Below are 57,200 nucleotides of genomic sequence, written 5' to 3' on the forward strand. Positions count from 1 at the left end.
ATATCGCCCCGGAACCCGATGGCGAGGATTCCGAGGCCTACTACGACAGCATCACTTTCACGCCCTCCGGCCCTGCCGATAACGCCGAGGAACAGGACCTGGTCTCCCTGCGCTATCACCAGGTGGTGCGCAAACGCGCCAATGGACGCATCTTCCACGACCAGGTCGGCCACTGGATCTACGAGCCGGCAACCGGGCTGATCGCCCACTCCCTGACCATTCCCCGTGGGGTGGTGCTGCTCGCAGGCGGCGAACTGAAAACCGAGGGTGACGCCAGTATTTTCACCGTCAAGGCGGAAATGGGCAGCGAGACCTTCGGCATTGCCCAGACCCCCTTCATGCTGGAAAAAGCCCGCACTACCGCCTTCCACATGGAAATGCGTGTGGAGGGTGACGAGCTGTCCTACAACGAGACCACCTTCCTCGACATTTACGGGCGCAAGTTCGAGCACAAGGATCGCGCCAAACTGCAGCGCGTGATGTACGACATCTGACAGCCGCAGGGGGCACCGCGCCCCCTGTCCCCAGCCGCCTGGCGGAGGCAGGCCTCCGCCATATCCCCGAAACACAAGCTCTCGCCAAAGCAATGTTATCGGTGTAAACTTGTTTCGCCGTTGGCATCCCGGGTCTACACTGAAACATTCCACCCCGCCTCCGGCATTCCAGGCCGACACGCCACGGTGCGCAAGCACCGGGTGAGGCGACCCACAATTCATGACCACAGGACACTGACATGATGTATCAGAGTGAGCAGTTTACGCTCCGGCGTCTCGACGGCGACATCGCCGAACTGTGTTTCGACCTGCAGGGCGAATCCGTAAACAAGTTCGACCAGGCCAGCGTTGCCAGCCTGACCGCGGCCCTGGACGCCCTCGAAGCCGAGCAGGGTATTCGCGGCCTGCTCCTCACCTCCGGCAAGTCCGTGTTTATCGTCGGCGCCGATATCACCGAGTTCCTGCAACTGTTCGGCGCCAGCAAGGAGGAGATCAAGGCCTTCTCCGGCGTCAACAATGCCAATTTCAATCGTATCGCCGCCCTGCCCTACCCCACCGCAGTGGCAATCAACGGTTTCGCCATGGGCGGCGGCATGGAGATCAGCCTGGCCTGCGACTTCCGCATCATGAGCACCGCAGCCAAGATCGGCCTGCCGGAAACCAAGCTCGGCATCCTGCCCGGCTGGGGCGGCACCACCCGCCTGCCGCGCCTGATCGGCGTGGACGAGGCAGTCACCTGGATCGCCACCGGCGCCGACCAGCGCGCCGACGCGGCCCTCAAGGCCGGCGCCGTGGATGCGGTCGCCGAGCCGGGTGCGCTGCGCGATGTCGCGCTGGCGACCCTGCAAAACGCCATCGACGGCAAACTCGACTACCTCGAGCGCCGCGCGCGCAAGAACGGCCCCCTGCCGCTGAACGACATCGAGGCCATGATGAGCTTCTTCACCATCAAGGCCATGGTCGGCCAGCAGGCGGGCAAGAACTACCCCGCGCCGATCAAGGTCGTGGATGTCATCGAGGCGGCCCGCAGCATGTCCCTGGAAGACGCGCTGGCGGTCGAAGCCGATGCCTTCGCCGAACTCGCCAGCACCCCGGTCGCCACCGCGCTGGTCGGCGTCTTCCTCTCCGACCAGTTGCTTGGCAAGAAAGCCAAGGGCTGGGAAAAACAGGCCGACAAACCGGTGGAGCACGCGGCAGTACTCGGCGCCGGTATCATGGGCGGCGGCATCGCCTACCAGAGCGCCTACAAGGGCACCCCGATCAAGATGAAGGACATCAATCAGGCCGGCCTGGACCTCGGCCTGTCCGAAGCCAACAAGCTGCTGTCCAAGCGGGTCGCCCGCGGCCGCATGAGCCCCGAGGAAATGGGCAATGTGCTCAACAGCATCGACCCCACCCTGACCTACGCCGGCTTCGACGCTGTGGACATCGTGGTCGAGGCTGTAGTGGAGAACGAGAAGGTCAAGGGCATCGTACTGGCGGAGACCGAGGACCACATCACCGAGGACACCATCCTCGCCTCCAACACCTCGACCATCTCCATCACTCGCCTGGCGCAGAACCTCAAACGCCCGGAAAACTTCTGCGGCATGCACTTCTTCAACCCGGTGCACGCCATGCCCCTGGTGGAAGTCATTCGCGGCGAGAAAACCTCTGACCGGGCGGTCGCCCGCACCGTGGCCTACGCCAACAAGATGGGCAAGAAAGCGGTGGTGGTGAAGGACTGTCCCGGCTTCCTGGTCAACCGGGTGCTGTTCCCCTACTTCGGCGGCTTCAACCTGCTGATCCGCGACGGCGCCGACTTCACCGCCATCGACAAAGTCATGGAGCGCTGGGGCTGGCCGATGGGCCCGGCCTACCTGATGGACGTGGTCGGCATCGACACCGGTGTCCACGCCGCCAAAGTCATGGCGGAGGGCTTCCCCGACCGCATGGCGCCGGACTTCAAAAGCGCCACCGAGATGATGTTCGAGCTGGAGCGTTTCGGCCAGAAAAACGGCAAGGGCTTCTACGAATACGTGCCGGACAAGAAAGGCAAGCCGAAGAAAACTCTCAACGCGGACGTCTACGCCATGTTTGGCGACAGCGCCGGCCCGCGCCAGGAGTTCGCGCGCGAGGAGATCGAGATGCGCATGATGCTGCCCATGGCCATCGAACTGGCGCGCTGCCTGGAAGAAGGCATTGTCGACTCCCCGGCGGAAGCGGACCTGGCGATGCTCTACGGCGTCGGCTTCCCGCCCTTCCGCGGCGGCATCTTCCGCTGGATGGACACCATCGGCCTGGCCGCCATCGCCGAGGCTTCAGAGAAGTATGCGCCCCTCGGCAAGGCCTACGAGCTGACCGAGCGCATGCAAGCCATGCTCGCCAATGGCGAGACCTACTACGCCTACAAATGAGCCCGGGCCGGGATAGAGGAGAGAGATTGTGAGTATGAATCCCCGAGACGCAGTAATTGTCGACTACGCCCGTTCCGCCATGGGGCGATCCAAGAATGGCTGTTTCCGCAACGTGCGCGCGGACGACCTGTCCGCCGCCGTGATCAAGGGCATGCTGGCCCGCAACCAAGCGCTGGACCCGAAAGAGATCGACGATCTCATCTGGGGCTGCGTGATCCAGCGCGGCGAACAGGGCATGAACCTGGCGCGGATGATCGTGCTGAACGCCGAACTGCCCCACGAAGTTCCCGCGCAGACCGTCAACCGCCTGTGCGGCTCATCGATGAGCGCCCTGCACACCGCCACCGCCAATATCATGGCCGGCATCGGTGACGTCTACCTGGTGGGCGGCGTCGAACACCTGGGTCACCTGCCGATGATGGACACCGCCAACATCGACCCCAATCCGCGCATGGGCCGCTCGGTGGCCAAGGCCGCCGGCCTGATGGGCATGACTGCCGAGTACCTGGCGATCCTCCACGGCATCAGCCGCGAACAGCAGGACCAGTTCGGCCTGCGCTCCCACCAGCTGGCCCACAAGGCTACCCTGGAGGGCAAGTTCGCCCGGGAGATCATCCCGGTGGACGGTCACGACGAAAGCGGCAGCCTGGTCTCTATCACCGCGGACGAGACCATCCGCCCGGAGACCACCTTCGAAGGCCTCGCCGCGCTGCCGCCCGCCTTCAACCCCCAGGGTGGTACGGTGACGGCGGGACAGTCCTCCCAGGTCTCCGACGGCGCTTCCGCCATGCTGATGATGTCCGCGGAAAAAGCCCAGGCGCTGGGCCTGAAGCCTATCGCGCGGGTCCGCGCCGCCACCCTGGCGGGGGTCGATCCCTCGATCATGGGTTACGGCCCGGTGCCCTCCACCAAAAAGGCGCTGAAGCAACTCGGCCTGAGCATGGGTGACATCGAGATGATGGAACTCAACGAGGCTTTTGCCGCCCAGGCGCTGGTGGTGCTGAAGGACCTGGACCTGCTGGACAAGATGGACGAGAAGGTCAACGTGCACGGCGGCGCCATCGCCCTCGGCCACCCCTTCGGCTGCTCCGGCACCCGCATCACCGGCTCCCTGCTGAACATCATGGAGGACCGCGACATGACCCTGGGCGTGTCCACCATGTGCATCGGCCTGGGACAGGGCATTACCACGGTGCTTGAGCGGGTATAAGCGCCGGCGCCGACTGGCAATCACGACCCGACAATGGCCCTCGAGAGAGGGCCATTTTTTTATCTGGCCCGGGAGATTTTCCGGCTCAGGCTGTGGACTGCGTCAGCAGGCGGTCGATATCGTCGAGCACTATGATGAGCTTTTGCACCGGCAAACCGCTGCCGCGGAAGTGTTCCTCCGCCATCGGCGCAATGCCGCACTGCCCCGGCAGGGGCTGGTCTTCGTCGAGCAGGCGCCGCATGGTGGGCAGGAACACGAATTGCAGCCACTGCGGCAGAGACATGGTATCGATAAAAAAGGGCTGGGTAGACGCGAACGCCTCGGCTGGCGGCGCTTCTGCCTCCCACATATCCAGTTGCCGAAGCTGGGCTTCGATATCGATCAACAGCGCTGCTACCTGGGTCCGCACGGCATTCCTCCCGGGGTACCGAGTCGCCCGTCACTCAGGGCCACTCGTTTTACGGATACAAAAACCGGATTCTACAGGATTTGTCGCCGGGACCTTTGACCACCTGCACGATTGCCAGTAATCTCTGCCGACCACTGCGGGTGTAGTTCAATGGTAGAACTGGAGCTTCCCAAGCTTCAAACGTGGGTTCGATTCCCATCACCCGCTCCAGTCAATTGCATCACCGTTTTGCTTTGCACAGGTCTACAGGGCACAGCCCGGCCCCTTGGCCAGGCGTTGCTGCCCGGCGGGTAGCATCTATACAGCATATAACGCGGACCTCCCTGTCCGTATCGATCAGTCTCTCTGGCGCAGCCGGTACTACACCCGCGTCGTCATGGCGGCAGCTTCCGTCACGGAGAATCTGAATTCCAGGTGTCCCTGATGTAGAGCCACTTACCGTCCTTTTTCACCGAGACAGACAGGTATTTCCCGGTATCGACGACCGCGCCGGAGCTGTCCGTCGCCCGGTAATAGCCCGACTGCCAGCCGAGGTCACCGGAAACGCCGCCGGTGGGCTCGGCGTCCAGGTGCATACTCATCCCGGCGCTCATTGAGGCCGCCGTGTCCTTCGCATAGTAAGCGCGGATCGCCGCCCGACCCTGTACTGGGGCCACACCCGGGGGCATGAGTACCGCGTCCTCGGCGTACAGGTTCGCCAGGGCATCGGCATCGCCGCTGTTATAGGCGGACATCCAGGACTCGTCGACAGCCCGTAACGCCGCCGAATCGGCGGCAGAGTCCGCCATCGCCTGCCCGGCGCCGGTGAGGATGAATACCAGGGTCAAGCAGATGATTCTGGTTATTTTCTGGATACACACGTTCTTAACCTCCCAGTCAGATTGGTAGTCCTGAACACGCGTCAGTGCGACACGCCCAGACTCGCGGCGGTCGTATTGGCAAGCTGAGTGTAGACCACAATGCAAACAGCGGTGCTTTCAATCGCACGGCGATTCCGGCTATCGTGCCTGTACTTTTCCCATCGACACCACGCGGTGACGCCTTGCGCATAGAGTCAGTCAACACCTCCACCGGCCGCGAGGTTGAATACCGGGGCGAGCCGGTGAGGACCGGTATCTTCAAGCGACCCATCGTCGACCCGCTCCCGGTACACACCAGTGGCTGCGATGGCGACGAGCAATCCGACCTCGTCAACCATGGCGGCGAACACAAGGCGGTCTATGCCTTCGGCCTGCAGCACTACCCGCACTGGCAACAGGTGCTGGGTCGCAGCTATTCCGCCGGCGCCTTCGGCGAAAATCTCTCGGTGAGTGAACTCGACGAAAAGCAGGTCCACCTGGGCGACCGATTCCGCGCCGGTGATGCGCTGCTGGAAGTGAGCCAGCCGCGCAATCCCTGCTTCAAGCTGGGTATCGCGCTCGGCGACGAGCGCGCGCCCGCCCTGTTCACCCTGCACTTTCACACCGGGGTCTATTTCCGCGTGCTGGAGGCAGGAACGATTCGCGCCGGTGACGAGCTGGTACTGGAGCGCCCCCACCCCTCGGCGCTTTCCGTCCACGCGCTGTTCCGGGCAAAGCACGACCGCAACAGCTCCGGGCGGGAACAGGTATTACGCAGCGCACTGGAAATCGAGGAACTGGCGCCGGAGTGGCAGGCCCAGGTGGAGCACGCACTGCAGGCCTACTGAAGTTTCAGCCCAGTTCGCGCCGGAACGGCGGCAGTGAATCCAGGATCGCCCGCCCGTAACGCTTGGTCAGAACGCGTCGGTCGAGCAGGGTCACGCGCCCGGTATCGCTCTCGGTACGCAGCAGGCGGCCCGCGGCCTGCACCAGGCGGATCGCCGCGTCCGGCACGCTGATTTCCATGAAGGAATTGCCCCCGCGGGCCTCGATCCACTCGCTCAGCGAAGCCTCCAGCGGGCTATCCGGGACGGCGAAGGGTATCTTGGCGATCACCACGTGCCGGCAGTACTCACCGGGCAGGTCGACCCCCTCGGCGAAGCTCGCCAGGCCGAAGATCACGCTGCCCTCACCCGCGTCGATGCGCTCGCGGTGCCGGCGCAGGGTTTCCTGCTTGCTGTAGTCGCCCTGCACCAGGATCCGCTCGCCCATGCTGGCGCTGACGCCCTCGTAGACATCGAGCATCTGGCGGCGCGAGGAAAACAGCACCAGGCAGCCCTCGCGCGGATCCAGCAGGGTTGGCAGCATCGCAATGATCGCCGCGGTATGGGCACGGGCATCACCCGGCTCGCAATCCATGGGCGGTACGGCAAACACGGCGCCACTGTAGTCGAAGGGGCTGGCAACCTGCTTGTAGTTGCCCGCAGCCGGCGCTCCGGAGTGCAGGCGAAAACGATCGAAGGAGTTCAGCGCGGTGATGGTTGCCGAGGTGACGATCACCCCCGCCGCGCGCCGCCACAGGTGATCCTGCAGGATCTCCGCCGCCAGTACCGGGCTGCTGCGCAGTTCGAAACCGAACTGCCCGTTGTTGTTGAGCATGGTTATCCAGCGGGCGATCGGGGGTTCCGAACGGTCGTCCCCGGCCGGGGCGGCAAAACTTTCCCACAGGGCCAGCGCCGATTCAGCCCGCCCCAGCATGCCGCCGAGGTTGAGGTGCCAGGTTTCCACTTCGTCCTTGTCGACCGCGGCCAGGTCGTCTTCCAAGGCGCCCTCGAGCCGCGCCTCCATGCGCGCCAGGGCGCCGCCGAGTTTGCCGAAGCGGGTTTCGAGGGTAGAGGCGAGCTGCCGAAGGTGATCGGGCACGATGCCGTGGGCAAAGCGCAGGCGCGGTTCGTCCGCCTCGGTATCCTCGCCCTCGAAGAGCTGGGCGACGGTCTGCTCGGCGAACTGCAATTCGGCGACCGCGGCGTCCATGTCCTCCTGCAGTTGGGTCAGGGCGTGGGCGGAAATATCCAGCGAGGTCAGCAGCGCACTGCCCTGCCCCAGCGCCTTGCGCGCATCCTCCAGCCAGGCGATGGTGGAATGCAGTCGGCAGAAACTGGAAAAGTGGGACAGCGCCTTGTCCGGCAGGTGGTGGCCTTCGTCGAAGACGTAGATGCTGTCCTCCGGCGGCGGCAGGATCGCGCCGCCACCCAGCGCGAGATCCGCCAGCACCAGGTCGTGGTTGGTCACCACCACGTCCGCGCCCTGCAGGCTCTCCCGCGCGCGGTAGAAACTGCACTGGCCGATGTTCGGGCAGCGTCGCCCGGAGCACTGGGAGTGGTCGGTGGTCAGGGGGTACCAGACCGCCTCGGCCAGGCTGTCCTGCCAGTTGTCGCGGTCGCCGTCCCACTCACCCCGCCCCAGGGCATCCAGCATCGCCATGTAGACTGGCGCGGCTTCGTCGGGCGTCGCAGCGGCCACTTCATCCGGATAGAGTGGCAGCATGCCGCTCTCGCCCTCACGCTGCATGACCAGCCGGTCGAGCCGGGAGAGGCAGACATAGCGACGGCGCCCCTTGGCCAGTGCGGAATCAAATTGCAGGCCGCTATGCTTGCGGATGTCCGGCAGATCGCGGTTGATGAACTGTTCCTGCAGGGCGACGGTGGCGGTGGCGACCACCAGCCGCTTGCCCAGCGCCTGGGCCAGGGGAATGGCGGCCACGGCGTAGGCGATGGTCTTGCCGGTACCGGTGCCCGCCTCTATCACACAGACCGCCGGCTGCTCGGGGTCAGGCTCGCCGGCCTCGGGAATCCGCGCCAGGGTATTGGCGATCTCGGCGATCATCTGCCGCTGCCCCCAGCGCGGGGTCAGCTGCTTGCTGTCCATCAACGCGGTGTAGGCAGTGCGGATGGCGTCCTTGAGTTCGTCGCTAAGCAATGTCTCAGTCTGCGAGCCGGTCCATCTTGCTCATCACGGCGTTGGCGTAAATAGCCAGCGCGTAGGGGCGATGGGCTTCCGGCAGCGCGTCGATGCGGGCATCGAACTGTTCGCGCGAACACTCGCCCGGCTCCAGGTAGAGATTGTCCGGGCGCGGCGCGTGTTCGCCATAGAGGTGGTCATAGGCATACAGGTTGGTGGGGTGCAGGCAGTAGTTGGCAATCACCTGGCGGTCGATTTCCTCGGCGACCTCATCGGCATTGCTGAATTCCGCCCCCAGCGGCGTACCGAAGGTGATGTGTACCTGCCCCTTCTCGCCAGAAATGCCCAGGCCGATGGAGGCAACATCTTCCTGCTCGCCTTTCTCGTAACGGCCGCTGGTGGCGAGCGCATGCAGTTCGTTGGCCTTGCGCCCATCGTTGGGGTCCAGTTCGTAGGAAATGGACACCGGCACGATGCCGAGCCCGGCGATATGTTCGCCGAATTCCTCGCTGTTCTTGTCGCGGCTCATCGACAGCATCTTGATCACCGCCGGCTCGGTGCGATCCAGCCCGTCCTTGGCCCGCCCCTCGCGCTGGGCGATCCAGACCGACTCCTGTTCCGACTGCAGCGAATGGCGGATGTAGTTCGCGAGGTGGCGGGAGGCCGCCAGCAGTTCCCGCGGGCCACTGACCGAGCGCCTGACAATGAAACTCTTGTTGAGGCGCATCAGGTCCGAAACCCAGGGCTTGGTCAGCAGGTTGTCGCCGATAGCGATGCGCACCGTGCGGTGACCGCTGCCGTTCAGGGCGTAGTTGGTAAATGCCGGGTCCATGGCGATGTCGCGGTGATTGGAGATGAACAGGTAGGGACGCGCAGGGTCCAGCTGGTCCAGGCCCGACACTGAAAAGCCGGCACAGCTGCCCTCGATCATGCGGTCCATGTAGACCTTGATGACCTGCTGCAGGGAGCGGATGTCGTCCACGCCGCGCAGTTCGCGCCTGAGCCCGAACTTCACCAACAGGCGGGCCAGCGGCGCGGAAAAGCCGGCCAGCCCGGACAGGCGCATTCGCGCCAGCACCGAGAGAAACTCCCGGTCGGCGAGCAGGCGGGAGAGCACCTCGGCAACCTCATCATCACGATAGGGCCGAATGTCAGCAAAAGGGTCAGACAAGCGAAATTCCTCGAATCCGGACGCCGCAACCTTAACCAAATTCACTGCCCGCGTCATCAACCAGTGCCGTTCAGGCGCTGACTTGCCCGATCCTTTCTGCTAATCTTCCCGCCGACCAATAAATCCACAAGACTTCTGGGAGAAGTTATGGACGCTGCTTCCGCCGCCCTGACCACGTTTGGTGTCGCCGCTCTCGCGGTGAGCTGGATTCTGCTGATGATCGCGTCCTGGAAGGAAGACTACTCCTGGGGGCTGTGCACCCTGTTTCTCCCCCCGCTGTCCTACCTCTACAGCCTGGCCCGCCTGGACAAGGCCGGCGAGGCAATCCTGGTGGCCATCGTCGGCTGGCTGCTGATCTGGTTCGGGATCGGCTGAGCACTGCGCAACCGGCGCATTACACATCTTTAACCCGCGCCCGGAAATTCGTATTTTCTATATATATCAGAGACCTGCGGGTATCTGACGAGCAGCCGCCCACACTCGCCACGTGAATTACTGCGCATTTTCCGTGGCGGGCAGTAACGCTTCCCCCGCCAGCGTCCTACAATGTCAACCGCCGAATCATCTACCCGCCCGGCAAAAGTCCGGTCGCGAGTGGCGCCTTCAGCCGCCGCACCATACATGTCAGTATACTGACACAAAAAACGACTTTCAGTTACCGATTCTTGTGAATTGGGTCACTTTGTTACGCTTATTCCCACAAAATTAACAAACGGTAACGCAACAAGGCGTCACCGGGGGTTATAATCCGCGCCATACAGTCACCCTCGACTGACAAATCACCAGGATTGTCTGCAACCCTTAGGAGTAATACACATGAAACTGATCAAGATCGCCGCCTTCACGGCACTCGCGGTAGCTTCCGCCAGCAGCTTCGCGGCCAAGCCCCGCAGCATCGTCTTCGACGCCAACAAGGAAACTGCCGACGGCACCGCCTACGCGGCCTACGTCGTCAAGTGCTCCGATGGCAGCGACAAGGCGCTGACCGCCTGGGACAACCGCAAGAAGTGGTGTGTGGGCGACGCTACCAGCGAAGAGTGCGAGAAAAAGCAGATCAAGGCGGCTAAAAAAGCCTGCAAAATGGACTAAGACTCCACTGCTCTGACAACCGGCCGCCAGCCCCGCTCGCGGCCGGTTTTCGTTTCAGGGCTCCAGGTAACGCCGGCGGAGTTCCGCAAGCCCCTCCGGACCCAGGCCCAATCCCTCTTCCAGGTAGCGTTCTACCGAACCGAAGTTGCTGTCAATGCTGGCCAGCGCCGCGGCCAGGTAGTCCTCGTGCACTTCGAGGATCGGCAGGACCACATCGCTGTTGAGGTGATGCAGGTCGTATTTCTTGCGCACCCGCTGCAGTTCCAGTTCCGGATCAAAGTAGTTGCCAGTCAGCAGGTAGTCCTGCATGACCACTTCGCGGGGCACACCCAGGGCCAGCAGCATCAAGGCCGCGGCGAAGCCGGTGCGGTCCTTGCCCGCCGAGCAGTGCACCAGGAAACGACCTGCCTCGAGTTCCAGGATTTCCCGGAACACCCGGGCGAAGGTATCCCGCTGCCCCTCGGCGAAATCCCGGTTGATCCCGCACATGAAGTCGAACATGTCCTGACGGGTGTAATTATCCAGCGCTGCCCGGTGCTCTTCCGCCTGGGCGAAAAAGCTGCTGCTGTTGCCGGGGATTACCGGCACGTTGAGCACCCGCGGCTGGCCCGCTTCAGGCAGGCGGCTGGGGTGGGTGACCTGCTCCATGGTCTGGCGGAAATCGCAGACCAGTTCCAGGTCCAGGCTGGCGAGCAGTTCGAGGTCGGCATCGCTGAGATGGGCCAACTGCCCGGAGCGGAACAGGTAACCCCACTTGACCCGGCGGCCATCGGCCCCGGTGTAGCCGCCGTAATCGCGGAAGTTGGGCGTACCGTGCATCCCCAGGCGCCGCTCGGCGGCAAGCAGTTCATTGCCGTGCTGGTCGCTCAGGCGGAAGAAGTGCCGGTTGCCCGCGGGAAGGCCGGAAAAGCGGGCCCGTAAACCCGCCTCGTCGCGCTCCTGGACCGACTGCACATCCGCCAGCGGCTCGATCTGCACCTGCGTATCGGGGCTGCTCTGCTCCCACTGTACGTGGTAATCGCCCGACGCCTCACGCCAGATCAATACTGCCTCTTTGTTCAACATCCCGCTATTCCTGTCATTTTCCTGGCTCCAACATAACAGCAGATTATGACCGAGAATCGGGCCCCGGGCGACGAATACCCCACCCGCTGCAATCTTTTGGTCATCAACGCGCACTATACTTCGCCCCGCGAAAGCCTGATCGGAGGCCTGCTTCGGGAGAGCAATTGATGGGACATTCCAGCGCACAGATACGCAAGGTGCGCGTCGATAAACAGACCGGCATGTCCAAGCCGGATCGCCGCGGCGTCGCGCGCCTGGTCGCCGCTACCCGCTATTCCTGGAAGGGCTTCAAGGCCGCCTGGATGAACGAGGAAGCCTTTCGCCTGGAAGCCAGCCTGGCCATCGGCTTCGTGCCGCTGGCCTTCCTGATCGGCGACAGCCTCGCCCACCAGGTCGCGCTGGTCATCACTTGCGGACTGGTGATCCTCGCGGAGGTCATCAACACTGCCATCGAATCCATCGTCGACCGCATCGGCACCGAGTACGACCCGCTGTCAGGCCAGGCCAAGGACCTCGGCTCGGCCGGAGTCTTCGTCTCGCTCAGCCTGTTCCTGGTGGTCTGGATTCCCAGCTTCTGGCACTATTTCCACTCGGCATGAGCGCAGTTGACAAGCGACCCGTGAATATGGAAAATCCCGCCTCCTGAATTTTGACCCCAGAGGACAGAACATTGGCAAATTCACCGCAAGCCCGGAAACGTGCCCGCCAGGCTGAAAAACGCCGCTCACACAACGCCAGCCTGCGTTCGCTGGTGCGCACCCGCATCAAGCAGGTCATCGCTGCCATCGGCACCGGTGACGCAGAAAAAGCGACTGCTGCCTACACCACCGCAGTGCCGGTTATCGACCGGATGGCCAACAAGGGCATCATCCACAAGAACAAGGCCGCTCGTCACAAGAGCCGCCTGAGCGCCCAGATCAAGGCCCTCTCTGCCTGATTCCAGGCTCTCTGCAGAACACGGAAAGCCGGCCCTGCGCCGGCTTTTTTGCGTTTGTGGCCGCTAAAAACCCGGGACCCGGGCTTCAACTGATGTATTCGTCGAGGTAGCGCTGGACTTCCTTTTTCAGCTTGCCCTCGAACATCGAGGCGAGCAGCCCCAGTTTCACCGAAATATCGATCAGACCGTCATCGAAAGAGAGCTCGCCATCGACTCCCGAGCCCTTGATCCGCACCCTGTCGCCGCTCCACTTGGAGCGCACCCCGTACTCCCGCTCCAGATCAGCCGCAAAACCCTCCGCCGCCGCCCGGACTTCTTCCCGGGGCATCGTGTAGTGCTTGGTAATACGAAAACCGGCCATGTCGTTCCTCTGTTTTCTGGCGAGTATAGAGCCGGGTCGCAGGCGGGAAAACCCCGCAATTTCACCGCTATCACCGGATGCATCGCGCGTGCGGCCACGGTAGCATTAGCACATCCCCCCAACCGATTCCTTGCGAGACGCAAACCCTATGCGCCCCGACCAGAGCCAGCGCTTTATCTTTGAGCACGCGGACATCCGCGGTGAAACCGTTCAGCTGGAGGACGCCTACCGGGAAATACTCTCCCTGCACCAGTACGCGCCCGGCGTCAGCCGCCTGCTCGGCGAATTCCTCGCCGCCTCGGCGCTGCTGGCCACCACCCTCAAATTCGAGGGGCGGCTGGTCCTGCAGGCCCGCTCGGAACGGGAAGTGCCGCTGATCATGGCCGAATGCAACGACAACCTGGAAATCCGCGGCATCGCCCGCGGCGCGGAATTCGCCACCGGCACCAGTTTCGAACAACTGCTGGGAGGCGGCCAGCTGGCGATCACCATCGACCCGCTGCGGGGCAAGCGCTACCAGGGGGTGGTTCCCCTGGAGGAAAACTCACTGGCCCACAGCCTGGACAGTTACTTTCGCCAGTCGGAGCAACTCGGCACCCGGGTATGGCTGGCGGCCGGCAGCGACCGGGTCACCGGCCTGCTGTTGCAGCAGCTACCCGCCCAGGTGGAACCCGATCCCCAGCGCCGCGCGGAGCAGTGGGAGCACGTCCACACCCTCGCAGCGACCCTGGACGAGGCGGAAATGCTCAGCGTGGACACGCCGGAGCTGCTGCATCGCCTGTACCACCAGGAAGCCCTGCGGCTGTTCGAGGCCCGGCCGCTGCGCTTCCACTGCGATTGCTCGCCGGAGCGCTCCTATAACGCACTGTCTGCCCTCGCACCGGCGGAACTGAACGAAATCCTGCAGGAGCAGGGTGCGATCACCGTCGACTGCGAATTCTGCAACCAGCGCTACCGCTTTGAACGCGACGATCTCGCCGCCATCCTCGGTGTCAGCGGAGACGACGCCCTGCACTGATCTGGGGCAACCCGCTGATTCTTCGGACTTATTCCCGCTATAGTTCGCTTTCGGGGCCGATTCTGACATAATTGGCGCCCCAAAATTTCCCCACGACTGCACCGCGACGACTGGCACGGTTTTTAGGACAGGATACACAATGACTGCGAGCGCCCCCACTATTCAGGTTTTTACCGACCTCACCCCGTCCCAATTGATTGAAGAAGCCCTGAAACGCGGCGAAGGCATTCTCGCCGACACCGGCGCCCTGCTGGTCACCACCGGCAAGCGCACCGGCCGTTCGCCCGCCGACCGTTTCACTGTCCGCGAGCCCAGCACCGAGGACAGCATCGACTGGGGCAGTGTCAACCGCCCCTTCGACAGCGACAAGTTCGACGCCCTGTGGGAGCGCGTCGAAGGCTACCTCAGCGAGCGCGATCAGTTCATCTCTCACCTGCACGTGGGCGAGCACGCAGAACACTACATCCCGGTCAAAGTCACCACCGAAACCGCCTGGCAGAACCTGTTCGGTCGCAACATGTTCATCCGCCCCGCCAGTTACAACGGCGGCCGCAAGGAAGAGTGGAACATCCTCAACGTCGCCAGCTTTGCCTGCGACCCGGAGCGCGACGGCACCAATTCCGATGGCGTGGTGATCGTCAACTTCGCCCAGCGCAAGGTCCTGATCGCTGGCATGCGCTACGCCGGTGAAATGAAGAAATCCATGTTCGCGGTGCAGAACTTCCTGCTCCCGGAAAAAGACGTGATGCCGATGCACTGCAGCGCCAACGTCGACGAGGAAGGCAACACCACCCTGTTCTTCGGCCTCTCCGGCACCGGCAAGACCACCCTCTCCGCCGACCCCGCCATGTACCTGATCGGCGACGACGAACACGGCTGGGCCAAGGGCTCTGTGTTCAACCTGGAGGGCGGCTGCTACGCCAAGACCATCGACCTGTCGCAGAAGAACGAGCCGATCATCTGGGACGCCATCCGCTTCGGCGCGATCATCGAGAACGTGGTACTGGACGACAAGCGCCACGCTGATTACACCGACACCAGCCTCACCGAGAACGGTCGCTGCTGCTACCCGCTGGAGCACGTCGAGAAGCGCACCGAGAACAACGCCGCCGGCGAACCGCGCTGCGTGATCTTCCTGACCTGCGACGTCTCCGGCGTCCTGCCGCCGGTTTCCATCCTCAGCAAGGAAGCCGCGGCCTACCACTTCCTGAGCGGCTACACCGCCCGCGTTGGCTCCACCGAGCTGGGCGCCGAGGCCGGCATCAACCCGACCTTCTCCACCTGTTTTGGCGCGCCCTTCATGCCCCGCCCGGCTTCCGATTACGCCGAACTGCTGATGAAGCGCATCGAGGACTTCGGCAGCCAGGTCTACCTGGTCAACACCGGCTGGACCGGCGGCTCCGGCGCCCCCGGCGGCAGCGGCGCCCGATTCCCGATCCCGGTGACCCGCGCCGTGGTCAACGCCTGCCAGAGCGGCGCCCTGCTGGACGTGCCGACGCAACACCTGGACATCCTCAACCTGAGCTTCCCCACCGAGATCCCTGGTGTCGACGCCAGCTACGTGAACCCGCGCGAAGGCTGGGGTGACACCGCGGCCTACGACGAACAGGCACGCAAGCTGGCGAGCCTGTTCAACGGCAACATCGCCAAGTTCGAGGTTTCCGACGCCATCCTGGCTGCCGGCCCCAAGGCCGACTAATACGCCGACGGCAATCGCAAAGGGGCCCCATGGCCCCTTTTTTATGTCCGCTTTTTTATTCCTGATTGGGCCTGCATACTCCCCATTTCCCAACAATAGGTTATGCTTGGCGAAAACGGGCGGGAGTACCAATGGCAACACTCGACGATCTGCTGGCAGAGATAGCGGCAGCGCCTACCGGGCCGGAGACACTGGCCATCTTTGATTTCGACGGCACCCTGATCGCCGGGTACTCCGCCACCGCCCTGCTGCGGGAACAGGTGCGCCGCGGCCACCTGTCGCCTGCCCAGGTGGCCGAGGTCGTGGCCGCCATGGCCACGTTTACCCTGGGCAATACCGGCTTCTCGGCGCTGATGACGGTAGCCGCGAAATTCCTCAAGGGCATGCCGGTCAGCGAGTACGAAGAGGTCGGCCGCGATCTGTACCAGAAGCACCTGGCCCGGCGCATCTATCCCGAGTCCCGGACCCTGGTCAAAGCCCACCTCGCCCGCGGCCATACCGTGGCCATCATTTCCTCGGCCACGCCCTACCAGGTGGAGCCGGCCGCCCACGACCTGGGTATCGAACATGTTATCTGCACCCAGCTGGAGGTCGAGGACGGGGTGTTTACCGGCGCGGTGATTCGCCCCACCTGCTTTGGCCAGGGCAAGGTCGATGCCGCCAGGAAGCTCGCCGGCATCGTCGGCGGGGACCTCACCGACGCCTGGTTCTATTCCGACAGCACCGATGACCTGGAACTGCTGGAGGAGGTAGGCCATCCCCACGCCCTCAACCCCAGCGACGAGTTGCAGCGGCTGGCCCAGCAGCGCAGCTGGCCGGCGGCGCGCTTCGGCAGCCGCGGGCTGCCCAGTGTCGGCCAGGTGGTGCGCTCGATGGCCGCCACCAGCAGCATGGTGGGCAGCTTCCTCGCCGGCCTGCCGATCTACGCTCTCACCGGCTCCAGGCGCGACTCCATCAACTTTGCCATCTCCACCTTCGCCGATACCGCCAGTGCGCTGATCGGCATGCGCCTGCAGGTCAGGGGCGCAGAGCACCTGTGGTCCGCGCGCCCCTGCGTGTTCATCTTCAATCACCAGAGCAAGGCCGACGTGATCATCCTCGCCCATCTCCTGCGCCGCGATTTTGCCAGTGTCGGCAAACAGGAGATCAAGACCGAGTCGCCGATCGTCGGCCGGGTCATGGAATACGCCGGGGTGGTATTTATCGACCGCTCCAACACCCGCGCCGCCATCCGCTCGGTAAATGCGCTGGTGGAGGTCATGCACAAGGAGGGCAAGTCCGTGGTGATGGCCCCGGAGGGCACGCGTACCGTGTCCCCCACCCTGGCCCGCTTCAAGAAGGGCGCGTTCCATGTCGCCTTGCAGGCCAAGGTGCCGGTGGTGCCCATCGTGATTCACAACGCCGGGGATGTCGCGCCCAAGGGCGAGTTCGTCTATCGTCCGGCCACCGTCAAGGTCGATGTACTGCCCCCCGTGGACACCTCCGGCTGGAGCCGCCACACCATCGACGAGCATGTGCGCGAGGTGCGCAACATGTACGCCGCCGCACTCGGCCAGCCACTGGAGCCCGCGGCCGCGCAGAGCGCGAAGGAAGCCGAAGCGGAGGCGCCGGCCAGCGCCCCCCGCAAGCGTGCGGCCACCGGCAAGGCCAGGGCGAAACCCGGCGCCGCCAACGCTGCCGCAAAACCCCGCGCGGCAAAGAAAAAAGCGGCCAGGAAACCCGCGGCGCCCACCGGCAAACCGGCCGCGGCGGCAAAGACCCGCGCCAAGGCAAGGCCCAAGGCAAGGCCCAAGGCACAGGCAGGCGATAGCCGTTGAAAGCGGACAGCATCTTTTCGCGCTCCAACCCCTGGCCCTCGGGAGAGAACACCCAGGCGCTGTTTATCCTCGACGCCCGCAACAGCCTGGAAGAGGAGTTGCTGCGCGGCTGGGTCGCCTTCCACAGCGAACGCGAGGATTCCCCGACCGCCCCCCAGGTCTGCATCGACCTGAAGGACGAACGCACCGGCTTTCACAGTGACCACCTGTCGATGGCCACGGCGCTGCCGCCGGAAACCCTGGTGGCCCCGCTGCGGGTCTCCTGGATGGCGCCCGACACCTCCGCGGGCTGGACCAGCCTCGCACGGCAGGTCCTGCAGGGGGACCCGCGCCAACCCTCGGTGAACCGCGGCCGCCGGATACTGCGCTCCAGTCCGGGCCGGGTACAGCTGGTGGCCGGCGAACCCGACAGCCTGGCAAACCTGCGCGACCGCTTCGAGGAGCACCGCGCGGAATCCCGCGCCGTCGGCGAATCCGGCTTCGCCAGTTTTGTTGCGCGCCAGGCCGCGGTGGTACTGGACATCGCCGAGCGCAAACTCAAGGGCGGTCGCTACAAGGTACCGCGCCACGTGGCCGCCACCCTGATGACCAGCGGGGAATTCCACCGCGCGGTGGAGGAGCTGGCCCACCAGCAGGACCGGCCGATCAAGGAGCTGCTCGACGAGGCGGCCGAATACATGGAGGAAATGATCTCCACCCCCACTTCCTTCTGGCTGGATATCTTCGCCCGCTTCAATACCTTCTGCCTGCGCCTGGGTTACGAGCAGAAAATCGTCTTCGATCCCGAGGCCATGGAAGAACTGCGCACTGTGGTCCGCAACTACCCGTCCATCCTGCTGTGGACCCACAAGACCTACCTCGACGGACTGGTCGTACCGAAAGTGCTGTTCGACAACGATTTTCCGATGCCCCACATGTTCGGCGGCGCCAACCTGAACTTCCCCGGCTTCGGTCACCTGCTGCACCGCGCCGGCGCCATCTTCATCAAGCGCAGTTTCCAGGACAACGAACTCTACAAGCTCACCCTGCGGCACTACATCGGCTACCTGATGGAAAAGCGCTTCCCCATGAACTGGGCCTTCGAGGGCACCCGCTCGCGGCTGGGCAAACTGATGCCGCCGCGCTACGGCCTGCTGAAATACGTGCTGGAGGCCTGCCACACCACCCACGCCGAAAATATCCACATCGTGCCGATCTCGATCAGCTATGACCTGATTCGCGACGTCGACGAGTACGCCAAGGAACAGACCGGCGAGGGCAAGGGCGCGGAGTCCCTGCGCTGGTTCATCGGCTATGTGCGCAGCCTCGCCCGGCCCATGGGCAAGGTGTACATGAATATCGGCAAACCCGTGGTCCTGCCCCGGTCACCGGACCCCGAAGACCGCCTGGCGCTGTCGAAAATCGCCTTCGAGGTCGCCGTGCAGGCCAACCAGGTGACCCCCATCACCTTCCCCTCCCTGGTCTCCATGAGCCTGCTGGGCGCCGCCCCGCGGGCGCTCACCGAGTCGGAGGTAGTCGGCGACCTCAACCTGCTGCTGCACTGGGCGGAAGAGCGCCAGCTGCGTATCTCGGCGGATTTCGACCGCAGCTTCGCCGACCAGATGGAAGGCCTGCTGGGCATCATGATCGACGAGAACATCGTCACCCGTTATGACGAGGGCCCCGAGATCGTCTACGGCATCGGCCTGGAACAGCACCCGGTGGCGAGTTACTACCGCAACATGGTCATCCACTTCTTCGTCAACAAGGCGATTGTCGAACTGGCCCTGCTGCGCGCACTGGAAACACCCGGCAGCGAGAGCGTCGAGCTGTTCTGGCAGGAAGTCGACCACTTGCGCGACCTGTTCAAGTTCGAATTCTTCTACGCGCCAACCGAGGAATTTCACCAGCAGATCCGCGCGGAGATGCAACGCCACAACCCGAACTGGGAAGAGGTTGTCGCCAGTGGCAAATCGGGCATCGGCAAACTGCTGCGCGGGATGACACCGCTGGTCGCCCATGTCACCCTGCTCACCTATGCCGAGGCCTACCTCGTCGCAGCGCGCGTGCTGGCCCGGGTCGACCCCTGGGAGAGCCTGGAAGAGGACGATTGCATCAAGGATGCACTCACTTTCGGCCGCCAGCTCTACCTGCAGCGGCGTATATCCAGTGAATCGTCGATCGGCAAACTGCTGTTCAGCAACGGTTTCCGTATCCTGCAGAGCCGCGGCCTGACCGAGGGAGGCCCCGACTCCGTGGCCGGCAAACGCCTCGCCATGGTAAAAGAGCTGCGCGAACTGATTCGTCGCATTGAAGTCATCCGGGCGTTCGGCCTCGCCAATCGCGGCGCCGCCGGCGCAGATTAGAGAGCAGTATGAAAGCACAAACCATTGCAGTCCTGGGCGGCGGCTCCTGGGGCACCACCATCGCATCGGTCATCACCCGCAACGCCGACGTGGTGCTGTGGGCACGCAATCCGGAAACCGTCAGGGAAATCAACAACCAGCACAGTAACCAGCGCTACCTGCCCGGGACGCAACTGCCGGCCCGGCTGCGCGCAACCAGCGACATCACCGCCGCGGTGGAAGCAGCCGACGTGGTGGTCATGGCGATACCCTCGCAGCACTTCCGCCACGTGCTGCGGGAGTTCAAGCAGCACGTCCGCCCCGGCACCCCGGTCATCAGCCTGACCAAGGGCCTGGAGCTCAGCACCCACATGCGCATGACCGAAATCATCGCCGAGGAACTGCCCGGGCACCCGCGCGGCGTGCTCACCGGGCCCAACCTGGCCCGCGAAATCATGGAGGGCAAGGCTGCGGCCAGCGTCATAGCCATCGAGGACGAAGCCATCGGCCGCCAGTTACAGGATGTGTTCAAGAGCGGCCTGTTCCGGGTCTACACCAATACCGACGTGACCGGCTGTGAGCTGGGCGGGGTGCTGAAGAATATCATCGCCATCGCGGTGGGCATGGGCGACGGCCAGGGCGCGGGGGACAACACCCGCGCGGCACTGATAACCCGGGGCCTGGCGGAGATTACCCGGCTCGGTGTCGCCATGGGCGGCAAACCGGAAACTTTCGCCGGACTCGCCGGCATGGGCGATCTCATCGCCACCTGCACCAGCGCCCAGAGCCGCAACCGGCACGTCGGCATCGAGCTGGCCCGGGGCCGCGACATGCACGAGATCGTCTCCGACATGACCATGGTCGCCGAGGGCGCCAAGAGCGCGCCCGCAGTGATGGCCCTCGCCGACCGCTACGGCGTGGCGATGCCGATCGCCTCCGACGTCGCCCGGGTGCTGGCCGGCGATGCCACTGCCAGCCGCGCCTTCCGCGGGCTGCTGCGGGTCGAGGCGGGCGCCGAGTCCGAACCGGGCTGAGCCTTCCCTGGCGTTTGCGCCGGGCATTGGCACAGACGTGTGGCTTGAGGCAGAATTAGTCCAGAACAGCGCTGCACAGACGGCGCATCAACGACTGAACGGGACGTGTAACCATGGGATACGCAAGAAAACTGCTTGCGGTGCTGGCCTGTGTGGCGGCGCCTCTGGCCGGCGCAGATGACGCCATAGCAAAATTCACCCACCTCACCGGCAATCCGGGCCTGCGCTCCGCTTCGGCGCTGGTCATGGACCAGCAGGGCAACGTGATCTACGGCAAGGACACCGACAGCGTGCGCCCCATCGCCTCGATCACCAAACTGATGACCGCAATGGTGGTACTGGATGCCGGACTGCCGCTGGATGAGAAAATTACCATCACCAGGGAAGACCGGGACACGGTTCGCCTCACCGGTTCACGCCTCGACTACGGCGCCACGCTCACCCGCCAGGAGATGTTACTGCTGGCCCTGATGTCCTCGGAAAACCGCGCCGCCGCAGCACTCGGACGCACCTACCCGGGCGGAATGAAAGCCTTTGTCGAGGCGATGAACAGCAAGGCCACCTCCCTGGGCATGACCAAGTCCAACTTCTCCGACCCCGCCGGGCTGCACTCGGAAAATGTTTCCACGGCCAGCGACCTCATGCGCATGGTCAAGGCCGCGGATGACTACCCGCTGATCACCGAGGCCACCACTACCCAGCACATGGAGGTTCGCCCCTACCGCAGCCGCGGCCCCCTGAATTACGTCAACACCAACCGGCTGCTGAAGAACTCGAGCTGGAATATCGAACTGTCCAAGACCGGTTACATCAACGAGGCCGGCCGCTGCCTGGTCATGCAGGCCAATATCGAAGGTGAGGACGTATCCATCGTCCTGCTCAACTCCTTCGGCAAGCTCACCCCCTTCGGCGACTCCAATCGCCTGCGCGACTGGATGCTGGCAAGCAACTGATCAGCCGCAGCGGTAAACCCTGAACGCCTGCGAACCACCCGCGGGCGGTCCTTCCGCCACCAGCGTGTCGCCACCCATGGTGGCCGCGCGGTTGCGGGCGAGGTCGAGCAGTTCCGCGGCCACTTTTTCCTCACTGCGCATGACACCGGCTACGTCCGCCTTGGTGTTCGTGGTGATGTTGCCCAGCGGCTGGCACTGGCTCACGTGCACCGGTTTCACCAGGGTCACCTTGCTGCCCCCGGCGGTCGGCTCCACCCAGGTACAGGCGCTGGCGGACAGCGCCAGCAGGCCGGCGATCATCAGATTCTTCATGATTTCTCCAAGCAGGAATTCAGATACGGGTCCGGCGCACAAATTATCGTCATCGATCGTGCTTTGCATCTGGAATCCTTGCTGAATATTGCCGCCGCGGCGGGATAACGACCACGTCACAGTTTGCATTAAATCTCGCCGCGCGGGATTACAGGCGGCGGGCAAATCTGCTATAAATCGAGTCAACAACAAGCCGGTAAAGGGGCATGAACAGGGGACTGATTTTTTTCGCGCTGCTTCTACTCAGCCTGAGCGCCCGCGCCAGCGATTTTCCGCGGCCAGCATCTCTCGAACCCGCCGTCCAGTTCTGGACCCGGGTGTATACCGAAGTTTCGACCAACCAGGGTTTCGTTCACGACGCCCGCCACCTGGCCGTGGTTTACGAGACCCTCGACCTGCCTGTCTATGGCAGCAACGCCCAGCGCCAGAAGGTCCAGGATGCCGCCAAGGCGCGGATAGTCAGCGCGCTGAATGCGCTCGCCAGGGGCAAGCGCGAGCATCTCGACGCCACCGAGACCCGGGTTCTCGCGGCCTGGCCCGCCGGCACCAGTAACGCCACCCTGCGCGAGGCCGCGCAGAACGTGCGCTTCCAGCTCGGCCAGTCAGACCGCTTCCGCGAAGGCCTGGTGCGCGCCGGCCAGTGGAAGCCCTACATTCGCCAGGTGCTGGCCGACCAGGGACTGCCGGCGGAACTGGACGTACTGCCCCACGTGGAGTCCTCCTTCAACCCCGCGGCCTGGTCACGGGTAGCGGCCGCCGGCATGTGGCAGTTCATGCCCGCCACGGCGCGCCAGTTCATGCGAGTCGATCACGTCGTCGACCAGCGCATGGACCCCTTCACCTCGACCGAGGGCGCCGCCCGCCTGCTCAAGCGCAACTATGCGGTCACCGGTACCTGGCCGCTGGCCCTGACTGGTTACAACCACGGCGCGGCCGGCATGGTGCGGGCCACCAAAGCCGTCGGCAGCAACGACATCGGCAAGATCATCGCCACCTACAACGGCCCGGCGTTCGGCTTCGCCTCGCGCAACTTCTACCCCTCGTTCCTCGCGGCACTGGACGTGGACCGCCAGGCCGAGCGCTTTTTCCCGGGGCTCAAGCCGCAAGCGCCGGTGGATTACGAGGTGGTCACGCTCAGCGAATACATTCCGGCCAGCGCGCTGGCACAGGGCGCCGGCATCAGCGTGGCGGACCTGCAACTGCACAATCCGGCACTGCGCGAGCCAATCTGGAAGGGCGACAAATACCTGCCCCGCGGCTACCCCCTGCGCCTGCCGCGCGGCCAGCTGCCGAAGTCGCTGGATTCCTACCTGGCGGCGATTCCCAGCCAGCAGCGCTTCAGCAACCAGAAACCCGACCGCACTCACCGCATCGCCCCGGGCGACTCGCTGTGGCTGATTGCCCGCCGCTACAACACCTCGGTGGACCGGCTGAAGGCGCTAAACGGCATGCGCGGTGACAATCTCCGGGTCGGCAAGACCCTGATCCTGCCGGGCTCCCTGGTGGCCGAGCCGGCAATCGCCACGCTCACCCGCCAGCCCTCGGCTCCCCGGGTCTACACCATCCGCAAGGGCGACTCCCTGTGGAGCATCGCCAAGCGCTTCCAGGTCAGCCACGAGCAACTGGCGGCGTGGAACGGGCTCTCCGAAAAGCACTACCTGCATCCCGGGCAAACCCTGCGGGTCGCAGCCATGGACAACACCCAGCGCTGAGTGCAGTCCGTGTGGCCAGGGCCGCCCCGCGGCCCTTGACCTGCCCCCGAATCACCACAACACTTGTATTTCCTGCCCAGGAGTACCTGCAATGATCAATCGAAGAACAACACTGAAACTCGGCGCGGCGCTGCTCGCGGCTCCCGCCCTGCTGCGCGCGCAGGAGCCCGAGTTCCCCACACTCATCCAGAAGCCCATTCCCGCCAGTGGCGAACTGCTGCCGGTCATCGGGATGGGCACCTCGCAGACCTTCGATGTGCCCGCCAGCGAGGCGACCATCGACCAGCTGGCGAAGGTCATGGCGGCCTTCTTCAGTGCCGGCGGCAAGGTGATCGACTCCTCCCCGATGTACGGCGAAGCCGAGGCACGGGTGGGCGACGTATTGCGCCGCCTGTCACCCCGACCACCGGTGTTCGCCGCCACCAAGGTGTGGACCGAGGGCAAGGAGGCGGGGGAGGCGCAAATCGAGGCGTCGGCAAAGCGCATGGATGTCGCCCCTCTCGACCTGGTCGCGGTGCACAACCTGATGGACTGGAAAAACCACTTCAGCACCCTGCGCCAGTGGAAGGAAGAGGGCAAGGTCCGCTACTACGGCATCACCACCTCCCACGGCCGGTTTCACCATGAACTGCTCAAGATCATGCGCAGTGAACCGCTGGACTTCGTCCAGTTCAGCTACAACATCGCCGACCGCGAGGCGGAAGCCCAGATGCTGCCGCTGGCACAGGAACGCGGCATCGCCACCATGATCAACCGTCCCTTCCAGCGCGGAGAACTGTTCACCGCGACCCGCGGCAAGCCGCTGCCGGAGATCGCCGGCGAAGTCGGCTGCAGCAGCTGGGGGCAGTTTTTCCTCAAGTTCATTGCCAGCCACCCGGCGGTAACCTGTGTCATCCCCGCCACCTCGAAGCCGCAGCATATGATCGACAACATGGGCGCGATTGCCGGTGTGCTGCCCGACGCCGACCAGCGCGCCGCGATGCTGCAGGCATTCAAGGCCGCCGCCGGCTGATGTCCGGGACTGTCGCAGGCCTGCAGTCGCTACTGGCCCGGGCCTGCGATATCCGGCCCGGAGAGACCCGGGCCACCCTCGCCTCCTTCAGCCTGGTGCTGCTGTTGATGGCCTCCTACTACCTGCTGCGCCCGGTGCGCGATGCCATGGCCAGCGACTGGAGCGACGCCCAGGTCAGCAGCCTGTGGACCGGCACTTTCCTGTTCAGCCTGCTGGCGGTGTCCCTCTACGGCTGGATCGCCTCCCGGGTCAGCCTGCGCCGGCTGGTGCCCGGGGTCTACACGCTGTTCGCGCTGAGTTTTACCCTGTTCTGGCTGGTCTCCCGCAGCCTGCCCCGCGGCGGGCCGGTGGACATGGCTTTCTATGTCTGGGTCAGCGTGTTCAGCCTGTTCCATGTCTCGGTGTTCTGGAGCCTGATGTCCGACAGTTTCAGCCGCGACCAGTCCAAGCGCCTGTTCGCCTTTATCGGCGCCGGCGCCAGCGTGGGCGCCCTGCTCGGCCCCTCGCTGGCCACCGGACTGGCGGGGGCCGCCAGCAGCGATGACCTGCTGCCGCTCGCCAGCGGCCTGCTGCTGCTTGCCCTGCCTCTGGTGGTCATGGTGCAGGGCCGCAGCGCCAGCGGCGACGGACCGGACCCGTCGGCGGCGCCCCTCGGCGGCAACCCGCTGTCTGGCTACCGCGACCTGCTCTCCAGCCCCTACCTGCTGGGCATCTGCCTGTTTATCTTTCTCTACACTGCGCTCAGTTCGTTCATTTATTTCGAGCTGAAAAACCTGCTGGAGGACTATGACCGCGACCAGCGCACCCAGATCTGGGCGGCGATGGACCTGGCGGTCAACGGCCTGACCCTGCTGGTCGCCCTGTTCGCCACCGGCAGGATCGCCAGCCGGCTGGGGCTACCCTTCACCCTCGCCTGTGTGCCGGTACTGATCTGCGCGGGCATGGTTTTGCTGGCAGCGCTGCCCCAGGTGGGTATCGTGGTCGCCGTCCAGGTCGTGCGCAGGGCCGGCAACTACGCGATTTCGCGGCCCGCCCGGGAAATGCTCTTCACCGCCGTGGGCAAGCACACCCGCTACAAGACCAAGCCGGTGATCGATATCGTGGTCTACCGGGGCGGCGACATGCTCAACGCCTGGGCCTTCACCGCCCTCACCCAGGGCCTGGGGCTGGGGCTCGCTGCGGTCGCCGGTGTCGGTGCCGGGGTGGCCTTCCTGTGGGCACTGGTCGGCGTAGCCCTGGGGAGGCACTTCAACCGGCAGCAACCCCCGGAAACTGATCGCGGTTCCTGGCGGTCTGAACCTTCGGGCTGACCGCGAATTGCAGCCCGCGGGAAAACGAGCGTGGCCAGCGCTGCCTCCCGACATGAAATTCAACGGGTTTTCGCTACAATAGCGCTGCACCAGAACCGACCGGCCGGGAACATTGTCATGAAAAAGCTGCTTACCATTCTGCTCACCACCGCCCTGCTGCCCGCCTGCGCCACCAGCCCCACCGGGCGGTCGCAGCTGATGCTGATCTCCCCTGAGTCGGCCATCGTGGAGTCCAGAAAGGCCTATCTCAGCACGGTGCAGGAACTGGGCGCAAAGGACAAATTGGTGAGTGACCCGAAAGTCGTGGACCGGGTGAAGGATGTCACCGGCAGGCTGGTCACCATCGCCAAGCAGGAGTACCCCAACACCGCAAACTGGGAGTGGAGTGTGGCCATCATCGATGATCCCGAAACGGTCAACGCCTGGTGCATGGCCGGCGGGCGTATGGCGGTCTACACCGGATTGCTGAACAAGCTCAAGCTGACCGATGACGAATTCGCCCAGGTCATGGGTCACGAGATCTCCCATGCACTGGCCAACCACACGGCCGAACAGATGTCCCGGGCCATGGCGACCACGCTCGGCATCGTCGCCATCGGTGTGGCCTCGGAACACTCCGGCGCGGCCATGGTGGGCGCCGCAGCGGCCGCCAAGATCGCCCTCGACCTGCCCAACAGCCGAACCGCTGAAACCGAGGCCGACAAGATCGGCATGCGTATCGCCGTGGAGGCGGGTTACGAGCCAGACGCCGCGGTGACCCTGTGGCAGAAGATGGGCAAGGAGGGCGGCAGCGCACCGCCCCAGTTCCTCAGCACCCACCCCTCCCCGGGCAACCGGGAAGCCACCCTGAAGGCGATGATCCCGGAGATGCGCAAGCTCAACCCGACCGGCGCGATGGCGCCGGTATCGCCGGTGCGCATCGAGGAAAAACCCTAGAGCAGGAACTCCGCACGCACCTCCTCGCGCAGCATGTCCGGCGGCAGCAGGCCCTGTTGCAGGATGAAGTCGTGGAAGGTCATCTGGTTGAAGCGCTCTCCCAGGGCCATGCTCAGTTCCGTCCGCAGGCCCATCAGGGTGACGAAGCCGAAGTAGTAGGAGGTCGCCTGGCCGGGCATGCGATAGGCATAGCGATCGGCCTCGGAGCTGGCCATCGGCTCGGACATCAGCAGTTCGCGCATCAGGAAATCCCGGGCGCCGTCCCGGCTGAGCTGCCCGGTGTTGACCATCGGGTCGAGGAACATGCGCGCCGCCCGCCAGCTCAGGCTGTGCAGGGCGAACAGCTGCCCCTCCGGCGGCAGGTAGGGCAACATCACCGATTCCGCGTAGAGGGCCCAGCCCTCGGCGTTGGCGCTGTTGAAGGCGTAGGTGGCGCGGGCGAGCGAGACGCCCTCTTCCACCATACTGGAAAACTGCAGTTCGTGCCCGGGGCGCACTTCGTGGATCGTCAGGGTCCAGGCGTAGGCGGCATGACTGAAGTCGTCCATCTGGCTGGACTCACCGAGGGCCGGATTTTTCTGCACCAGCACGAACTCCCCGTACTGCCCGGTGTTGTTCACCAGTTGCGGCGGGCTCATGTAGGAAGCCGGCATTGCCGCGGATTCCGCCGCGGTGGCCTCGCGGATTGACGCGGCACGCTCGGGCAGGCTGACGATGTTCTCGCGGCGGATGATCGCCTCCAGCTTTTCCAGGGTATCGAGGTAGGTCGGCAGCACCTGCTCCGGGGCCAGCTGTTCGGCCTTGAGCGCGGCGAGAACCGACAGCAGGTCCCGCTGTTCCCAGTTGCGCTGCTGTGCGATTTCCGCCGCCAGCACCTGCATCTGGCTGCGCAGCAACTGGTAACTGTACTGGCCCTGCGCGATCAGCGCCTGCGGCGACATATCCACGCCGTACTCTTTCAGCGCGTTGGCGTACAGTGCCGGCGGCAGGCGGTTTTCCTCGCGAGCGCGTGGCAGCATGCTATCGCGCAGCCACTGGGTATAGGCTTCCAGCTGTTGCGCCAGCAGTGCATAGTCGTCTTCCCAGCCGCTCAGTTCGCTTTCAGCCAACAGGGTATGCAGGCCATCCAGGACCAGTGGTGCCTTTTCCACGGCGTTCTCCACAGCACCGCGGTAGGGCCCGACCAGCCCTGCGACGCCAAAGCGCTCACTGCTGAACTGCCTGGCCATCTCGGTGATCGGCTGGTAGCCCGGCGCACGGCCGTTGTACTTGCGCAGGCGCTCCAGCACCGCGGGGCGGCGCTCGGCGGCCACACGCGGGTCCAGCAGGCTATTGATGCTGCCGAATACCAGGTCGTGCACATCGACAAAGGGCAGCAGGTACTGGTGTTCCAGCTCCGAGGTGGTATTTGCCCGCTGCAGTGCCTGGACCAGGATTTCCACGTCCTGGCGCACCCGGCTGTCCTGCTCGGTTTCCAGCATCGCGGAGAGGCGCTGGATCTGCTCGCGGTTGACCGCCAGTTCGGCGCGCCGTGCGGACTCGCTGATCTCCATTACCTCGGGGTCGAACTGGGCCAGCCCAACGCTACTGCGCTCCTCAGGTGCAAAGGGACCCTGCGCGCGCATCAGTTCCAGGGTAATGGCGTCGGAACGCTCGACCCAGTCCGCGTGGACGGGCAGGGCTACAGCCAGCACAGCCGGGAGAATAATTCGGGGAAACTTCATCTAGGCCAATACTCCGGGTGAACATCAGGGGACATAGACGAGCAAAATCGCATCTACCTCAATGCTCCGCGCGGGAAACCGGTCCGGAACAGCTACCCCTTTGGTGGAATCGCGCCTTCCGGCGCAAGCGGTAACATGCGGCGGTATAACCATCCACGTGGAGGAACTCAGCGTGCTTGTCGGCGTACCGAAGGAAATCAAGAACATGGAATTCCGGGTCGGTCTAACCACCGGGTCGGTGCAGGAACTCGTCCATCACGGTCACCAGGTCCTGGTGGAGCGCCGCGCCGGGGAAGGCGTGGGACTCACCGATGACATGTACCGCGCGGCCGGGGCGGAAATCGTCAGTTCCGCAGCGGAAGTCTTCGAGCGCAGCGAAATGGTGGTCAAGGTCAAGGAGCCGCAGCCGGACGAGTGCCGGATGTTGCGCGAGGGCCAGCTGCTGTTCACCTACCTGCACCTCGCGCCGGACCCGGAGCAGGCGCGACTGCTGCGCGAATCCGGCTGTATCGCCATCGCCTACGAAACCGTTACCGCCGCTGACGGCAGCCTGCCGCTGCTCTCGCCGATGAGCGAGGTAGCCGGGCGTATGTCCATCCAGGCCGGCGCCCACGCGCTGGAAAAACACATGGGTGGCTCCGGCATGCTGCTGGGCGGCGTGCCGGGGGTGGAAGCGGCGCGGGTCGTGGTGATCGGCGGCGGTGTCGTCGGCACCAACGCGATTCGCATGGCCATGGGTATGGAGGCCCACGTCACCGTACTCGACAGCTCGCTGAAGCGCCTGAAAGAACTGGATTTCCAGTTCGGCTGCATGCTCAACACCATCTACTCCACCCGCGAATCCCTGTGGAAACATGTGACCGGCGCGGACCTCGTCATCGGCGCCGTGCTGATCCCCGGCGCCACCGCTCCCAAGCTGGTCAGCCGGGAAATGCTCCGGGCGATGCGCCCCGGGTCGGTGGTGGTGGATGTCGCCATCGACCAGGGCGGCTGCTTTGAAACCAGCCGCCCGACCACCCACGAGAACCCCACTTACATCGAGGAAGGCGTGGTGCATTACTGCGTGGCCAATATGCCCGGCGGTGTCGCCCGCACCTCGACCATGGCGCTCAACAACGCCACCCTGCCTTTCACCCTGGCGCTGGCGGACAAGGGCTATCGCAAGGCACTGCAGGATGACCCGCACCTGATGAAGGGCCTCAATGTGTTCCGCGGCGCGATCACCTGCCCCGCCGTGGCCGAGGCCCTGGGTACCGACTACCGGACCGCGGAGGACGCGCTGGCAGCCTGATTCCGGGGTTAATGCCGGCATGGCTGGGCGTGCCGGCGCCAGTGGCGCAGTTCGCGCACTTTCACGTTATGATTGGGGTTTGGCTCAACCGCAATCAACACCATGACCCAGCTATCCACCTACAGCCGCCATATTGCCGGGCTCGTCGACAGCATCGAAGATGAGAGTTTTCCGCAACGCCTGATCGCCCTGCTGCGCGATCTGGTGCCGGTGGATGACGCGACGATTATCGCCTACCCCGAGACGACCCTGCCGGTGCTCGAATACTTCGAAGTGCCGGACAATTCCGGGGGATCGACGCTGGACAAGTTCGTCATGGGCGCCTTTCTGCTCGACCCCTACTACCTCGCCGGCTCCCGCGACCACAAGTTCGGCCTGTTCCGCCTGCGCGACCTGTCGCCCAAGGGCTTCAAGGAAAGCGAGTACTACAAGACCTGGTACCGCAACTGCGGCTACCAGGATGAGTGCGGCTTTGTCATTCCCATCTCCGATGAGGGCTTCGTGAACATCGCGCTGGGCAAGACCGCGGCCCGCGCCAGCTTCACCGCCCGGGAATGCGAAATGCTGCAGGATGTGTATCCGGTGATCGAATCGCTGGCCCGGCAGTACTGGAGCCAGGCGCTGCAACCGGCCGGCGGCATCAACCTGCGGGCGCAGTTGCACCAGGCGTTGGAGGCTTTCGGCTCCAGCATGCTCACCGAGCGCGAAGCGCAGGTCATCAACCTGGTGTTGCACGGTCACAGCACCAAGACTGTCGCCGACAAGCTCTCCATCTCCATGGAGACGGTCAAGCTGCACCGCAAGCACGCCTACGCCAAGCTGGAAGTGTCCTCACAGGCGGAACTGTTCTACCTGTTTCTCGACTCGGTGATGAGCGCGCAGGATTACGCCGGGGGCGACACCCTGGTCGCCTATATGCAGCCGCCGCCGCGGCCGGCAAAACCCGCCAGGCGCTGAGTTTTTCCAAGCACCAGGCGCTTCGCTACCACGCCGCTTCCGGAATCAGGGTTGCGCCGGATCACTGCGCTGATAGACCCTGCGCCCACCCAGCCAGGTGCTCTCCACCGGAACTGCGTGAATCTCGTGCACTGGCACCTCGAACAGGCCATCTCCCAGCACCACGAAATCCGCCCGCTTGCCTTTCTCGATGGAGCCAATCTCGTCTTCCATGTGTAACTGGTAGGCTGCATCGATGGTATAGCCGCGAATCATTTCCGCCACCCCCAGGCGTTCGCTGGCGCGCGGTTGCACCGGTGCGTTGGGGTCGCCGGGATCCTGCCGGGTAATGCCCACCTCCATCTGCAGCAGCGGCGCCATACCCCCGAGGCCTGGACCGGAGGCGGGAAAGTCGCTGCCCCAGGTCAGCCTGACGCCGCGCTCGGCCAGGCTGTGGTAACGCCAGTAGCGCTGGAACTGGTCGTCACTGACCAGCTCCTTGCCGATTGAGTCGTAGGAGGCCCACAGCGGCGAGGACTGGGCGATCACGTCGAGGTCGGCGAAACGCTGCAGGTCCTCATCGGCGATCACTTCAATGTGGCAGATGGTGTAGCGGGAGGAGCTGTCCGGCGAGGCCTTGCGCGCCGTTTCCACCGCGTCCAGCCCCTGGCGAACGGCGCGGTCGCCGATGGCGTGCATGTGCACGTCGATACCCGCGGCGGCGGCCTCGCGGACCATCGCGGCAACCTGGGCATCAGTAAAGTTCAGGTCGCCCCGGTTGTCCGGCTCCCCCCGGTAGTGGTCCAGCATCGCCGCGGTGCGGCCTTCCACGGTGCCATCGAGAAGCAGTTTGAGCACCCGGTAGTGGTAGTGGGGGCCGCGCAGGTGCTCGCCCCAGTCGAGGGCGGTCGCCACCGCCGCTTCCGCCTGCTCGGGACCCGCGGGCTTGTAACTGCCGACGATGCGCACGGTCAGGTCGCCGCTGCTCTCCAGGCGGCGCAATACCGCGGGGAGAAAGGGTTCGATATCCATTTCATGGGCGTCGAACAGTGCGGTGACACCGTAGCTGTTGAGTGCATCCATGACGATGGCACTGCCCGCCACCAGGCTGTCCTCGTTGATCACTGCAAAGGCATCCATCGCCCGCTGCGCGGCGTCCTCCAGCAGGTAGCCGGTGGGCTCGCCTGCCGCATCGCGGCGGTAATAGCTGAAACCCGGCGAGGGATCCGGGGTATCGCGGGTAATGCCGAGAACCTCCAGTGCGCGGGTATTGGCCCAGGCGCCGTGGAAACTTTCATCCATGATCAATACCGGACGATCCGCCACCACGGCATCAATCTGCTCGCGATGCGGACCCGCCGCCCCGAAGACCGAAGCGAGAAAGCCATAGCCGAAAATCAGGCCATCACCGGGATACTCCCCGGCATAGTGTTCAATCGCGGCTAGCCAGTCCGCCACACTGCCCCCGGTGTCCAGCGACAGGGTCTGGATATAGGCGCCGCCGGACAGGGGATGGATATGGGTATCGATGAAGCCGGGCAGCAGCATGTGGCCCTGCATCCGGTGGATGGTCGAATTCCCGTCGGCCATGGCGAGCGCAGTCGCATTGTCGCCCACGTAGGCAATGCGGCCATCCTCCACCGCCATTGCCCTGGCCCGAGGCTGGTCGTCATCGAGGGTGTAAATATCGGCATCGATGAAAATCGCATCCGGCGCCGCAACGGCGGGTCCGGGCGATGCGGCAAGCAGCAGCGCCGCCAGCATTGCAGACAATACGCGAAGCGAAACTTTCATCGTGCCAACTCCGGACCGGTGGGCCCTCAATCGTCCAGCGGAATGCCCGCGGATTGCAGAATATCGATGACCGGCGCCAGTTGTCGCTCATAGCGGCGCCAGCGCGCCACCGAACCGCGGTGGGCGGGCTGGCGCACCTGCACCGCGCTGGCGGTGTTGACCGCGCTGGCCTGCAGGTGGAAGTCGCGGCAGGCGTCCTCCCAGGGCAATTCGAGGTAGTCGACGATGCGCCGGGCCTCGCCCTCCACATCCGCCACCACCGCCTCGTAGCGCACATCGAGAAAACGCCCGGGGAAGCGCGCCCGCCACTGCGCCATCAGGCGGTAGTAGCGCACGAAGTGCCGGGCCATCTCGCCGAGTTCGTAGGAGTGGGGATAGGCGTCGGCGAACAGCTGCTTGAACACCGAGAAGCAGACATCCCGCGGGTCGCGCACCAGGTGAATGATTTTCGCCTGCGGCAGCGCGGCGAGAATATGTGGCAGGAACAGGTAGTTGTAGGGCAATTTGTCGACGAAGCGCGGCAGCTCCCCGCGCAGCCGCCGCGAACGCTGCAGGTATTCGTTGCCGAGCTTTTCCGGATCGAGGCCCAGGGCCGACTCGAACAGCGCCGGACTGAAGCGTTCCTGGCCGTCGTAGTCGGCGAGGCGGCGCACGCTGTTGCCGAAGTACTGCAACTCGCCCGCCGAGTGCACCGCGCTGTGGGCGGTCACGATGCGCTCCACCAGCGTGGTGCCGGTGCGCGGCTGGCCGATGATGAAGATCGGGCTGGTATCAGCGCAGCCGGCGCCCTGCCCGGAAAGCCATTCAGTGGTGTAGTGACGGGCGAGGCTGGCGAAGGTCGCCTCCTCGTTGGCCTCGTCGTAGGGCAGGCCCTTGCGCCGCGCCGCGGCGCCGGCACTGAATGCCTCGAAGGCCTCGTTCCAGGCCTGCAGGTCTTCCAGTTCCTTGCCGATCGCGTAATTCAGGAACGCCTGTGCCTGCAGCGGCAGGCGACGCGCGGCCAATACCTCGCGCATCTCGGTGATATGTACACTATCCGTGGCCTTCGCCAGCCCGGCTTTCAGCCAGTGGGCCTGGGCGCTGCCGGGAAACTCGCGCAATACGCCGTCGAGCGCCTCGGCAGCCTCGCCGGTGCGGCCGAGGTAGATGAGGTTGTTGGCGTGATTGATGCGAAAGGCAGGGTGGCCGGGACGCCCCTTGCGCGCCCGGTCGAACCAGGCCTCGGCATCCGCGTGCTCACCGAGCAGCGACAGGGCGCTGCCGATCACATCGTGGATCTCGGGGATTTCGCCGTCCTCGTAGCGCAGGGCGTTGGCGAGGGCCAGGTCAGCGCGGTTGACCTGGCCGCCCTCGGCCAGCAGTTTGGCCAGGTGAGCCCAGGCGGCAGCGTGCTGCGGCTGCAGGCGAACGACGGTACTGAAGGCGGCCTGGGCGGAGCGGCGGTCGCCGCTCTCCAGGCCAATCAGGCCGACCAGCAGGTGTGCGGGCACGACCCTGGGGTTCTCCGCCAGTACCAGCTTGCAGCAGGTGGCGGCCTCGTTGAGCTTGCCCTGCGACAAGGCCCGGAAACCCCGGGCCAGCATATCGCGAGAGGTCATGGCATCAATCGGTGCTCATCCTGATCTTGATGCCCACGGTGCGCGGCCGTGCCGGCCCGATGAAATGCGCGGGGAAGACCGAATCGCCGTTGGTGCCCTGGTCGTAGTAGAACTCGTCGGTGAGGTTATCGACGTAACCGGTGATACTCCAGACATCGCCGCGGTAACCGGCGCTGAGCTGGAGTTCCTCGTAGCCGTCGATCTCCAGGCTGTCCGGTTCCCAGCCGCCGTACTGCTCGGTCTGGAAGGTGAAGGCGAGCAGGCCGAACACCTCGCCATCGAAGAACGGCACGTGGGCGCCGAGGGTGGCGAAGCCGGACCATTCCGGCGCCCAGGGAATCGCCTGGCCTTCGCAGACATCGAGGCCGCCGCAGATCAGCTGCACCTCTTTGCCCTCGCTGTCAAACCAGGCGATACCGGCGTTGAAGTCGAAGTAGTCGCCGAGACCCTGGGAAAGGGTGCCCTCGAAGCCCCAGCCATCGACCTGGCCGACGTTCTTGGCGTAGAACAGCGCGCCCTCGTAGTAGCTGGCCTGCAGGTCCTCGTACTCATAGTAGAACGCGTTGGCGGTGATCCGGGTCGAGTCGCCGAGGCTGCCCTTGTAACCGATTTCGTAGGAGACGGATGTTTCCGGGTCGAAACCGGCTGGTTTGTACGCGTCGGGCGTGGCCTCGGTGACTCCGTATTCCGCCGGCGGTGTCAGGCCGAAGGTATTGAAGCCACCTGACTTGTAGCCCCAGGTCACACTGCCGAAGAGCAGCATGTCCTCGTTCGGGTGGTAGTTGAGAATGACCCGCGGGGTGAACTCGTCCCAGCTGTCGGAGGCCTTCAGCGGCCCCTCGGGGGTGGAAAAACCGAGCGCGGCGCGGTTGCCCAGCACCGGGCTGTTGGACGGCAGCACGAGATTGCTGAAGTCTTTCTTGTCGTAGGTATAGCGCACCCCGACACTGGCGTCCCAGCTCTCGTTGAAGTCGTAGCCCACATCGAGGTAGGCCGCATAGCCCTCGTACTTGCCGCGGGCGTGGTTGCGGTCGATCATCTCGCCGTTCGCGCTGCCCTCCCAGTCGAAGGTGCCGAAATAGTCGAGGAAGTACTGCACGTACTCGCCGTCCGGGTAATAGGCGGCGTAGTCCTTGTAGTAAGCGAACAGGTCGGCGCAGGTGGTCTCGTAGTAGGCGTAGTAGGCGGAGCAGAAGAAGTCCTCGCTCATCGCCTGGGAGAAGGTCGCCTCGATATCCTCCTTGTAGTAGGAGGCACCGGCGTACCAGTTCAAGGGGCCGTCACTGTTGGAGACCAGGCGCAGTTCCTGCTCGAAATACTCGCCGGTCTGGTCCTGGGCGTAACTGTTGATGGTCAGCGGCAGGCCGTCGAAATCCTCGGCGTAGTCGAAATCGTGGTCGCGGTAGCCGGTGATCGAGGTGAAGGTGGCAAAATCCATGTCGTAATCGATCTGCAGGCCGTAGCTGTAGATCTCCCCGCCGTCGCGGTTGCCGAGGCTCATGTCGGAGTTGATCACGTTGTCGGGGGTCGGGAAGCCGAGGTCGCCGTAGATATCGACGAGGTAGTCGTAGCCCTCGCCGTCGCCGGATGCAGCATAGATAGAGCCGGACTGGTCACGGTTCTCGTACTCGGCCATGAAGTTGACACTGAGGTCACCGGTCTCGAACAGCGCGGACAGGCGCACCGCGTCCTTGTCGTGCTCGATGTAATCCTTGCCGTCGAAGAGGTTCTTGACGTAGCCGTCCTCCTCGGAGTGGTAGGCCGACAGGCGGAAGGCCAGGCTATCGCCCACGGGAATGTTGATTGCGCCCTCGGTCACCAGGTGTCCGCGCTCACCGGCGTCCACCTCGGCGTAGCCGTGCACGCCGTCGAAATCAGGACGCACCGTATAGATGCTCATGGCGCCGGAAATCGCGCCGCGGCCGAACAGGAAGCCCTGCGGGCCGCGCAGCACCTCGGCGCGTTCGATGTCGTAGAGACTGGTGACCACGGCACCGTTGCGCCCCTGGTAGAGGTTGTTCTTGTACATGCCGACGGAGGGGTCGCCGCCGATGCCGAAGTCGTTGGTCAGGATGCCGCGCACACTGACGTAATCGATGAAGCTGTCCTTGGAGTTGCCGGTGACACCGGGACTGTAGGCGATGAGGTCCTTGATATCGTCGAGGTTGGCGTCCTGCATCACGCTGCCGGAGATCGCGGTGATCGCCAGCGGCACGTCCATGACCGACTCGGAGCGCTTGGTCGCGGTGACCATCACTTCCTCGAGCATCTGCGCCTGCAGCGGTGCCGCGACGGAGCCTGCGAATACTGCTGACGCGACTGCCATCGAGAGCCGTTTACGACCGCCCAGCGGTGCGATGGAATTCCGTTCTTTCACAGATATGATCCCCTATGTAATATCGACTTTGACGATAGGACAGAGCCAAACTCAAAGTCAATTCACTGGGCGCAATGCGTGAATAATACTCCCCCAAAGGGTTAGGGGTTAGGGGTCAGGGGGTAGGCACGGCCCGGATTTGCTGTCTGCTACCGGGTTTTAAACTATAGTGATTGCACTGATTGTAACCCGCAGCCGCCTCGATTCATGTGCACCCGACCTCACCACCTGAGCCTGCCGGCATTCCTCGCCATCGCTGCACCGGTTTTCGGACAGGGCCTCGATGAGGCGCGCGATGAACTCGCCAGGGAAATCCAGCGCAGTGACATCGGCACCGGTTATGCGCAGATGCTGAGCATGTTTCTCGACCGCTCCGTCAGCCTGTCCCGGCTCGAGGTAAAGGATTACCGTGACAATGACGAAATGGATATCCTCAAGGTGCCGCTGCGCTATGACCTTCCCATCGAGAACAGCGACTGGAAGTTGGCCCTGCGCGGCACTCTCAGTCACTCCCGCTACAGCTCCCGGACCTATCTGGAGGACAACGATTACCTCGATGCCGAGTGGCGCGCGGACAGCGGCCAACTCGGCCTGGGCCTGATTTTCCCCTGGGGTGAGCACTGGTCCGCCACCGCGGTAGGAGAAGCCGGCCTCAGCCGCCTGAAGAACACTGCGGATTACCGCGGCCCGCTCATCGAAGCCCTCGCCCCGCTCCTCGACGGGGTGCTGGTCAACTGGGACACCGACGTCGCCGTGTACAGTATCCGCAGCGGGCTCGATTACGATCGTATGCACGGTTATCGCAGCGGTTACCGCATCAAGGCGCGCTACAGCTACAGTAAAATCCGCAGTTTCTCGGAATCCAGCGACTTGCCGCCCCTGCGTGCCGACACCCAGACCGCAACACTCTCCGGTGAATTCCGCCATCCCTGGGGCATGGATGTCGGCGTATTCCCCCTCTTCGGCATTGTCAACGCCGGGGCCACCACCTTTCTCGGCGATGACCGCGACGCACTCGGCTTCAAATATTACTACCAGGCCGGCTATTCCGTTGCCCTGGATTTTTCCGCCAGCACAGCGTGGATCAAAACCGTCAGCATCGGCTACCAGTGGAACCAGGGCGACAATGTCAGCGGGCAATCACTGCTGATCAACTGGGAATTGCGCTAGGCAGGCGCCGCTCAGAGTCCCGCGTCGTACTCCAGTGGCGTCACGTGGCGATCGAACTCGTCGATCTCCTGCTGTTTCAGGTTGGCGTAGACGGTCTGGAATTCCGCGCCGAAGGTATCGCGGATGTGCGCGGAATCGCGAAAGCGCTGCAGCGCCTCCGGCCAGTGCTGCGGCAGGCTCGGCTCGAGCTGCTCGTAGGCGTTGCCGGCCATGGGTTCCGGCGCCTCCGCCCGGGTTTCGATGCCGCGGAGAATACCGGCAAGCAGCGCGGCGATCGCCAGGTAGGGGTTGGCATCCGCACCAGCCACGCGGTGCTCAAGCCGCATGGCGGAAAGTGCATCCGCCGGGACCCGCACGGCGACCGTACGGTTTTCATAGCCCCAGCTCGGCGCCAGCGGCACATGGGTGCCGCGGCAGAAGCGGCGGTAGGAGTTGAGACCCGGGGCGAACAACAGCATGCTCTCGGCCATCGTCTCCAGGCAGCCGGCAATGGCATGGCGCAGTAAGGGCGCGCCTTCCTCGCTGCCGTCATCGAAGGCGTTGTCGCCGTTTTCGTCGATCAGGCTGCAGTGCATGTGCAGGCCGTTGCCTGGCAGGTCGCCGAAGGGCTTGGCCATGAAGGTCGCCTGCAGGCCGTGTTTTTTCGCCACGCCGCGGATCAGGCGCTGCAGCAGCACCGTCTGGTCCGCCGCCACCAGTGCGTCCGCACTGTGCTTGAGGTTGATCTCGTACTGGGAGGGTCCGGCCTCCTTGATCAGGGTATCCACCGGCAGGTCCTGCTCGGCGCTGGCGTCGCGAATCTCGTGCATCAGGTCCGCAACGTCCTCCATGCAATCGATCCCATAGGTCTGGCCGGCGCCCAGAGTACCGCCGACGCCGTCGGCCTGGGTGTGCAGGGGGCGGCCGTGGGAGTCGCGCTCGTCCTGCAGCAGGTTGAATTCGAGTTCAGTGGCAATCACCGCGCGCAGGCCGTGCCCCTGCAGGCGCTGCATGAGCCGTTCGATAATCAGGCGGGGGTCGTAGTCACAGGGCTCGCCGTCCACCTCGAACAGCGAAACCAGCACCTGGCCGGTGGGACGATCCAGCCAGGTCACCGGCGTCAGGGTGCGCAGGTCGGGGTGGCACCAGCCGTCGCCATCGCCCTTGTCGAAGACCATGTCGCCGACGTCGCGGCCCCAGGCGTCCATGGCCAGCGTGGTGAGCGGCAGTTTCATCTCGCCGGCCAGCACCGCGTCCATCTTGTCCGGGGCTACCCACTTGCCGCGCAGGCCTCCTCCGAGGTCCAGCAGCATTACTTCAAAGACCTCGGTCTCCGGGTAACGGGAGAGAAACGCTTCCAGTGCTGTGCTCGGGTCGATCATTGTCGGGTGCTCATAAGGGGCCGGTGGGGCGGGAATCCGCAAACACCACCTTCGGGGTAATTTCCTGCAGCACTGACTATGCAAGACTACCCCCCACTGAGGCTATACCACTTCCGGGTAGAACGCGACTGTTCGCGCCCACCCCGCACAGGGAAACCGCTTATGAACATGCAGGCGACCACCAGTTCGCTCAAGGCACTGGACCAGGCACACCACCTCCACCCCTTCACCGATTTCAAGGCCTACGCGGAGAACGGCGGCCGGGTATTCTCCCGCGCAGAGCATATCTACATCTACACCTCCGACGGCCACCGCATGCTCGACGGTATGTCCGGCCTGTGGTGCTGCAACCTGGGTTACAGCCAGCAGGGCATTATCGACGCGGTGACCGAGCAGATGAACACGCTGCCCTTCTACAACAACTTCTTCCAGTGCTCCAACCAGCCGGCGATCGAACTCGCCCGGGCGCTGGTGGAAGTAACCCCGGAGCGCTTCCAGCACGTGTTCTTCACCAACTCCGGCTCCGAGGCCAACGACACCAACCTGCGCATGGTAAGCCGCTACTACCAGCTGCAGGGTCGCCCGGAGAAGAAATTCATTATCAGCCGCAACAACGCCTACCATGGGTCCACCATTGCGTCGGCCTCGCTGGGCGGTATGAAACCGATGCACCAGCAGAGCAACGGCCTCGACTATGTCCACCACATCGACCAGCCGCACTGGTTCGAGCTGGGCGCCGAGGAGGACCCAGACGCCTTCGGCATCCGCGTCGCCCGACAACTGGAGCAGAAAATCGATGAACTCGGCGAGGACAAGGTCGCCGCGTTCATTGCCGAACCGGTGCAGGGCGCGGGCGGAGTGATCATCCCGCCGGACTCCTACTGGCCGGAAATCCAGCGCATCTGCGACGAGCGCGACATCCTGCTGATCGCCGACGAAGTGATCTGCGGTTTCGGTCGCACCGGCAAGTGGTTCGGCTCCGAGACCTACGGCATCAAGCCCGACCTGATGACCTTCGCCAAGGCCGTGACCAACGGCTACCAGCCGCTGGGCGGGGTGATGGTGTCGGACAAGGTAGCGGATGTGTTGATGTCCGAATCCTACGAATTCGCCCACGGGCTCACCTATTCCGGCCACCCAGCCGCGGCCGCCGCGGGGATCGCGACCCTGAAGATCCTGCGCGAGAGCAACATCATCGAAGAGGCCGCCCGGACCCTCGCGCCGCACCTGCAGTCGCGCCTGCAGGAACTGACGGACCACCCCATCGTCGGCCAGGTGCGCGGTCGCGGCATGTTCGCCGCCGTCGAACTGGTGCGCGACAAGGGCTCCCGCGAGCGCCTGGCGCCGAACAGCGCCGCCGCGGTGTTCTGCCGCAACACCGCCAACGAGATCGGCCTGATGGTGCGCCAGACCGGCGATGCCATGATCATGGCGCCGCCGCTGGTCAGCAGCACCGAGGAACTGGATTCACTGGTGGAGATGCTGGGGCAGGCCCTGGATCGCACGGCGGCGCATTTCGGCGCCTGACGCAAACTCACAGTTTCAACATGTATTGCCCGGCCTTGCGCCGGGCTTTTTTTGCCTCTCGCGGTGCCCTGCCGGGATGAATCACCGGCGCAATGCCACCGCACGCCCGAACCATCATCAAGCTCAGGGACTCGCGGCACACAACTCCATCCAGCGCCGCAGGGTCCGGCCATGGAACTTCTGCCGGTGTACGATCAGGTTGAACTGGCGGGAAAAATCTCGCTGCGGCACCCGCAGGGGAACCAGCGAACCGCGGGCAAAAGCCTCGCTGAGGGTGATCTTCGACAGGCAGCCCACCCCCAGGCCCGCCTCCACCGCCCGCTTGATTGCCTCGGTGTGCTGCAACTCCATGCGGATTTCGAGATCCGGCAGAATCCCGTGCATGGCCCGCTCGAAGGTCTGGCGGGTACCTGAACCGGGCTCGCGGACGATCCACGGCAGCGCCAGTAATTCTGCGTCGCTGACCTTGCGGCGTCGCGCCAGGGGATGCCCGGGCGCGGCAAATACCTGCAGTTCGTCCTCGCGCCAGTGAATGGTCTCCAGCCGCGGGTGGTTCATCTCACCCTCGATCATGCCGATATCCAGCTCGTAGTCGGCAACCCCGCGCACGATCGTTTCCGTGTTGGCGACATTGAGGGAGACTTCCGCATCCGGGAAGCGCTCGCGAAAGGCTGCGATCATGCCAACCGCAAGGTAGTTGCCGATCGTCAGGGTCGCGCCGATACGCAGCGACCCTGCGGCCTCGCTGCCCCGCAGCGCCTGCTCGAAGGCCTCGGCGCGGGCCAGCAGGTTTTCCGCCTCGGGTCGCAACTCCCGGCCCAGTTCGCTCAATTGCAGTCGCTTGCCCAGGCGGTCGAACAACTGCACGCCGAACTGCCGTTCCAGTTCGGCCAGCGCGCCGCTGGCGGCGGACTGGGACATCGCCAGCGCTTCGGCGGCCCGGCTGACGTTTTCGTGGCGGGCGGTCGCCAGGAACACCTCGAGCTGGCGCAGGGTGTAGTGCATGGACAATCTCCACTCCTTTATCGAGTTAACCGATATATAATATTTATATTATCCGTTTATCAAATAAAAGTTACCGGCGTAAAGTTGGCAGCTGAACGGATATTGCTACGAGGAATCACCACCATGGCCACCCTGCTGCGCGAACAGGTTACCGAAGTCCACCACTGGACCGACCGCCTGTTCAGCTTCAAGACTACCCGCGACCAGGGCTTTCGCTTCAAGAACGGCTATTTCACCATGATCGGCCTGGAGCACGAGGGCAAGCCCCTGCTGCGCGCCTACAGCATGGCCAGTGCCAATTACGAGGACCAGTTGGAGTTCTTCAGCATCAAGGTGCCCGACGGTCCGCTGACCTCGAAACTGCAGAACATCAAGGTCGGCGACGAGGTGCTGGTCAACAGCAAGGCCACCGGCACCCTGGTCAACGACAACCTGCTGCCCGGCAAGCACCTCTACCTGATCGCGACCGGCACCGGCCTCGCGCCCTTTCTCAGCATCATCCGCGACCCGGAGATCTACGAGAGCTATGACAAGATCATTCTCACCCACGGCTGTCGCGAGGTAGAGGAACTGGCCTACCAGGAAATGATCACCGAGCACCTGCCCAACCACGAATACCTCGGCGATATCGTGCGCGACAAGCTGGTCTACTACCCCACCGTGACCCGGGAGAAATACGTCAACAACGGTCGCCTGACCGACCTGCTGCGCATTGGCAAGCTGGAGCAGGATATCGGCCTGCCGCGAATCAACCCGGACGACGACCGCTTCATGATCTGCGGCAGCCCGAGCATGCTGAAGGATATCTGCGTGCTGCTGGATGAACGCGGCTTCCGCGAATCGCGGCACGGCCAGCAGGCCCACTACGTGATCGAGCGGGCTTTCGTCGAGACCTGATCGAATTATTGGTCGTACCCTTACGGCGGGATTTGCGGGGTAGCGGCTCCGTAGGCCGGCATCCCTCCAGGATTTTTCCTAAGCGACGACTCAGAACGCTTTGGAGGAGTGTGGAAAAATCCTGGAGAGATGCGCTTCGAAACTCAGAAGCCGGGAAGTTTGAATGCTCGAATGCTTGAAAGACCGGGCTACTTACCCCAGGGCATCATCCGCAACAAAGTAGTGCGGGTCCTCGATGACATTCACCTCCACCAGGCTGCCGGCCTTGCGCAGCAGCTTCTTGCACTCCGGGGACAGGTGGACCAGGTGCAGGGTCTTACCCGCCGACAGGTAGCGCTCGGCCAGACTGTCGATCGCTTCGAGCCCCGAGTGGTCGCAGACCCGCGAATCGGCGAAATCGACAATCACGTCATCCTTGGCCAGGGCCGGGTCGAACTGCTCGAGGAAACTGGTGACGGAACCGAAGAACAGCGGCCCGTGGATACTGTAGACGGTCGACCCCTTGTGGTCTTCCCGGGCGATCACCTGCACATGCTTCGCGTGCTCCCAGGCAAACACCAGCGCCGAAACAATCACGCCGACCACAACCGCAATCGCGAGGTCGGTGGCGACAGTCACCGCGGACACCAGCACCAGCACCAGCGCGTCGCTCTTCGGCACCTTGCGGATCACCCGGAAGCTGCTCCACTCGAAGGTACCGATCACCACCATGAACATCACCCCGATCAGCGCCGCCAGCGGAATCTGCTCGATCAGCGGCGAGGCGACCAGGATAAAGGCCAGCAGGAACAGCGCCGCGGAGATGCCGGACAGCCGGCCGCGGCCGCCGGAATTCACGTTGATCATGCTCTGGCCGATCATCGCGCAACCGCCCATGCCGCCAAAGAAACCGGTCACCAAATTGGCCACGCCCTGGCCCACACACTCCTTGTTGCCGCGCCCGCGGGTCTCGGTAATTTCGTCCACCAGCCGCAGCGTCAGCAGCGACTCGATCAGGCCGATCGAGGCCAGGATCACCGAGTAGGGGAAGATGATCGTGAGCGTCTCCCAGTTCAGCGGCACCATCGGAATATGGAACGCCGGCAGGCCGCCCTTGATCGAGGCCACGTCCCCCACCACCCGGGTATCCAGCCCGAATCCGACGACCAGCAGGCTGACCACCACGATCGCCGCCAGCGACGAGGGAATCGCCTTGGTAAGCCGGGGCAGGAAATGGATGATGATCATGGTCAGCAGCACCAGGCCACACAGCAGGTACATCGCCGCGCCCTCCAGCCAGGCCACGTCCAGCACGCTGCCCTCGAGGAAAGTACCCGCAGCCCAACCAGCTTCACCCGGCGTACCGAACTGCTGCAACTGGGCCATGAAAATCACGATGGCCAGACCATTGACGAAACCGAGCATCACCGGGTGCGGCACCATGCGAATGAATTTGCCGAGCCGCAGCGCCCCCGCCGTAATCTGCAATATACCCATCAGTACCACCGCGGCGAACAGGTACTCCACGCCGTGATCCGCCACCAGCGACACCATCACCACGGCCAGCGCGCCGGCCGCCCCGGAGATCATGCCCGGGCGCCCGCCGATACACGCGGTAATCAGGCCGACGAGGAATGCCGCATAGAGGCCAACCAGCGGCTCCACATCGGCGACAAAGGCAAACGCCACCGCTTCTGGCACCAGGGCCAGCGCGACGGTGAGTCCGGAGAGCACATCGTTCTTGACGCTGCTGACTTTACTCGGATGAAACTCGAACATGGACGACTCCACGGGTGGCTGGGCGCGCTTTGGCGGCGCGGGTTGCTGGATACCGTGCGGTGTAGTCGTTGTTATGCCCGGCGGGAAAGGGGCGCCGATTCTACGGGATCACCGGCTGTGGGGCAATTTTTAGCCAGTTCGAGAGGTTTCCCGGGGTTCGGGTTCAGTGGGGTCGTCCCGGCACGGCCAGGGATGTCCGAGGCCGAGCCTGCACCTGGATGTGCGCCTTTTGGCGGTCCCGGCGAGGCGCAGCTTGCTATGCGGGCCGGGCTACAGGGCTCCAATAACGAGTCTCAACGCACTCGAATACCTGGTGCCATCAACAAAACCCTAGAGCAAATCAGTCAACACCACACCGGCGCCAATCCGGTTGGTCTTCACATCGTAATCAATCAGGCTCTCCCCATAGCCATAAAAATACTGCAGATAGCCGCGAAACCGTCGCGTTTTGGGCAGCGGGAAAGTCCAGTCGAGCTGCACCGCTCCCTGGTCGCCGCCCTCGATGATATTGCGCAGGGTGACGCCAAAGGTCTGCTGGTCCCACTTCCACAGGGCCTCCAGGTCACCGTAGCCCAGGTAATCCTCGATATCCGGGTTGTCGTCGTCTTCCCTGCTCTCCGGAATCCGGTACCAGGCGCGCGCCGCCAGCGTCAGGTTGTCGCGCTCGAACAGGGCCGTGCCGATCACCCGGTTCCAGCTGCGCGACAGCGGCTCGCTGCGACCGTTGGACTGGTGGTTGAGGGACACCGCCAACAGACTGTTGGTGAAACCGAGGACCTCCCAGTTGTTCTCCTTGCTGAGAAACAGCTCCGGCTGGTAGTTGGTCTCGCGGAAAGGGCGCGACTGGTCCGAGTTATAGGCCTGCCACCAGCTCTCCTGGGTGTAGGCGCCCCACAGGCGGGTGCCCCTGCCCAGGGGGTGGTCCCAGATCAGCGCCTTGAAGCTCACCTGGAACTTGATCTCCACGTCGTTGGATTCACCCCCGGGATAGATCTCGTCCCACTTTTCCTCGTTGAAATCCGCGTTGTAGGTGACCGGCAACAGGTAGTTGCGATGGTGGGGGATGATGACCCAGGGATTGTTCGCCTCTTCCTTTTCTTCTTCCACGCGCTGGGCGTAGGCACCCTCGGGTCGCTCTGCGCCCGGGGGCAGGACGCCCTCGGCGGCGTCCTCCTGGGGTTGCGGGCTGCGCCCGGCGAGTGCGTCGTAGCAGGCGAGCCGCTCGTCGTCATCGTTGATTCCCGTGCAGTCCTCGAGCCCGCCGCCCAGGGCGGGCAGTGAGGCTGAGAGAACCAGGGCGGCCGGCAGCGTTGTCAGTCGCATCATAGTCAGGTACTCCAGTGATGCCGTTCAGACCCGTCGGGGAAAGGGAGGTTCAGCCGTCGAAGTATTCGCGTAATTTTTCCTCAGCTTTGTCGCCGAAGAAAATCGCACAGGCCTCGTGCAGGCCCGGGGCGCCCTCGATCTCATCGCGGCGCAGCACCAGTTCGATCTTGGAGCGCCGGCGCATGAAGTCCTCGAGCCGGGTAATCATCTCGCGGCGCGCCGCCAGTTCGATTTCCCCGCGGGTGTACTCGGCGTTTTCGATCAGCAGGTCGGCCTCGCGTTTGTCGGCGCGAATGCGCTCCAGCAGGATGAAGGCAGCGGCGCCGTAACGGCGCCAGAAGCGCTCGGACAGGGGTTCGGAAGAGATCGGCGCGGTCATCGCATCGAGGTTCATCAACTTCGCCTGCAGCATGAATTCCCGGCGGGTGTCCGGGCCGGGCTCGCCGTACCAGCGGTTTTCCGGGTAGGGAACGATCACCCCCATGGCGGCGACCCTTTCCACGACCTCGTCGCCGACATTCAGGCAGTCGGTGAGCTTGCCGCCGAAGATGGTGAGTTGCCGGTGGTGCTCGCTCTGTTCGATGACATGCTTGCGCGAGAGCTGTACCCAGTCCGCCTTGCCGCCCTTGCCGGACACCGCCAGCGGGCGCACGCCCACCCGCTCGGCGATGACGTCATCCCGGGTCAGCGGCTTTTCCAGGTCGAGCAGCGCATTAACGTTGTCGAGGACAAAATCCCGGTCGGCCTCGGTTACCCCGACCTCGGGATTCTCCACCTGGGTATCGGTGGTGCCGATGCAGGTGCGCCGCCCCATGGGGATCAGGAAGAACAGGCGGCCGTCGCTGGCGAAGAAGGTCAGCACCCGGCGGTTGTCGGTGAGCCGGTCGACAATCAGGTGGATGCCCTTGGAAAACAGGTGGTGGTATTCGGTTTTCTCGCCGACCATCTGGTTGTAGGCGTCCGCCCAGGGCCCGCAGGCGTTGATCATCACCCGGGAGCGGATGGTGAATTCCCGGCCGCTCTCCTGGTCCCGGGCCGTAGTGACCCAGAGCTCCCCGGCGCGGCGACAGGCGACGGACTCGACATAATTGGCCGCGATACAGCCATAGTCCAGGGCGGTGCGAATGAAGTTGAAGACGAAGCGCGCATCGTTGTCGTAGAGATAGCAGTCGGAGTATTCGAGCCCGCCGGCGGCATTACTGGTATTGACGATGGGCTCGCGGCGCTTGATATCCCCCGCGGTGTTGTAGCGCGGCGCGGCGGTGGCGAAGCGCCCCATGATCCAGTACAGCAGCGCACCGAGGTAAACGAAAAACGACCAGAAGCGGAAGCCCTTCTGGATGGTAGTGAAGAAACGGATTTCCTTCACCGTGGAGGGATAGGCGCGCATCAGCTTGTTGCGCGACTTGCACAGCTTGTTGACCAGCAGGTATTCGTGGCTCTCGAGGTACTTGATCCCGCCCCAGGCCAGGTTGGAAGAGTTGGAACTGACCCCGCTGGCGAAATCCTCGCGGTCGATCAGGGCCACCTTGACGCCGCGCCCGGCGAGCGCCGCCGCGGCCACGGCCCCATTGATCCCGCCCCCCACGATGAGCACATCGTAGACCTGTTCAGTGAGCTTGCTGATATTGGTCGCGCGCAGTTTGCCTGGCATAACCCCTCCCCCGGGCACTGTTTACTCTACAAGTTCCAGCGTTCCCCGCAAAGTGAAACGAATCGCGCAGCACTTTCGCTCAACGCCTGGTCGGCGCGGGAGTAGACCCCCACCTGTTTGGAGATCGTGCCGAAGGAGACGTCGTCGATCACCCGGAAGTCCGCGCAATCGGGGTGTTCCAGCAGGACCTGCCGGTCCATGAAGGTCACCCCCATACCCTCGCCAATCAGGTGGATGCGCAGGGACAGGCTGCTCACCTCCCACACCGTGGAAAACTGGTCGCGGATACGCTGGATGGACGGGCGCAGCTCGGGGTTGTCGAGGGCAGAGGTGATCAGCGCGGTCTGCTGCAGGGCCTCCTCCTCGCCGCGCATGATCGCGGCGAACAGGGGGTGGCGGGGCCCGACCACCAGGTGGCGGGTGTCGGAGTACAGCGGCACCGCCCGAAACGCCTGCATGTCCTTCTGGAAGGGCCCGAAGCCCAGCTCCACGGCACCCGACAGCACGGCGTAGATGATATTGCGGGCGGGCATCTCCACCACTTTCATGCGCACGCGCGGGAATTGCCGGCAGTAGTCGACCACCAGGTCGGGGGCGTGGAAGCGGTTGATCGAGGCCGAGAGGGCGAGATTGAGGGTCTCACGGCGGCCGCTGCGCAACTGGGCGATGTCCTCGAGGGTCTGCTGCTCACTGGAGAGCACCTCGAAGGCGTGATCGAAGAGCCGCCGGCCGGCGTCTGTCAGGCGCATCTGCTTGCCGCGCTCGATCAGGCTGAGGCCCAGCTTGGACTCCAGCGCCGCCACCGCCTGGCTCACCGCCGACTGGCTGATATGCAGTGCTTCCGCGGCGCGGCGAAAGCCCCCCTCCTCGATCACCGCGCGAAAAGCCCGCAATTCGCTGTTTTCAAATCTCATATAAGTTTTACCGATCAAGTGATAAGTAAGATTAACCCTGCTGATCGAACGCCCTGAGTATACTGCTAAAAAAACTCACCTTCCGGGAGGACCGCAATGTCTGAAAACAACTCACCCCTCATTTCCTACGACCTCGCCGGCGTCATCGTCGGTGAAACCGCCATCTCCGATGTCCAGGGTGAAGTCGGCCTCCTCAACTACCGCGGTTTTGATATCAATTCGCTGATCGATGTCCCCTTCCTTGAGGTGGCCTGGCTGGTACTGTTCGACGCCTGGCCGAATCCCGAGGAAAAACGCGCGCTGGAAGCGTTCATGTGCCGCCACCAGCAACTCGACAGCGCCGAGCAGGAACTGCTGGGCCGGGTGGCCCGCGACCTGCATCCCATGCTGGTGCTGCAGGGGATCGTACCCCTGCTGGGCCTGCCACAGGAGGACACCCTGGGCCGCGGCCTCGACGCCGAGCAGGGCCTGTTCATCGCCGCCAAGATTTCCGCCCTCATCGCCGCCCACCACCGCCTCGGCAAGGGGCAGCCGATTGTCGCGCCCACCGCGGGCGCCAGCTACCACGCCAACTTCCTGCACATGTTCCACGGCCAGGCCGCGACGCCGGACCAGGTGCGCATGCTCGATGCCGCCCAGGTCCTGCAGATGGAACACAGCTTCAACGCGGGCACCTTTGCCGGAAGGGTCTGCGCCAGCACCCTGGCGCCCATCCAGTCGGTGATATCGGCGTCCATCGGCACACTCTTCGGCAAACTGCACGGCGGCGCCGACCAGGCGGCGCTGGAGATGGCCATGGCGATCGGCGAACCGGAACACGCCGGCGCCTATGTGAAGGAATGCCTGGCCAACAAGGTGAAGATCATGGGTATGGGCCATCGCGAATACCGCACCGTCGACCCGCGGGCCAAAGTGCTCAAGCCGATGGCCATGGCGCTGTGCCGCGAGCCCGAGAGCCGGCGCCTGCTGGATACCCTGGTGGCGGTCGAGGCCGCCTGCCAGGAAGAGTTCGCCAGCCGCGGCAAGGAAATCTGGGCCAACGTGGAATTCTACAAGGGCGCGGTGTTCCACAGCCTGGGTATCCCGACCCACTTTTTCACCGCCATGTTCGCCATGGCGCGGGTCTTCGGCTACATCGCCCACTTCCTCGAGTTCCGCCAGGACAGCCGGTTGATCCGCCCGCGCGCCGCCTACATCGGCCACCCGCCCGGCAGCCGGGAAAAGCTCGCCGCCCAGGCCATCTAGCGGCGCTTTCTGTGCGGTGCTCCGCCCTGGGGCAGCACCCCGGGGGCCGCGGGGCGCCGCAAATTGCATCGCAGCGGGCGAGCGCGTATAAGATGTAGGCCCCCACCGCGGACAAGGACTCGACATGCGGGCTGTTCTCGCAGTTTTACTGATTTGCGCATTCACCGGCTGCGGCGAAGAACCCGCCACCCAGGCACTCGGCACCCTCGAGCGCGACCGCATCATCCTGCGCGCCACCGCGGCCGAAATCATCACCGCCCAGCCAGTGCCAGAAGGCAGTCAGGTCACCGCAGGCACCCTGCTGGTGCAACTGGATGACCGCCAGCAGCGGGCGGTCGTGGCCCGCTCCCGGGCGGACGTGGGGCGCGCCCGGGCGGAGCTCGAGGAACTGCGCAACGGCGCCCGCCCCGAGGAGATCGCCGCCGCCACCGCCCGGGTCTCCGGCGCCCGTGCCTCGCTGGTCCAGGCCGGGGCCCAATACACCCGCACCGTATCCCTGGTAAAGCAGAAACTCGCCGCCCAGGCGGAGCTGGACCAGGCACTGGCCACCCGCGACGAAGCGGAGGCCAACCTGCAATCGGCGCGTGAGGACCTCCTGCGCCTGACCAACGGCACCCGCCAGGAGCAACTCGACGCCGGCGCCGCCGCGCTGCAGGCGGCGGAAGCGCAACTGGCGGTGGAGGAGCACAAACTCTCCGACCTCAGCGTGGTGGCCACCCGCGACGCCTGGCTCGACAGCCTGCCCTGGAACGAGGGCGAACGCGTGACCAGCGGCGCCACCCTGGCAGTGTTGCTGGCCAACTCCCGCCCCTACGCCAGGGTCTACGTTCCCGAACCCTGGCGGGCGCGGGTGAAGATCGGCGACAGCTACCCGGTCCACATCGACGGCGTCGACCAGGCCATCGAAGGCCGCCTGCGCTGGATCGCCACCGAGCCGGCCTTTACCCCCTACTACGCACTCAATGCATCGGACCGCTCGCGCCTGGTCTACCTCGCCGAATTCGACCTCACCTCCGGCGATGACCTGCCCAGCGGCGTGCCCGCCCAGGTACTGCTCGGCGATGAGTGAACCCGCGGTGCGCGCGCGCGGCCTGTCGCGCCGCTTCGGCGAGGTGCTCGCGGTCGACAATATCGACCTCGACATCCCGCACGGGCAGATTTTCGGCTTTCTCGGCCCCAACGGCTCCGGCAAGACCACCACCATCCGCGTGCTCTGCGGGCTACTCACCCCCAGCAGCGGCGAAGTCACCGTGCTCGGCAAACAGATACCGGCGGAGGCCGAGGCGGTGCGCCGCCGCATCGGCTACATGACCCAGAAATTCTCGCTCTACGAGGACCTGAGCATCGAGGAAAACCTCAATTTCGTGGGCAGTATCCAGGGCCTGGGCAGGCGCGCGCGCCACCAGCGCATTGCGGAACTGCTGCAGCAATTTGATCTCGAGGACCTGCGCAAGCGCCGCGCGGACGCCATGAGCGGCGGCCAGCGCCAGCGGCTGGCGCTGGCGGCGGCCACCATCCACCGCCCCGACCTGCTGTTTCTCGACGAGCCGACCTCCGCGGTAGACCCGGAAAACCGCCGGGACTTCTGGGAAAAGCTCTTCGACCTGCTCGACACCGGCACCAGCATCCTGGTCTCCACTCACTACATGGATGAAGCCGAGCGCTGCCACCAGCTCGCCATCCTCGACCGCGGCCGCCTGCGCCTGGAGGGCAGCCCCGCGGAACTGATGGGCGCACTGGACCGGCGGGTCGTGGAGATCGACGGCAGCAACCTGCGCAAGGTCAAGGATACCGCGCTGGCCCTGCCGCAGGTGGAATCCGCGGCGCAACAGGGCCTGCGCCTGCGCGTACTGATGCAAGACGGCGTCGACGACCCCGTCAGCTACCTGCGCAGCGCGCTGGACGGCGCGGCACTGGAAATCCACCCGGCCCGCCCCAGCCTCGAGGATGTCTTCGTCGCCGCGACCCTGTCCGAACCGCCGGAGAAGAAGCCGTGAACAGCCTGCGTCGCATCGGCAGCGTCACCGCCAAGGAATTCAAACACCTCGCCCGCGACCGCCTCACCCTCGGCATGATCGTGATGCTGCCGCTGATCCAGCTGCTGCTGTTCGGTTACGCCATCAACACCATGGTCCGCAACATTCCCATCGCCGTCGTCGATCTCAGCAACAGCGCAGTCGGCCGGGTAATCACCGAGCAGGTCCGGGTGACCCAGGTGGTCGAGATCACCGCCCACTACGCCACCCCCGCCGAGGCCCGCGACGCGATCATCGCCGGCAGGGTCCGCGCGGCACTTGTGTTGCCCGAGGACCTGCCGCACCGCGTCGCCAACGGCACCACCGTCGGCCAGTGGCTGGTCGACGGTTCCGACACCATGGTCGGCAGCGCCCTGCTCGGCCTGCGCCAGATGCCCCTGCACCTGGAAGCAGGCACCCCGGCCGGCGCCTACCAGGCGCAGGCCCCGAGCTTCGAGATCGCCCTGTTCTTCAACCCGGAGCGCCGCTCCCAGGTCAACATCGTCCCGGGCCTCACGGCGGTGATCCTGACCATGACCATGATCCTGTTCACCTCCGTCGCCCTGGTCCGCGAGCGCGAAAAGGGCAACATGGAAATGCTGATCACCACGCCGATTCGCCCGCTGGAACTGATGGTCGGCAAACTGGTGCCCTACATTTTTGTCGGCACGCTGCAAATCTCCATCATCATCGGCCTGGGCTGGACGGTGTTCGATGTGGCCTTCCTCGGCGACTACCTGAACCTCGCGGTCATCACGTTCTCTTTCATCGGCGCCAGCCTGACCCTGGGCCTGCTGATCAGCACCCAGGCGAAAACCCAGATGCAGGCGATGCAGATGACGGTCTTCGTGCTCCTGCCCTCGATCCTGCTCAGCGGTTTCATGTTTCCCTACGATGCGATGCCGGTTGCGGCCCAGTACATCGCCGAGGCCCTGCCCGCCACCCACTTCGTCCGCCTGATCCGCGGTGTCTACCTGCGCGATGCCCAGCTGGGGCAGCTGGCGCCGGATATTCTCTGGCTGCTGGGCTTTACGGCGGTGATGCTGACGGTGGCTACGTTGCGGTTCCAGAAGACGCTGGATTAGGCCTTTTTCAGGTCAGCCCCTGGTCCGGGTTCAGGTTTGGGTGCCACTTCGGGTAGTTTCGAAGCCGGCCTGTTCACGGCACAGCGCCGCCCGAAAAACGCAAAAGCGCCATCCATGGCAGCTCGGCTTCGGCCATCCATGGCCTCAGACGTTTTCGTGCGGCGCTGTGCCGTAAACAGTCCTATTCCGTGCCGCGGACGGGTCCAATGCCCTCGATCATCGGTGCAACAGCCAGGCGACATTGAATCACGCACCGAAGCCGAGGACATAGAGCGCGTTATCCCTCGCCGGGGCGTCCGAGGCCATGGATGGCCGAGGCCGAGCCTGCACATGGATGTGCGCTTTTTGGCGGTCCCGGCGAGGGATAACGCGCTCTACGGCCCGGCCTACGAAGTGCCCGACCAGGACACCGAGATAAACAAACTAGCCAGGCTACAACCACCGAATCCGCCGAAACAGGATTACCAGACCGACTCCCATCACCAGCATCACACTGAGCAGGGCGAAATACGCATAGCGCCACCCCAACTCCGGCATGTACTCGAAGTTCATCCCGTAAATCCCGGCCATAAACGTCAGCGGCACGAAGATCGCGGAGATGATCGTCAGCACCTTCATGGTCTGGTTGAGGTTGTGGGAACTGAGCGAGATGTGGCCATCGACCAGGTCGCCGCAGATCTCGTAGTACATGCTGCAGAGGCTGTAGACCCGTTCACAGCGGTCGTGGAGGTCGCGGCGGAAGTGGAAGCTCTCGTCCTCCCCGGTGCCCAGGAAAGCCGTGCCCTCGGACCAGATGTATTCCGAGAGATCCTTGTGATAGCTGAAAATCCGCCGCAGGCGGCGCAGGCGGGTGCGGAACAGCACCAGTTCCTTCATGTCCTCTTCGGAACGATCGCCCTGCAGGCCGTCCTCGAGGTCGCCCAGGCGCTCCTCGAACTCCAGCAGCCGGTCCAGGTAGCGCCCGCTGGCGTAGTGCAGGAGGCGCAGGGCGAGGTCGCCGGGGCGCGCGAGCAATTCGAGGGACGCGTCGCCGCTCCAGAATTTACCCACACTGACGGATACCCCGCGGTGGACGGTGATCAGGAAGTTGCTGCCGACCCACAGCCCGATCTGCTGGGGTTTCAGTTCGAGGTGCTCGTCGATGCTGGCGATGCCTCGAAACAGGACAAAGGTGCTGTCGTCGAATTCCTCGATCTTCGGCGGGTGGCGGGAACGGAAGCTGTCCTTGATCGCCAGCGGGTCGCAGCCCATGCTCTCCAGCAGTTCCGCGGTGCGCGGCTCGTATTCACCCTCGATGTCCACCCACAACGCGCCGCCGGTGCTGCGCCAGTGGGCCAACAGCTCCAGCCCGCCTTCGGCCAGGGTATTGGTTCCGTTTCCGCTGTCGAGCAGTTTGCAGCGTATCATCGCCCTGTTACTCCCGTGATCAATTCGCAGCCAGTGCGCTAGTATGGCCGAGGTGCCTGCCATGATAATGCAGGCCGGCGCAGGGGGTACAACCCGCGAAGGCGATGTTTGGCATTCCCCGGGGCCGCAGATTGCGGAATAATCCAGCCCATCAGGGCACAGCGCAGTGCGCCAACCAGGAACAGACCCGGCAGCGGAGGGCAGGGGGCAAAATGGAAGAGATGCACAAACTGCTGAATACGCCGCTGGTCTCGATGGGCGACAACCCGATCACCATCGGGCAGGCCCTGTCGGTGCTGGTTTTCGCCCTGGTCGGTGGCCTGTTTGTCTTCTGGAGTACCCGTTTCCTGCGCCGCCACCTGCACTCGCGGACCCTGAACGCCGACGTGGTACAGATCATCACCCGCGCCTGGCTGATCGTCGGGCTGGTGATACTGGTATTCATGGTGCTGGATATCCTGCGGGTACCCCTCGGGGCCTTCGCCTTTATTTCCGGCGCCGTCGCCATCGGCGTCGGTTTTGGCGCCCAGAACATCATCAACAATTTCATCAGCGGCTGGATACTGATGTGGGAGCGGCCGATCAAGATCGGCGACTTCCTCGAACTCGGCGAGATGCGCGGCACGGTGGAAGCCATCAATACCCGCTCCACCCGCATTCGCCGGGTCGATGGCGTGCACCTGCTGGTTCCCAACAGCCAGTTGCTCGAGAACACGGTGACCAACTGGACGCTGGTGGACCGGCTGGTGAGGACCTCCGTGGTGGTGGGAGTCGCCTACGGCTCCGACGTGGAGCTGACCCGCAAGCTGCTCCTGCAGGTGGCGGAGGAAAACCCGAACGTGCTGAAAGAGCCCGCCTTCCAGGTGTTCTTCGAGGACTTCGGCGACAGCGCCCTGGTATTCGAGCTGCAATTCTGGATTCACTCGGCGGCGGAGCGCGGCCTGCGCACGATTCGCAGCGACCTGCGCTTCCGCATCGACGCGCTGTTCCGCGAGCACCAGGTGGTCATCGCCTTTCCCCAGCGCGACGTACACATCGACGGCGAGGTACGCATTCGTTCCTCGGACTGAACCCACTGCAAACTGGAATCTTCAGCATGGCAGAAAAGCAGCAACTGGGCTGGCGCGAATGGGTCGCCTTCCCGGACCTCAAGCTTCCCCGGATCAAGGCCAAGGTGGACACCGGTGCCCGCACCAGCGCCCTGCACGCCTTTTTCACCGAACCCTTCGAGCGCGACGGCGCCCCCTGGGTGCGCTTCGGCGTCCACCCCCAGCAGAAAGACATCAGCGAGGTGGTGGAGTGCGAGGCCCCGGTGCTGGAACAGCGCGTGGTGCGCGATTCCGGCGGCCATGAAGAGCTGCGCTATGTCATCGAGACGACGCTTGCCATAGGTGGCAGTACCCGGCGGGTCGAGGTTACACTCACCGACCGCGACAGTATGAAGTTCCGCGTCCTTATCGGCCGCACCGCGATGCGCGGCCGCTACCTCGTCGATCCGGGCAGGTCCTACCTGTCCGGTGACTAAAATCCCAAAGCTCCAGGAGTCTGGCGTGATTATGAAAATCGGCATCCTGTCCCGCAACAGGAAGCTTTACAGCACCCGCCGCCTGATCGAGGCCGCCACCGAGCGCGGCCACGAAGTGCGCGTGTTGGACACATTGAAATGCATCATGGATATCAACTCGTCGGACCCCGGCATCTACTACAAGGGCGAGAAACTCGAGGGCTTCGACGCGGTGATCCCCCGCATCGGGGCGTCGATCACCGATTACGGCACGGCGGTCATCCGCCAGTTTGAAATGATGGGCGTCTACTGCCTGACGGAATCCATCCCGCTGGGGCGCTCCCGGGACAAGCTGCGCGCCCTGCAGCTGCTTTCGCGCAAGGGCATCGGCATGCCCACCACCGGTTTCGCCCACGACGTGGAAAACGGCCGCGAACTGATCAAGCGCCTGGGTGGCGCCCCCGTGGTTCTCAAGCTGCTGCGCGGCACCCAGGGCCGCGGCGTGGTGCTGGCGGAGACCATCAAGGCGGCGGAGTCGGTGATCGATGCCTTTACCGAGCTCGGCGCGGACTTCCTGGTACAGGAATTCATCAAGGAGGCGGGCGGCTCCGACATCCGCGCCTTCGTCATCGGCCGCCGGGTGGTGGCAGCCATGGAGCGCTCCGCAGCGGAGGGCGAGTTCCGCTCCAACCTGCACCGCGGCGGCACGGCCAGGGTGGTCAAGCTGACCCCCGAGGAACGGAGCACTGCAGTGAAGGCGGCCCAAACCATGGGCCTGCACGTCGCCGGCGTCGACCTGCTGCGCTCCTCTCGCGGGCCGCTGATCATGGAAGTGAACTCCTCGCCCGGGCTGGGCGGAATCGAGGCTGCCACCAGCAAGGATATCGCGGCGAAAATCATCACCTACGTGGAAGACCACGCCCGCCCGGCCCACGGCAGCCGCAAGACCCGGGGCTGAGCATGAAGGGCAAGGGGGCTGACCTGGAGATTGGCGGACGGATAATCACCCCGGGCGAACGCACCACCGTGGATATCCCGGTCGCCCCCATGTACACCCACGACGACCTGTCGATTTCCGCGCAGGTGGTGCGCGGCAAGCGCGCGGGCCCGGTGCTGTTCATCAGCGCCGCGGTCCACGGCGACGAGATCAACGGGGTGGAGATCATCCGCCGCCTGCTGCGCCACAAGGCCCTCAACGGCATGCGCGGCACCCTGATCGCCATTCCCATCGTCAACGTCTACGGCTTTCTCAACCACGCCCGCTACCTGCCGGACGGGCGCGACCTCAACCGCTCCTTCCCCGGATCGGAAAAAGGACCGCTGGCCAGCCGGGTGGCGCACACCTTCCAGCGGGAAATCGTGCGCAAATCCACCCACGGCATCGACCTGCATACCGGCGCCCGCCATCGCAGCAACTTCCCGCAGATCCGCGCCAACCTCGACGATCCCCGGGCGCTGGCGATGACCGAGGCCTTCGGCGTACCGCTGGCGATCAACGCCGCCCTGCGCGACGGCTCCCTGCGCGCCTGCGCCGACGAGGCCGACGTGCCGAT

Annotated in this window: 49 protein-coding genes and 1 tRNA gene (2 of these 50 cut by a window edge); 32 read left to right on the forward strand and 18 right to left on the reverse strand. The window is 64.3% G+C overall.

All coding sequences use genetic code 11. From position 1 onward, the window contains the following. From ACNKU3_RS12425 to fadA, 3 genes are all read left to right on the forward strand, one after another. On the forward strand, window positions 1–494 hold the 3' portion of the coding sequence (locus ACNKU3_RS12425) for a heme-binding beta-barrel domain-containing protein (protein ID WP_418259789.1). It extends 79 nt beyond the left edge of the window; the window shows 494 of its 573 coding nt (coding positions 80–573); its start codon lies off the left edge, out of view; the stop codon is at window positions 492–494. 239 nt (window positions 495–733) lie between these two features. Continuing rightward, on the forward strand, window positions 734–2,890 hold the full coding sequence (gene fadB, locus ACNKU3_RS12430; RefSeq protein ID WP_418259790.1) for a fatty acid oxidation complex subunit alpha FadB: 2,157 nt from the start codon (window positions 734–736) through the stop codon (window positions 2,888–2,890). Window positions 2,891–2,918: 28 nt separating this feature from the next. After that, window positions 2,919–4,100 (forward strand): acetyl-CoA C-acyltransferase FadA, encoded by a 1,182-nt coding sequence (fadA, locus tag ACNKU3_RS12435; RefSeq protein ID WP_418259792.1) that lies wholly within the window; start codon window positions 2,919–2,921, stop codon window positions 4,098–4,100. An 85-nt stretch (window positions 4,101–4,185) separates the two neighbouring features. Here fadA and ACNKU3_RS12440 read toward each other — a convergent pair whose 3' ends face one another. Continuing rightward, window positions 4,186–4,509: a YqcC family protein gene (locus tag ACNKU3_RS12440; RefSeq protein ID WP_418259793.1), complete on the reverse strand. Its 324-nt coding sequence runs from the start codon at window positions 4,507–4,509 to the stop codon at window positions 4,186–4,188. 136 nt (window positions 4,510–4,645) lie between these two features. Between ACNKU3_RS12440 and ACNKU3_RS12445 the strand changes: the two genes are divergently transcribed. Further along, window positions 4,646–4,719 (forward strand) — tRNA-Gly (locus tag ACNKU3_RS12445). A gap of 182 nt (window positions 4,720–4,901) precedes the next feature. Here the strand turns inward: ACNKU3_RS12445 and ACNKU3_RS12450 are convergent. After that, entirely contained in the window at window positions 4,902–5,336 is a 435-nt protein-coding gene (locus ACNKU3_RS12450) for a YybH family protein (RefSeq protein WP_418259794.1), read from the reverse strand. Between the two features lie 215 nt (window positions 5,337–5,551). On the opposite strand from ACNKU3_RS12450, the gene ACNKU3_RS12455 reads away from it, so the two are divergent. Beyond that, window positions 5,552–6,196 carry an MOSC domain-containing protein gene (locus ACNKU3_RS12455; protein WP_418259795.1) on the forward strand — a complete coding sequence of 215 codons (645 nt, stop codon included), beginning with the start codon at window positions 5,552–5,554 and terminating at the stop codon, window positions 6,194–6,196. Window positions 6,197–6,200: 4 nt separating this feature from the next. Here the strand turns inward: ACNKU3_RS12455 and dinG are convergent, their stop codons facing one another. Together dinG and ACNKU3_RS12465 are read right to left on the reverse strand one after the other, a co-directional pair. Further along, complete coding sequence (gene dinG, locus ACNKU3_RS12460; protein ID WP_418259796.1) at window positions 6,201–8,327, reverse strand: ATP-dependent DNA helicase DinG; 2,127 nt, start codon at window positions 8,325–8,327, stop codon at window positions 6,201–6,203. Window positions 8,328–8,331: 4 nt separating this feature from the next. Next, the gene (locus tag ACNKU3_RS12465) at window positions 8,332–9,480 is read right to left on the reverse strand and encodes a 1-acyl-sn-glycerol-3-phosphate acyltransferase (RefSeq protein WP_418259797.1); all 1,149 of its coding nucleotides are present in this window, start codon (window positions 9,478–9,480) and stop codon (window positions 8,332–8,334) included. A gap of 147 nt (window positions 9,481–9,627) precedes the next feature. Between ACNKU3_RS12465 and ACNKU3_RS12470 the strand changes: the two genes are divergently transcribed. Together ACNKU3_RS12470 and ACNKU3_RS12475 are read left to right on the forward strand one after the other, a co-directional pair. Then, complete coding sequence (locus tag ACNKU3_RS12470; RefSeq protein WP_418259798.1) at window positions 9,628–9,855, forward strand: hypothetical protein; 228 nt, start codon at window positions 9,628–9,630, stop codon at window positions 9,853–9,855. Between the two features lie 441 nt (window positions 9,856–10,296). Next, complete coding sequence (locus ACNKU3_RS12475) at window positions 10,297–10,569, forward strand: hypothetical protein (RefSeq protein WP_418259799.1); 273 nt, start codon at window positions 10,297–10,299, stop codon at window positions 10,567–10,569. A gap of 54 nt (window positions 10,570–10,623) precedes the next feature. Here the strand turns inward: ACNKU3_RS12475 and ACNKU3_RS12480 are convergent, their stop codons facing one another. Further along, complete coding sequence (locus ACNKU3_RS12480) at window positions 10,624–11,634, reverse strand: tyrosine-protein phosphatase (protein ID WP_418259800.1); 1,011 nt, start codon at window positions 11,632–11,634, stop codon at window positions 10,624–10,626. A 167-nt stretch (window positions 11,635–11,801) separates the two neighbouring features. Between ACNKU3_RS12480 and ACNKU3_RS12485 the strand changes: the two genes are divergently transcribed. Then, on the forward strand, window positions 11,802–12,233 hold the full coding sequence (locus ACNKU3_RS12485) for a diacylglycerol kinase (RefSeq protein ID WP_418259801.1): 432 nt from the start codon (window positions 11,802–11,804) through the stop codon (window positions 12,231–12,233). Between the two features lie 71 nt (window positions 12,234–12,304). Beyond that, entirely contained in the window at window positions 12,305–12,571 is a 267-nt protein-coding gene (gene rpsT / locus ACNKU3_RS12490; RefSeq protein WP_418259802.1) for a 30S ribosomal protein S20, read from the forward strand. Between the two features lie 85 nt (window positions 12,572–12,656). On the opposite strand, the gene ACNKU3_RS12495 is transcribed toward rpsT, so the two are convergent. Next, window positions 12,657–12,932: a polyhydroxyalkanoic acid system family protein gene (locus tag ACNKU3_RS12495; RefSeq protein WP_418259803.1), complete on the reverse strand. Its 276-nt coding sequence runs from the start codon at window positions 12,930–12,932 to the stop codon at window positions 12,657–12,659. A gap of 148 nt (window positions 12,933–13,080) precedes the next feature. Between ACNKU3_RS12495 and hslO the strand changes: the two genes are divergently transcribed. The 6 genes from hslO to pbpG all read left to right on the forward strand — a co-directional run bounded on the left by hslO (window position 13,081) and on the right by pbpG (window position 21,777). Beyond that, a complete protein-coding gene (gene hslO / locus ACNKU3_RS12500) occupies window positions 13,081–13,950 on the forward strand; it encodes an Hsp33 family molecular chaperone HslO (protein WP_418259804.1) in 870 nt (289 codons plus the stop codon). A 139-nt stretch (window positions 13,951–14,089) separates the two neighbouring features. Continuing rightward, window positions 14,090–15,649, forward strand: coding sequence for a phosphoenolpyruvate carboxykinase (locus ACNKU3_RS12505; RefSeq protein WP_418259805.1), 1,560 nt, complete (start codon window positions 14,090–14,092; stop codon window positions 15,647–15,649). A gap of 131 nt (window positions 15,650–15,780) precedes the next feature. Beyond that, complete coding sequence (locus ACNKU3_RS12510) at window positions 15,781–17,466, forward strand: HAD-IB family hydrolase (RefSeq protein WP_418259806.1); 1,686 nt, start codon at window positions 15,781–15,783, stop codon at window positions 17,464–17,466. Next, complete coding sequence (locus ACNKU3_RS12515; protein WP_418259807.1) at window positions 17,463–19,811, forward strand: glycerol-3-phosphate 1-O-acyltransferase; 2,349 nt, start codon at window positions 17,463–17,465, stop codon at window positions 19,809–19,811. The genes ACNKU3_RS12510 and ACNKU3_RS12515 overlap by 4 nt, the downstream gene beginning before the upstream one ends. An 8-nt stretch (window positions 19,812–19,819) precedes the next feature. Then, on the forward strand, window positions 19,820–20,824 hold the full coding sequence (locus ACNKU3_RS12520) for an NAD(P)H-dependent glycerol-3-phosphate dehydrogenase (RefSeq protein WP_418259808.1): 1,005 nt from the start codon (window positions 19,820–19,822) through the stop codon (window positions 20,822–20,824). A gap of 113 nt (window positions 20,825–20,937) precedes the next feature. Beyond that, window positions 20,938–21,777: a D-alanyl-D-alanine endopeptidase gene (gene pbpG, locus ACNKU3_RS12525; RefSeq protein WP_418259809.1), complete on the forward strand. Its 840-nt coding sequence runs from the start codon at window positions 20,938–20,940 to the stop codon at window positions 21,775–21,777. Here the strand turns inward: pbpG and ACNKU3_RS12530 are convergent, their stop codons facing one another. Further along, on the reverse strand, window positions 21,778–22,089 hold the full coding sequence (locus ACNKU3_RS12530; RefSeq protein ID WP_418259810.1) for a DUF4156 domain-containing protein: 312 nt from the start codon (window positions 22,087–22,089) through the stop codon (window positions 21,778–21,780). Window positions 22,090–22,295: 206 nt separating this feature from the next. Between ACNKU3_RS12530 and ACNKU3_RS12535 the strand changes: the two genes are divergently transcribed. From ACNKU3_RS12535 to ACNKU3_RS12550, 4 genes are all read left to right on the forward strand, one after another. After that, window positions 22,296–23,801 (forward strand): LysM peptidoglycan-binding domain-containing protein, encoded by a 1,506-nt coding sequence (locus ACNKU3_RS12535; protein WP_418259811.1) that lies wholly within the window; start codon window positions 22,296–22,298, stop codon window positions 23,799–23,801. A 91-nt stretch (window positions 23,802–23,892) separates the two neighbouring features. Continuing rightward, complete coding sequence (locus ACNKU3_RS12540) at window positions 23,893–24,813, forward strand: aldo/keto reductase (protein WP_418259812.1); 921 nt, start codon at window positions 23,893–23,895, stop codon at window positions 24,811–24,813. After that, entirely contained in the window at window positions 24,813–26,123 is a 1,311-nt protein-coding gene (locus tag ACNKU3_RS12545; RefSeq protein WP_418259813.1) for an NTP/NDP exchange transporter, read from the forward strand. Before ACNKU3_RS12540 ends, ACNKU3_RS12545 begins: the two co-directional genes overlap by 1 nt. 117 nt (window positions 26,124–26,240) lie before the next feature. After that, on the forward strand, window positions 26,241–27,059 hold the full coding sequence (locus ACNKU3_RS12550; protein ID WP_418259814.1) for a M48 family metallopeptidase: 819 nt from the start codon (window positions 26,241–26,243) through the stop codon (window positions 27,057–27,059). Here the strand turns inward: ACNKU3_RS12550 and ACNKU3_RS12555 are convergent. Further along, entirely contained in the window at window positions 27,056–28,783 is a 1,728-nt protein-coding gene (locus ACNKU3_RS12555; RefSeq protein ID WP_418259815.1) for a DUF885 domain-containing protein, read from the reverse strand. The genes ACNKU3_RS12550 and ACNKU3_RS12555 overlap by 4 nt on opposite strands. A gap of 172 nt (window positions 28,784–28,955) precedes the next feature. Here ACNKU3_RS12555 and ald point away from each other — a divergent pair, with 172 nt between their 5' ends. Together ald and ACNKU3_RS12565 are read left to right on the forward strand one after the other, a co-directional pair. Further along, window positions 28,956–30,074 (forward strand): alanine dehydrogenase, encoded by a 1,119-nt coding sequence (gene ald, locus ACNKU3_RS12560; RefSeq protein ID WP_418260001.1) that lies wholly within the window; start codon window positions 28,956–28,958, stop codon window positions 30,072–30,074. Window positions 30,075–30,176: 102 nt separating this feature from the next. Continuing rightward, entirely contained in the window at window positions 30,177–31,031 is an 855-nt protein-coding gene (locus tag ACNKU3_RS12565; RefSeq protein ID WP_418259816.1) for a LuxR C-terminal-related transcriptional regulator, read from the forward strand. Window positions 31,032–31,076: 45 nt separating this feature from the next. On the opposite strand, the gene ACNKU3_RS12570 is transcribed toward ACNKU3_RS12565, so the two are convergent. Genes ACNKU3_RS12570 through ACNKU3_RS12580 form a run of 3 tightly spaced genes read right to left on the reverse strand, consistent with a single transcriptional unit; the run spans window position 31,077 to window position 36,779 of the window. Continuing rightward, window positions 31,077–32,804 carry an amidohydrolase gene (locus tag ACNKU3_RS12570; protein WP_418259817.1) on the reverse strand — a complete coding sequence of 576 codons (1,728 nt, stop codon included), beginning with the start codon at window positions 32,802–32,804 and terminating at the stop codon, window positions 31,077–31,079. Window positions 32,805–32,830: 26 nt separating this feature from the next. Then, complete coding sequence (locus ACNKU3_RS12575; protein WP_418259818.1) at window positions 32,831–34,402, reverse strand: tetratricopeptide repeat-containing sulfotransferase family protein; 1,572 nt, start codon at window positions 34,400–34,402, stop codon at window positions 32,831–32,833. Between the two features lie 4 nt (window positions 34,403–34,406). Continuing rightward, a complete protein-coding gene (locus ACNKU3_RS12580; RefSeq protein WP_418259819.1) occupies window positions 34,407–36,779 on the reverse strand; it encodes a TonB-dependent receptor in 2,373 nt (790 codons plus the stop codon). 207 nt (window positions 36,780–36,986) lie between these two features. Here ACNKU3_RS12580 and ACNKU3_RS12585 point away from each other — a divergent pair, with 207 nt between their 5' ends. Next, a complete protein-coding gene (locus tag ACNKU3_RS12585; protein ID WP_418259820.1) occupies window positions 36,987–37,949 on the forward strand; it encodes a Solitary outer membrane autotransporter beta-barrel domain in 963 nt (320 codons plus the stop codon). An 11-nt stretch (window positions 37,950–37,960) separates the two neighbouring features. On the opposite strand, the gene ACNKU3_RS12590 is transcribed toward ACNKU3_RS12585, so the two are convergent. After that, window positions 37,961–39,310 (reverse strand): glutamine synthetase family protein, encoded by a 1,350-nt coding sequence (locus ACNKU3_RS12590; protein WP_418259822.1) that lies wholly within the window; start codon window positions 39,308–39,310, stop codon window positions 37,961–37,963. 162 nt (window positions 39,311–39,472) lie between these two features. Here ACNKU3_RS12590 and ACNKU3_RS12595 point away from each other — a divergent pair, with 162 nt between their 5' ends. Next, window positions 39,473–40,837: an aminotransferase gene (locus tag ACNKU3_RS12595; protein ID WP_418259823.1), complete on the forward strand. Its 1,365-nt coding sequence runs from the start codon at window positions 39,473–39,475 to the stop codon at window positions 40,835–40,837. 123 nt (window positions 40,838–40,960) lie between these two features. Here the strand turns inward: ACNKU3_RS12595 and ACNKU3_RS12600 are convergent, their stop codons facing one another. Next, entirely contained in the window at window positions 40,961–41,842 is an 882-nt protein-coding gene (locus ACNKU3_RS12600) for a LysR family transcriptional regulator (RefSeq protein WP_418259824.1), read from the reverse strand. Window positions 41,843–41,965: 123 nt separating this feature from the next. On the opposite strand from ACNKU3_RS12600, the gene ACNKU3_RS12605 reads away from it, so the two are divergent. Then, on the forward strand, window positions 41,966–42,739 hold the full coding sequence (locus ACNKU3_RS12605) for a ferredoxin--NADP reductase (protein ID WP_418259825.1): 774 nt from the start codon (window positions 41,966–41,968) through the stop codon (window positions 42,737–42,739). A 192-nt stretch (window positions 42,740–42,931) separates the two neighbouring features. Here ACNKU3_RS12605 and ACNKU3_RS12610 read toward each other — a convergent pair whose 3' ends face one another. The 4 genes from ACNKU3_RS12610 to ACNKU3_RS12625 form a co-directional block, all read right to left on the reverse strand. Continuing rightward, window positions 42,932–44,497 (reverse strand): SulP family inorganic anion transporter, encoded by a 1,566-nt coding sequence (locus ACNKU3_RS12610; RefSeq protein WP_418259826.1) that lies wholly within the window; start codon window positions 44,495–44,497, stop codon window positions 42,932–42,934. A gap of 330 nt (window positions 44,498–44,827) precedes the next feature. Continuing rightward, a complete protein-coding gene (locus ACNKU3_RS12615; RefSeq protein ID WP_418259827.1) occupies window positions 44,828–45,823 on the reverse strand; it encodes a phospholipase A in 996 nt (331 codons plus the stop codon). Between the two features lie 49 nt (window positions 45,824–45,872). Then, on the reverse strand, window positions 45,873–47,477 hold the full coding sequence (locus ACNKU3_RS12620) for a glycerol-3-phosphate dehydrogenase/oxidase (protein ID WP_418259828.1): 1,605 nt from the start codon (window positions 47,475–47,477) through the stop codon (window positions 45,873–45,875). A 26-nt stretch (window positions 47,478–47,503) separates the two neighbouring features. After that, window positions 47,504–48,391, reverse strand: a complete 888-nt coding sequence (locus ACNKU3_RS12625) for a LysR family transcriptional regulator (RefSeq protein WP_418259829.1) — start codon at window positions 48,389–48,391, stop codon at window positions 47,504–47,506. Between the two features lie 96 nt (window positions 48,392–48,487). Here ACNKU3_RS12625 and ACNKU3_RS12630 point away from each other — a divergent pair, with 96 nt between their 5' ends. The 4 genes from ACNKU3_RS12630 to ACNKU3_RS12645 all read left to right on the forward strand — a co-directional run bounded on the left by ACNKU3_RS12630 (window position 48,488) and on the right by ACNKU3_RS12645 (window position 52,736). Next, entirely contained in the window at window positions 48,488–49,636 is a 1,149-nt protein-coding gene (locus ACNKU3_RS12630) for a citrate/2-methylcitrate synthase (RefSeq protein WP_418259830.1), read from the forward strand. 124 nt (window positions 49,637–49,760) lie between these two features. After that, window positions 49,761–50,705: an HlyD family secretion protein gene (locus tag ACNKU3_RS12635; RefSeq protein WP_418259831.1), complete on the forward strand. Its 945-nt coding sequence runs from the start codon at window positions 49,761–49,763 to the stop codon at window positions 50,703–50,705. Next, window positions 50,698–51,633 (forward strand): ABC transporter ATP-binding protein, encoded by a 936-nt coding sequence (locus tag ACNKU3_RS12640; protein ID WP_418259832.1) that lies wholly within the window; start codon window positions 50,698–50,700, stop codon window positions 51,631–51,633. Before ACNKU3_RS12635 ends, ACNKU3_RS12640 begins: the two co-directional genes overlap by 8 nt. Beyond that, entirely contained in the window at window positions 51,630–52,736 is a 1,107-nt protein-coding gene (locus tag ACNKU3_RS12645; RefSeq protein WP_418259833.1) for an ABC transporter permease, read from the forward strand. Before ACNKU3_RS12640 ends, ACNKU3_RS12645 begins: the two co-directional genes overlap by 4 nt. Before the next feature lie 432 nt (window positions 52,737–53,168). Here ACNKU3_RS12645 and ACNKU3_RS12650 read toward each other — a convergent pair whose 3' ends face one another. After that, window positions 53,169–54,143, reverse strand: a complete 975-nt coding sequence (locus tag ACNKU3_RS12650; protein ID WP_418259834.1) for a magnesium transporter CorA family protein — start codon at window positions 54,141–54,143, stop codon at window positions 53,169–53,171. A 212-nt stretch (window positions 54,144–54,355) separates the two neighbouring features. Here ACNKU3_RS12650 and ACNKU3_RS12655 point away from each other — a divergent pair, with 212 nt between their 5' ends. The 4 genes in view from ACNKU3_RS12655 to ACNKU3_RS12670 are tightly spaced (at most 31 nt apart) and all read left to right on the forward strand, a layout consistent with a single transcriptional unit that may run on beyond the window. Beyond that, window positions 54,356–55,213 carry a mechanosensitive ion channel family protein gene (locus ACNKU3_RS12655; protein ID WP_418259835.1) on the forward strand — a complete coding sequence of 286 codons (858 nt, stop codon included), beginning with the start codon at window positions 54,356–54,358 and terminating at the stop codon, window positions 55,211–55,213. 26 nt (window positions 55,214–55,239) lie between these two features. Beyond that, window positions 55,240–55,668 (forward strand): ATP-dependent zinc protease, encoded by a 429-nt coding sequence (locus ACNKU3_RS12660; RefSeq protein WP_418259836.1) that lies wholly within the window; start codon window positions 55,240–55,242, stop codon window positions 55,666–55,668. 31 nt (window positions 55,669–55,699) lie between these two features. Beyond that, window positions 55,700–56,605, forward strand: coding sequence for a 30S ribosomal protein S6--L-glutamate ligase (gene rimK, locus ACNKU3_RS12665; RefSeq protein ID WP_418260002.1), 906 nt, complete (start codon window positions 55,700–55,702; stop codon window positions 56,603–56,605). Between the two features lie 2 nt (window positions 56,606–56,607). Further along, window positions 56,608–57,200: the 5' portion of a succinylglutamate desuccinylase/aspartoacylase family protein gene (locus ACNKU3_RS12670; RefSeq protein ID WP_418259837.1), read on the forward strand. The gene runs 481 nt beyond the window's last position; only the first 593 of its 1,074 coding nucleotides appear in the window; it begins with the start codon at window positions 56,608–56,610; its stop codon lies off the right edge, out of view.

It is taken from the genome of Haliea sp. E17 (genome assembly GCF_048323675.1).
Lineage (GTDB): Bacteria > Pseudomonadota > Gammaproteobacteria > Pseudomonadales > Halieaceae > Mangrovimicrobium.

What these genes read in the sequence shown, in the direction of transcription:
- ACNKU3_RS12585 (WP_418259820.1), top strand. Translation starts at nt 36,987, where the DNA reads ATGTGCACCCGACCTCACCACCTGAGCCTGCCGGCATTCCTCGCCATC.
- ACNKU3_RS12605 (WP_418259825.1), top strand. Translation starts at nt 41,966, where the DNA reads ATGGCCACCCTGCTGCGCGAACAGGTTACCGAAGTCCACCACTGGACC.
- ACNKU3_RS12635 (WP_418259831.1), top strand. Translation starts at nt 49,761, where the DNA reads ATGCGGGCTGTTCTCGCAGTTTTACTGATTTGCGCATTCACCGGCTGC.
- ACNKU3_RS12475 (WP_418259799.1), top strand. Translation starts at nt 10,297, where the DNA reads ATGAAACTGATCAAGATCGCCGCCTTCACGGCACTCGCGGTAGCTTCC.
- ACNKU3_RS12575 (WP_418259818.1), bottom strand. Translation starts at nt 34,402, where the DNA reads ATGACCTCTCGCGATATGCTGGCCCGGGGTTTCCGGGCCTTGTCGCAG.
- ACNKU3_RS12480 (WP_418259800.1), bottom strand. Translation starts at nt 11,634, where the DNA reads ATGTTGAACAAAGAGGCAGTATTGATCTGGCGTGAGGCGTCGGGCGAT.
- ACNKU3_RS12495 (WP_418259803.1), bottom strand. Translation starts at nt 12,932, where the DNA reads ATGGCCGGTTTTCGTATTACCAAGCACTACACGATGCCCCGGGAAGAA.
- ACNKU3_RS12615 (WP_418259827.1), bottom strand. Translation starts at nt 45,823, where the DNA reads ATGATGCGACTGACAACGCTGCCGGCCGCCCTGGTTCTCTCAGCCTCA.
- hslO (WP_418259804.1), top strand. Translation starts at nt 13,081, where the DNA reads ATGCGCCCCGACCAGAGCCAGCGCTTTATCTTTGAGCACGCGGACATC.
- ACNKU3_RS12530 (WP_418259810.1), bottom strand. Translation starts at nt 22,089, where the DNA reads ATGAAGAATCTGATGATCGCCGGCCTGCTGGCGCTGTCCGCCAGCGCC.
- ACNKU3_RS12610 (WP_418259826.1), bottom strand. Translation starts at nt 44,497, where the DNA reads ATGTTCGAGTTTCATCCGAGTAAAGTCAGCAGCGTCAAGAACGATGTG.
- pbpG (WP_418259809.1), top strand. Translation starts at nt 20,938, where the DNA reads ATGGGATACGCAAGAAAACTGCTTGCGGTGCTGGCCTGTGTGGCGGCG.
- rimK (WP_418260002.1), top strand. Translation starts at nt 55,700, where the DNA reads ATGAAAATCGGCATCCTGTCCCGCAACAGGAAGCTTTACAGCACCCGC.
- ACNKU3_RS12600 (WP_418259824.1), bottom strand. Translation starts at nt 41,842, where the DNA reads ATGCACTACACCCTGCGCCAGCTCGAGGTGTTCCTGGCGACCGCCCGC.
- ACNKU3_RS12660 (WP_418259836.1), top strand. Translation starts at nt 55,240, where the DNA reads ATGGCAGAAAAGCAGCAACTGGGCTGGCGCGAATGGGTCGCCTTCCCG.
- ACNKU3_RS12485 (WP_418259801.1), top strand. Translation starts at nt 11,802, where the DNA reads ATGGGACATTCCAGCGCACAGATACGCAAGGTGCGCGTCGATAAACAG.
- ACNKU3_RS12540 (WP_418259812.1), top strand. Translation starts at nt 23,893, where the DNA reads ATGATCAATCGAAGAACAACACTGAAACTCGGCGCGGCGCTGCTCGCG.
- ACNKU3_RS12655 (WP_418259835.1), top strand. Translation starts at nt 54,356, where the DNA reads ATGGAAGAGATGCACAAACTGCTGAATACGCCGCTGGTCTCGATGGGC.
- ACNKU3_RS12630 (WP_418259830.1), top strand. Translation starts at nt 48,488, where the DNA reads ATGTCTGAAAACAACTCACCCCTCATTTCCTACGACCTCGCCGGCGTC.
- ACNKU3_RS12510 (WP_418259806.1), top strand. Translation starts at nt 15,781, where the DNA reads ATGGCAACACTCGACGATCTGCTGGCAGAGATAGCGGCAGCGCCTACC.
- ACNKU3_RS12570 (WP_418259817.1), bottom strand. Translation starts at nt 32,804, where the DNA reads ATGAAAGTTTCGCTTCGCGTATTGTCTGCAATGCTGGCGGCGCTGCTG.
- fadB (WP_418259790.1), top strand. Translation starts at nt 734, where the DNA reads ATGATGTATCAGAGTGAGCAGTTTACGCTCCGGCGTCTCGACGGCGAC.
- ACNKU3_RS12550 (WP_418259814.1), top strand. Translation starts at nt 26,241, where the DNA reads ATGAAAAAGCTGCTTACCATTCTGCTCACCACCGCCCTGCTGCCCGCC.
- ACNKU3_RS12545 (WP_418259813.1), top strand. Translation starts at nt 24,813, where the DNA reads ATGTCCGGGACTGTCGCAGGCCTGCAGTCGCTACTGGCCCGGGCCTGC.
- ACNKU3_RS12620 (WP_418259828.1), bottom strand. Translation starts at nt 47,477, where the DNA reads ATGCCAGGCAAACTGCGCGCGACCAATATCAGCAAGCTCACTGAACAG.
- ACNKU3_RS12520 (WP_418259808.1), top strand. Translation starts at nt 19,820, where the DNA reads ATGAAAGCACAAACCATTGCAGTCCTGGGCGGCGGCTCCTGGGGCACC.
- ACNKU3_RS12590 (WP_418259822.1), bottom strand. Translation starts at nt 39,310, where the DNA reads ATGATCGACCCGAGCACAGCACTGGAAGCGTTTCTCTCCCGTTACCCG.
- ACNKU3_RS12470 (WP_418259798.1), top strand. Translation starts at nt 9,628, where the DNA reads ATGGACGCTGCTTCCGCCGCCCTGACCACGTTTGGTGTCGCCGCTCTC.
- ACNKU3_RS12625 (WP_418259829.1), bottom strand. Translation starts at nt 48,391, where the DNA reads ATGAGATTTGAAAACAGCGAATTGCGGGCTTTTCGCGCGGTGATCGAG.
- ACNKU3_RS12555 (WP_418259815.1), bottom strand. Translation starts at nt 28,783, where the DNA reads ATGAAGTTTCCCCGAATTATTCTCCCGGCTGTGCTGGCTGTAGCCCTG.
- ACNKU3_RS12505 (WP_418259805.1), top strand. Translation starts at nt 14,090, where the DNA reads ATGACTGCGAGCGCCCCCACTATTCAGGTTTTTACCGACCTCACCCCG.
- ACNKU3_RS12565 (WP_418259816.1), top strand. Translation starts at nt 30,177, where the DNA reads ATGACCCAGCTATCCACCTACAGCCGCCATATTGCCGGGCTCGTCGAC.
- ACNKU3_RS12595 (WP_418259823.1), top strand. Translation starts at nt 39,473, where the DNA reads ATGAACATGCAGGCGACCACCAGTTCGCTCAAGGCACTGGACCAGGCA.
- ACNKU3_RS12640 (WP_418259832.1), top strand. Translation starts at nt 50,698, where the DNA reads ATGAGTGAACCCGCGGTGCGCGCGCGCGGCCTGTCGCGCCGCTTCGGC.
- ACNKU3_RS12535 (WP_418259811.1), top strand. Translation starts at nt 22,296, where the DNA reads ATGAACAGGGGACTGATTTTTTTCGCGCTGCTTCTACTCAGCCTGAGC.
- ACNKU3_RS12650 (WP_418259834.1), bottom strand. Translation starts at nt 54,143, where the DNA reads ATGATACGCTGCAAACTGCTCGACAGCGGAAACGGAACCAATACCCTG.